The organism is Streptomyces sp. NPDC046862, from assembly GCF_040704615.1.
Lineage (GTDB): Bacteria > Actinomycetota > Actinomycetes > Streptomycetales > Streptomycetaceae > Streptomyces.
On sequence record NZ_JBEYXP010000014.1, the window covers coordinates 164558 to 211063 of the forward strand.

At 68.9% G+C, this 46506-nt stretch carries 45 protein-coding genes, 1 rRNA gene and 2 pseudogenes (1 of these 48 running past the window's edge); 26 read left to right on the forward strand and 22 right to left on the reverse strand.

From position 1 onward, the window contains the following. The 4 genes and pseudogenes from AB0959_RS18005 to AB0959_RS18020 form a co-directional block, all read left to right on the forward strand. Window positions 1-847, forward strand: the end of a protein-coding gene (locus AB0959_RS18005; RefSeq protein WP_366827381.1) for an RNA degradosome polyphosphate kinase. 1382 nt of this gene lie to the left of the window's left edge; only the last 847 of its 2229 coding nucleotides appear in the window; the start codon falls outside the window, past its left edge; the stop codon is at window positions 845-847. Next, window positions 828-1898, forward strand: coding sequence for a CHAD domain-containing protein (locus AB0959_RS18010; RefSeq protein WP_366827382.1), 1071 nt, complete (start codon window positions 828-830; stop codon window positions 1896-1898). Before AB0959_RS18005 ends, AB0959_RS18010 begins: the two co-directional genes overlap by 20 nt. Then, the gene (locus AB0959_RS18015) at window positions 1895-2350 is read left to right on the forward strand and encodes an NUDIX hydrolase (RefSeq protein WP_366827383.1); all 456 of its coding nucleotides are present in this window, start codon (window positions 1895-1897) and stop codon (window positions 2348-2350) included. Before AB0959_RS18010 ends, AB0959_RS18015 begins: the two co-directional genes overlap by 4 nt. 276 nt (window positions 2351-2626) lie before the next feature. Continuing rightward, window positions 2627-2814: pseudogene (locus AB0959_RS18020) on the forward strand (DUF664 domain-containing protein); the annotation flags it as partial. 32 nt (window positions 2815-2846) lie between these two features. On the opposite strand, the gene AB0959_RS18025 reads toward AB0959_RS18020, so the two are convergent. Together AB0959_RS18025 and AB0959_RS18030 are read right to left on the reverse strand one after the other, a co-directional pair. Further along, window positions 2847-3425 carry a GNAT family protein gene (locus tag AB0959_RS18025; RefSeq protein WP_366827384.1) on the reverse strand — a complete coding sequence of 193 codons (579 nt, stop codon included), beginning with the start codon at window positions 3423-3425 and terminating at the stop codon, window positions 2847-2849. 499 nt (window positions 3426-3924) lie between these two features. Further along, window positions 3925-5616 carry a recombinase family protein gene (locus AB0959_RS18030; RefSeq protein ID WP_366827385.1) on the reverse strand — a complete coding sequence of 564 codons (1692 nt, stop codon included), beginning with the start codon at window positions 5614-5616 and terminating at the stop codon, window positions 3925-3927. A 51-nt stretch (window positions 5617-5667) separates the two neighbouring features. On the opposite strand from AB0959_RS18030, the pseudogene AB0959_RS18035 reads away from it, so the two are divergent. Beyond that, a pseudogene (locus AB0959_RS18035) lies at window positions 5668-5967 on the forward strand (NUDIX domain-containing protein); the annotation flags it as partial. A 58-nt stretch (window positions 5968-6025) separates the two neighbouring features. On the opposite strand, the gene AB0959_RS18040 reads toward AB0959_RS18035, so the two are convergent. Continuing rightward, a complete protein-coding gene (locus AB0959_RS18040; RefSeq protein WP_366827386.1) occupies window positions 6026-7111 on the reverse strand; it encodes an IS630 family transposase in 1086 nt (361 codons plus the stop codon). Between the two features lie 389 nt (window positions 7112-7500). Between AB0959_RS18040 and AB0959_RS18045 the strand changes: the two genes are divergently transcribed. Both AB0959_RS18045 and AB0959_RS18050 read left to right on the forward strand, forming a co-directional pair. Next, entirely contained in the window at window positions 7501-8325 is an 825-nt protein-coding gene (locus AB0959_RS18045; RefSeq protein WP_366827387.1) for a hypothetical protein, read from the forward strand. Between the two features lie 202 nt (window positions 8326-8527). Next, window positions 8528-8707 carry a hypothetical protein gene (locus tag AB0959_RS18050; protein ID WP_366827388.1) on the forward strand — a complete coding sequence of 60 codons (180 nt, stop codon included), beginning with the start codon at window positions 8528-8530 and terminating at the stop codon, window positions 8705-8707. A gap of 58 nt (window positions 8708-8765) precedes the next feature. Here AB0959_RS18050 and AB0959_RS18055 read toward each other — a convergent pair whose 3' ends face one another. Next, entirely contained in the window at window positions 8766-9134 is a 369-nt protein-coding gene (locus AB0959_RS18055) for a metal-sensitive transcriptional regulator (protein WP_366827389.1), read from the reverse strand. Window positions 9135-9383: 249 nt separating this feature from the next. On the opposite strand from AB0959_RS18055, the gene AB0959_RS18060 reads away from it, so the two are divergent. Together AB0959_RS18060 and AB0959_RS18065 are read left to right on the forward strand one after the other, a co-directional pair. Next, entirely contained in the window at window positions 9384-10004 is a 621-nt protein-coding gene (locus AB0959_RS18060) for a DUF47 family protein (RefSeq protein ID WP_352246668.1), read from the forward strand. A gap of 7 nt (window positions 10005-10011) precedes the next feature. Beyond that, on the forward strand, window positions 10012-11010 hold the full coding sequence (locus AB0959_RS18065; protein WP_366827390.1) for an inorganic phosphate transporter: 999 nt from the start codon (window positions 10012-10014) through the stop codon (window positions 11008-11010). A 352-nt stretch (window positions 11011-11362) separates the two neighbouring features. On the opposite strand, the gene pstB (AB0959_RS18070) is transcribed toward AB0959_RS18065, so the two are convergent. From pstB (AB0959_RS18070) to AB0959_RS18105, 8 genes are all read right to left on the reverse strand, one after another. Beyond that, window positions 11363-12139 (reverse strand): phosphate ABC transporter ATP-binding protein PstB, encoded by a 777-nt coding sequence (gene pstB / locus AB0959_RS18070; protein WP_366827391.1) that lies wholly within the window; start codon window positions 12137-12139, stop codon window positions 11363-11365. A gap of 73 nt (window positions 12140-12212) precedes the next feature. Continuing rightward, window positions 12213-13271, reverse strand: a complete 1059-nt coding sequence (pstA, locus tag AB0959_RS18075) for a phosphate ABC transporter permease PstA (protein WP_366827392.1) — start codon at window positions 13269-13271, stop codon at window positions 12213-12215. Next, complete coding sequence (gene pstC / locus AB0959_RS18080; RefSeq protein WP_366827393.1) at window positions 13271-14272, reverse strand: phosphate ABC transporter permease subunit PstC; 1002 nt, start codon at window positions 14270-14272, stop codon at window positions 13271-13273. The genes pstA (AB0959_RS18075) and pstC (AB0959_RS18080) overlap by 1 nt, the downstream gene beginning before the upstream one ends. A 126-nt stretch (window positions 14273-14398) precedes the next feature. Beyond that, complete coding sequence (gene pstS, locus AB0959_RS18085; RefSeq protein WP_366827394.1) at window positions 14399-15526, reverse strand: phosphate ABC transporter substrate-binding protein PstS; 1128 nt, start codon at window positions 15524-15526, stop codon at window positions 14399-14401. Window positions 15527-15882: 356 nt separating this feature from the next. Next, complete coding sequence (gene pstB / locus AB0959_RS18090; RefSeq protein WP_366827427.1) at window positions 15883-16662, reverse strand: phosphate ABC transporter ATP-binding protein PstB; 780 nt, start codon at window positions 16660-16662, stop codon at window positions 15883-15885. A 220-nt stretch (window positions 16663-16882) separates the two neighbouring features. After that, window positions 16883-17794 (reverse strand): phosphate ABC transporter permease PstA, encoded by a 912-nt coding sequence (gene pstA, locus AB0959_RS18095; protein WP_366827395.1) that lies wholly within the window; start codon window positions 17792-17794, stop codon window positions 16883-16885. Further along, window positions 17794-18744 (reverse strand): phosphate ABC transporter permease subunit PstC, encoded by a 951-nt coding sequence (gene pstC / locus AB0959_RS18100; protein ID WP_366827396.1) that lies wholly within the window; start codon window positions 18742-18744, stop codon window positions 17794-17796. Before pstC (AB0959_RS18100) ends, pstA (AB0959_RS18095) begins: the two co-directional genes overlap by 1 nt. Further along, the gene (locus tag AB0959_RS18105) at window positions 18741-19733 is read right to left on the reverse strand and encodes a PstS family phosphate ABC transporter substrate-binding protein (protein WP_366827397.1); all 993 of its coding nucleotides are present in this window, start codon (window positions 19731-19733) and stop codon (window positions 18741-18743) included. Before AB0959_RS18105 ends, pstC (AB0959_RS18100) begins: the two co-directional genes overlap by 4 nt. A 487-nt stretch (window positions 19734-20220) precedes the next feature. Here AB0959_RS18105 and AB0959_RS18110 point away from each other — a divergent pair, with 487 nt between their 5' ends. Then, window positions 20221-21783 (forward strand): FAD-binding oxidoreductase, encoded by a 1563-nt coding sequence (locus AB0959_RS18110; protein WP_366827398.1) that lies wholly within the window; start codon window positions 20221-20223, stop codon window positions 21781-21783. Window positions 21784-21831: 48 nt separating this feature from the next. Here the strand turns inward: AB0959_RS18110 and AB0959_RS18115 are convergent, their stop codons facing one another. The 3 genes from AB0959_RS18115 to AB0959_RS18125 form a co-directional block, all read right to left on the reverse strand. Next, window positions 21832-22629 (reverse strand): phosphatase PAP2 family protein, encoded by a 798-nt coding sequence (locus tag AB0959_RS18115; protein WP_366827399.1) that lies wholly within the window; start codon window positions 22627-22629, stop codon window positions 21832-21834. A 233-nt stretch (window positions 22630-22862) separates the two neighbouring features. Then, window positions 22863-23870 (reverse strand): bifunctional lytic transglycosylase/C40 family peptidase, encoded by a 1008-nt coding sequence (locus tag AB0959_RS18120; protein ID WP_366827400.1) that lies wholly within the window; start codon window positions 23868-23870, stop codon window positions 22863-22865. Window positions 23871-23949: 79 nt separating this feature from the next. After that, on the reverse strand, window positions 23950-24714 hold the full coding sequence (locus AB0959_RS18125; RefSeq protein ID WP_366827401.1) for a serine protease: 765 nt from the start codon (window positions 24712-24714) through the stop codon (window positions 23950-23952). 123 nt (window positions 24715-24837) lie between these two features. Here AB0959_RS18125 and AB0959_RS18130 point away from each other — a divergent pair, with 123 nt between their 5' ends. Continuing rightward, a complete protein-coding gene (locus AB0959_RS18130; RefSeq protein WP_366827402.1) occupies window positions 24838-25716 on the forward strand; it encodes a DUF1963 domain-containing protein in 879 nt (292 codons plus the stop codon). 7 nt (window positions 25717-25723) lie between these two features. Here the strand turns inward: AB0959_RS18130 and AB0959_RS18135 are convergent, their stop codons facing one another. After that, entirely contained in the window at window positions 25724-26146 is a 423-nt protein-coding gene (locus tag AB0959_RS18135) for an ATP-binding protein (protein WP_366827403.1), read from the reverse strand. A gap of 142 nt (window positions 26147-26288) precedes the next feature. On the opposite strand from AB0959_RS18135, the gene AB0959_RS18140 reads away from it, so the two are divergent. The 4 genes from AB0959_RS18140 to AB0959_RS18155 are packed head-to-tail and all read left to right on the forward strand — an operon-like array spanning window position 26289 to window position 28052. Next, complete coding sequence (locus AB0959_RS18140; protein ID WP_366827404.1) at window positions 26289-27137, forward strand: helix-turn-helix transcriptional regulator; 849 nt, start codon at window positions 26289-26291, stop codon at window positions 27135-27137. Window positions 27138-27148: 11 nt separating this feature from the next. Beyond that, the gene (locus tag AB0959_RS18145; protein ID WP_366827405.1) at window positions 27149-27334 is read left to right on the forward strand and encodes a DUF397 domain-containing protein; all 186 of its coding nucleotides are present in this window, start codon (window positions 27149-27151) and stop codon (window positions 27332-27334) included. Then, entirely contained in the window at window positions 27327-27590 is a 264-nt protein-coding gene (locus AB0959_RS18150) for a DUF397 domain-containing protein (RefSeq protein WP_366827406.1), read from the forward strand. The genes AB0959_RS18145 and AB0959_RS18150 overlap by 8 nt, the downstream gene beginning before the upstream one ends. Before the next feature lie 57 nt (window positions 27591-27647). Then, entirely contained in the window at window positions 27648-28052 is a 405-nt protein-coding gene (locus AB0959_RS18155) for a Rid family hydrolase (protein WP_366827407.1), read from the forward strand. A 24-nt stretch (window positions 28053-28076) separates the two neighbouring features. Here the strand turns inward: AB0959_RS18155 and AB0959_RS18160 are convergent, their stop codons facing one another. Both AB0959_RS18160 and AB0959_RS18165 read right to left on the reverse strand, forming a co-directional pair. Continuing rightward, window positions 28077-30398, reverse strand: a complete 2322-nt coding sequence (locus AB0959_RS18160) for an FtsX-like permease family protein (RefSeq protein ID WP_366827408.1) — start codon at window positions 30396-30398, stop codon at window positions 28077-28079. Continuing rightward, a complete protein-coding gene (locus AB0959_RS18165) occupies window positions 30395-31132 on the reverse strand; it encodes an ABC transporter ATP-binding protein (protein WP_366827409.1) in 738 nt (245 codons plus the stop codon). Before AB0959_RS18165 ends, AB0959_RS18160 begins: the two co-directional genes overlap by 4 nt. 151 nt (window positions 31133-31283) lie before the next feature. Between AB0959_RS18165 and AB0959_RS18170 the strand changes: the two genes are divergently transcribed. Next, on the forward strand, window positions 31284-32207 hold the full coding sequence (locus AB0959_RS18170) for a histidine kinase (RefSeq protein ID WP_366827410.1): 924 nt from the start codon (window positions 31284-31286) through the stop codon (window positions 32205-32207). After that, window positions 32204-32923: a response regulator transcription factor gene (locus AB0959_RS18175; RefSeq protein WP_366827411.1), complete on the forward strand. Its 720-nt coding sequence runs from the start codon at window positions 32204-32206 to the stop codon at window positions 32921-32923. The genes AB0959_RS18170 and AB0959_RS18175 overlap by 4 nt, the downstream gene beginning before the upstream one ends. Window positions 32924-32946: 23 nt before the next feature. On the opposite strand, the gene AB0959_RS18180 is transcribed toward AB0959_RS18175, so the two are convergent. Next, window positions 32947-33588: an SRPBCC family protein gene (locus tag AB0959_RS18180; protein WP_366827412.1), complete on the reverse strand. Its 642-nt coding sequence runs from the start codon at window positions 33586-33588 to the stop codon at window positions 32947-32949. 18 nt (window positions 33589-33606) lie between these two features. Then, window positions 33607-33960 (reverse strand): metalloregulator ArsR/SmtB family transcription factor, encoded by a 354-nt coding sequence (locus tag AB0959_RS18185; protein ID WP_366827413.1) that lies wholly within the window; start codon window positions 33958-33960, stop codon window positions 33607-33609. 333 nt (window positions 33961-34293) lie between these two features. Between AB0959_RS18185 and AB0959_RS18190 the strand changes: the two genes are divergently transcribed. From AB0959_RS18190 to AB0959_RS18220, 7 genes are all read left to right on the forward strand, one after another. Continuing rightward, on the forward strand, window positions 34294-35652 hold the full coding sequence (locus AB0959_RS18190; RefSeq protein WP_366827414.1) for a S53 family peptidase: 1359 nt from the start codon (window positions 34294-34296) through the stop codon (window positions 35650-35652). 504 nt (window positions 35653-36156) lie between these two features. Beyond that, window positions 36157-36465, forward strand: a complete 309-nt coding sequence (locus AB0959_RS18195; protein ID WP_152778267.1) for a hypothetical protein — start codon at window positions 36157-36159, stop codon at window positions 36463-36465. 230 nt (window positions 36466-36695) lie between these two features. Further along, on the forward strand, window positions 36696-37550 hold the full coding sequence (locus AB0959_RS18200; RefSeq protein ID WP_366827415.1) for a hypothetical protein: 855 nt from the start codon (window positions 36696-36698) through the stop codon (window positions 37548-37550). Then, the gene (locus tag AB0959_RS18205; RefSeq protein WP_366827416.1) at window positions 37540-38868 is read left to right on the forward strand and encodes a hypothetical protein; all 1329 of its coding nucleotides are present in this window, start codon (window positions 37540-37542) and stop codon (window positions 38866-38868) included. The genes AB0959_RS18200 and AB0959_RS18205 overlap by 11 nt, the downstream gene beginning before the upstream one ends. Further along, window positions 38865-40424: an SCO6880 family protein gene (locus AB0959_RS18210; RefSeq protein ID WP_366827417.1), complete on the forward strand. Its 1560-nt coding sequence runs from the start codon at window positions 38865-38867 to the stop codon at window positions 40422-40424. Before AB0959_RS18205 ends, AB0959_RS18210 begins: the two co-directional genes overlap by 4 nt. A 59-nt stretch (window positions 40425-40483) precedes the next feature. Continuing rightward, window positions 40484-41911 carry an ATP-binding protein gene (locus tag AB0959_RS18215; RefSeq protein ID WP_366827418.1) on the forward strand — a complete coding sequence of 476 codons (1428 nt, stop codon included), beginning with the start codon at window positions 40484-40486 and terminating at the stop codon, window positions 41909-41911. Window positions 41912-42000: 89 nt separating this feature from the next. Continuing rightward, window positions 42001-43641 (forward strand): type IV secretory system conjugative DNA transfer family protein, encoded by a 1641-nt coding sequence (locus AB0959_RS18220; RefSeq protein ID WP_366827419.1) that lies wholly within the window; start codon window positions 42001-42003, stop codon window positions 43639-43641. Window positions 43642-43726: 85 nt separating this feature from the next. Here the strand turns inward: AB0959_RS18220 and AB0959_RS18225 are convergent, their stop codons facing one another. After that, entirely contained in the window at window positions 43727-44302 is a 576-nt protein-coding gene (locus tag AB0959_RS18225; RefSeq protein ID WP_366827420.1) for a GNAT family N-acetyltransferase, read from the reverse strand. A 147-nt stretch (window positions 44303-44449) separates the two neighbouring features. On the opposite strand from AB0959_RS18225, the gene AB0959_RS18230 reads away from it, so the two are divergent. Both AB0959_RS18230 and AB0959_RS18235 read left to right on the forward strand, forming a co-directional pair. Beyond that, window positions 44450-45670: a histidine kinase gene (locus AB0959_RS18230; protein WP_366827428.1), complete on the forward strand. Its 1221-nt coding sequence runs from the start codon at window positions 44450-44452 to the stop codon at window positions 45668-45670. Further along, window positions 45667-46344: a response regulator transcription factor gene (locus tag AB0959_RS18235; RefSeq protein ID WP_366827421.1), complete on the forward strand. Its 678-nt coding sequence runs from the start codon at window positions 45667-45669 to the stop codon at window positions 46342-46344. The genes AB0959_RS18230 and AB0959_RS18235 overlap by 4 nt, the downstream gene beginning before the upstream one ends. A gap of 57 nt (window positions 46345-46401) precedes the next feature. On the opposite strand, the gene rrf is transcribed toward AB0959_RS18235, so the two are convergent. After that, window positions 46402-46506, reverse strand: a 5S ribosomal RNA gene (rrf, locus tag AB0959_RS18240); the annotation flags it as partial.

Here is a 46506-nt window from a genome sequence, read left to right on the forward strand (position 1 = left end):
CATCAAGTGGGCCCGCAAGCTGGAGGAGTCCGGCTGCCACGTGGTCTACGGCCTCGTCGGCCTGAAGACCCACTGCAAGCTGTCCCTGGTGGTCCGCCAGGAGGGCGACACCCTCGTCCGCTACTCCCACGTCGGCACCGGCAACTACCACCCCAAGACGGCCCGCCTGTACGAGGACCTGGGTCTGCTGACGGCCGACCCGCAGGTCGGCGCGGACCTCTCGGACCTGTTCAACCGGCTGTCCGGCTACTCCCGCCGCGAGACCTACCGCCGTCTCCTGGTCGCTCCCAAGTCCCTGCGCGACGGCCTGGTCTCCCGGATCCACAAGGAGATCCAGCACCACCGCTCGGGCCGGCCGGCGTACGTCCGTATCAAGGTCAACTCGATGGTGGACGAGGCCCTCATCGACGCCCTGTACCGCGCCTCGCAGGAGGGCGTGCCGGTGGACGTGTGGGTGCGTGGGATCTGCGCCGTCCGGCCGGGCGTACCGGGGCTGTCCGAGAACATACGGGTACGGTCCGTGCTCGGCCGCTTCCTGGAGCACTCCCGGGTCTTCGCCTTCGGCAACGGCGGCGAGCCCGAGGTGTGGATCGGCAGCGCCGACATGATGCACCGCAACCTCGACCGCCGTATAGAGGCGCTGGTGCGCGTCAAGGACCCGGCCCACCGGGCGTCCCTCAATCGCTTCCTGGAGACCGGCATGTCCGATGCCACGTCCTCCTGGCACCTCGGTCCGGACGGCGAGTGGACCCGGCACGCGACGGACGGCGAGGGCCAGCCCCTGCGCAACGTCCAGGAGATGCTCATAGACGCCCGGAGGCGCCGGCGTGGCAACGCAACACCTTGACCCCACGGACCCCATGGCCGGGCCCGTCACGGCGGACGCCCTGGCGGCCTATCTGCGGGCCCAGGCCACGGAGTTCCTCCGTGCGCTGCGGGCCCAGCGGGACACCGGCGACGGAGGGCCCCCCGCCCGGGGGAAGTCACGGGTGGGGGAGAACGGTTCCGAGGAGTCCGCCGACGCGGCGCTCGCCCTGCGCCGCTCGGCCCGCCGCATCAGCGGCACGCTGCACACCTACCGCCCCCTGCTCGACACCGACTGGTCCGAGGGCATGCGCCCCGAACTGGCCTGGCTGTCCGGCACACTGGCCCGCGAGCACGCGTACGCGGCCCGTCTGGACCGCCTGGTGACGGCCCTGAACCGGCTGTCGGGCGCCTCCCCCTTCCCCGGGCGGTCACCGGGAGCCGCGGCCTCCGCGGGGGACGCCACGAAGGGCAACCTGACGGTCGGCGCGGCCAAGGCGGGCGCCCTGCTGGAGCGCCAGCTCACCCTGGCCCGGACCCGCGCCCACTCCGCCGCCCTCCAGGCCCTCGGCTCCTCCCGCTTCCACGCGGTCGCCGACAGCGTGGCCGTGCTCGCCAGCGAGGTGCCGCTGACCCCGGCGGCGGACAAGGCGGACCTGCGCCCGCTCGCGAGGGCCGCGTACGAGCGGCTGTGCGACGCCGTCTCCGGCCTGCCTCTGGTCGCCGCGGGCCACCCGTACAACGCCGAGGCCCTGATCCACGGCCTCTCCCCCGACCCCGCGCCCCACCCGCAGGACGCCCCCTGGCACCAGGTCCGCCTGCTGCTGCGCCTGCACCGCTACGCCCACGAGGTGCTGCTCGGCAAGGACGCCCCCGTCGACGTACGCCTCCTCGCGGCCGGGCAGGCCCTCAACCGGCACCGGGACGCGTCCGAGGCGGCCGCCGCGGCGGCGTCGGCGGCCCGCACCCCGCGCATCGCGCCCGCGACCGCGTACGCCCTCGGGGTCCTGCACGCCGACCAGCGGCACGAGGTGGAGGCGTCCCGGTTCGTGTTCCAGCAGTCCTGGCAGAAGGAAGCGGTGAGCACCCGTTGAGTGACGACACTGTTTACGCGGCCGGCTGTGTCCTGTGGCGCCGCTCCTCCTCAGGCAGCGTCGAAATGGCCTTGGTCTTCAGGCCCAGGTGGTCTGACTGGTCCTGGCCCAAAGGGAAGCTCAAGAAGCAGGAGGCGGCTCGCGCGGCCGCCGTGCGCGAGGTGCTGGAAGAGACCGGCCACACCAGCCGACTTGGATCGGCGCTGCCGCCTTCCCTCTACGTCGACCACACGGGCCGAAGGAAGGAAGTCAAGTACTGGGCCGCAGAGTCGACCGGTGGAGCCTTCACTCCCAACGACGAAGTGAGCGAGCTGGTCTGGCTACCCCCGGACGAGGCTCGCGAACGCCTGACCTATGAGCGGGACAGGGAGCTGATCCCTCCGGCACTCGCGGCCATCGGCTCTGACCAGCACAGGGGCCCTGCTCATACTGACGAGGGCGACGGAAGCTGAGCTTCGCGGACAAGCGGACCGGCCCTGAGCTGTGGGTGGTGAGTCTGGCCGACCGCAAGCCGAACATCGGGAGCGAGGAACCGGTGCTCTCAGCTGACGGCCCTTGTCAGGACGTACATGCCACCCTGCGAGTGCTGGTCACAAGTTGCCCTCCAGCGGCGCGTGACAGGCTCATGCCCTGTGATCGATGATTTCGCGAAGGAGTACCTGCACAGCGATCTGTGCAGGATGCGCGAGGCGCTACTCTGAAAACTCGACGGGCTCTGCGAGTACGACATCCGCCGGCCTCTGACCTTGACGGGTACAAACCTCCTCGGGCTGGTCAAGCACCTGGTGATTTGGGAGTCCAGGCACTTCGGCGAGGTCTTCGACCGCCCGTTTCCCGAACTTCTGCCCCGGTGGGACGACGCGGGGGGCGCGGCGCCGACATGTGGGCAACCGAAGACGAGACGCGCGAGGAGATCACCAACCGCTACCGTCACGTCTGGGACGGAACTTAGTGGGTGGGAACCGGCTCGGACGACGACTGCCACTCCCGCCTGAGCAGCCCGTAGACCCACGAGTCGGAGACGTCGCCGTTGACGACGCAGTCTTCCCGCAACCTCCCCTCACGCACGAAGCCGAGCTTCTCCAGCACGCGGGCAGAAGCCACATTGCGCGTATCGGCCTCGGCTTGGACGCGATTCAGGTCCAGCGTGTCGAACGCCCACCCCAGCAGAGCGCGCGCGGCCTCGGTCGCGTAGCCCTGGCCCCACGCTGCATCGTCGTAGCAGTAGCCGAGCGACGCGCTGCGGAAGTCCGGATTCCAACTGTTCAGGGTGCACCAGCCGATGAACGCGCCGTCGGAGACACGATCCACGGCCAACCGTGCCCCGGTGCCCTCCTGTGCCATCCGCCGGCAAGCCGTGATGAACTTCTCGGCGCGCGAGCGTTCGGTCCACGGTGACGAGTCCCAGTAACGCAGGATGTGGGCGTCGCTGTGCAGTGCGAAGAGGTCGTTCACATCCGCGTCTTCGAAGGCACGCAGTCGAAGACGCGCGGTGTGCAACGAGGGGGTGGGCAGCGACGCCCTCATGTTCCCTCCCTGGTCGGTGGCCGACCAATCAGACATCCGATGCGGGTCAGTCGCAACGGGTTTACTCGGCAGGCTGGCAGACGTGTCCGTTCATCGGCACGACCGAGCGCCCCCAGAGGGCGGCATCTGAGGTGATGCCCGGTTTGGCTTTCGGTTGGGCTGAGCAGCCTGGTTGCGGCCCGCCGGAGGGGCTGCGGCCGTGGCAGGGGTGAACAGCCCCTTCTCGGTCTCGGCCAGAGACCCTGCGACCGCAGCGCCTGCGGACGACCCTCGGACCAGGTCCGCCGTCACTGCTGCACCGACCGGACACTCACTTGTAAGTCCTTTGCGATCAACACGCTCTTATCACCGCGCTCGAACCGTTCAGCCGCCTGAAGCCGCACTGCTCGCGAGACTATTGCCGTTCGGCGGTCGGACCGCCGCCTTGCGGATACCGCACCCCGAGGTCATACAGCAGAGGACCAAGGACCTCAGCCCCTACGACATCGCGAGTTGAAGCTCAGTAACTGCTCTCCTTACGCCAATTGACCTTGAGTAGGTCGGGGTCGAACGGGGCCTTGTCGCTCACCCCCTCGGGCACCGGTAGGACAGTGACGGACACGAGCACCTGAGAGATGACCTCTTTCTTCTCTTCGAGGTTCATACCCTTCCACTTCTCCCCGCTCCAATCTCGAAGTAGGTTGCGCTTAACCTCCCTAACAAGGTGATCGCTCTCTTCTTCTTCAAGCGTCTCGATGCTCCTGTTGAGCCGCATCAGCAGATCGTAAACGTCTCCCCAGTCTCCCTTGCCTTCCGCTACAGAATCCTCGATCTTCATGCGCTGGTCTCGCAGCCTGGCTAGCTTCGCCGCTCCCCTGTATGGGGTTGTCTTGGGCTTGGTGCCCTTGAAGCGCTTGTCCAGATCAGCGAGAACAAGGCCTTCCAGATATGCGTCCACTGCTCCTACTCGACGACCGACGCCCTTACAGTTCGGATCGTTACACCGATAGTAATCGCCATACTTGGCGTTTTTTCCGGATGCAGCATTCCCTACCATCTTGGAATAGCACGGCTCGCCAGCCAAGTTCATGCGACCACAGCGGAGGGTTCCCGAGAATAGGTACTTCCCGACGCGGAAAACCTCCGCCGCTTCCGCTGCGACGGCGAGAGGCTTCTTCATGCCTCGATGAAGGGAGTGCGACTTCACCGCTGCCATGATCTGTTTCCAGGTCTCATAGCCAATGCCGTCACCGCCCTCTTCTTCAGGGCGAAGGTCCGCGTGTTCCCATGCACCGATCTTCGGCCTGCCCTCACTGTCCTTGACAAGTTCACCGTCAAGGACTCGGCCACCCCACCACGCCGGGTTAGTGATGATGGCCTTGACCGCCTGGTCGCTCCAGCGTCCTCCCCTGACAGACTTGATGGGCTTTCCCTCAAGGTCCTTCTGGCTGGCAACCCATCGTGTGATTGAGCCCCAAGAGCGACCCTCAGCTCGCATCTTGACCATAGTGATCACGCAGGGCCACTCAGCAGCGTTCTTCTTCTCGTTGTTGAGTCGGCCGGTTCGTTTGTCGCCTCCGAGCCAGCCGAATCGGCGCGGGCCACCAGGAACCCCGCCTTCCTCCGCGCGGTCCTTGGCGTTCCGTACCGCGCGCTTACAGATCTTCCGTACCTCTGCCTCACCAGTACCAGAGGTGACCAGGCCGGTGATGACCGTGTCGTCGTCAACAACGTTGATCTTCGTCGTACCTTCGACGAAAATGCCGGTGCCGTTCATAGCCAACGCATCTTGCAGGGCGACGAAGTCACGGGGCAGGCGGTACACGCGCTCTCGTTCGACGGCAATGCATCCCTTCAATGGAATGCCGGTCTCCTCTTCCTCACCATGCGTCAAGTCCCTCACCATCTGAAGGAACGCCGGCCGCACCACCTCACGCTTGGCAGCAGTGACGTTGTTGTCCTCGTAGCAGACGACGACGGCATAGCCGCACAGCTCCGCGTTGCGGGCGTTGTTCTTGTGCTGGCGGCCAACGCCGATGGCGTCACCGTTCAACCGGTCGGCTGAGATGCGGGCCATGGAGGCGATGGGCGTTCTCCCGCCCAGCCACTCCTCAACGGTGCCCCCCTTGTCGAGGTGGGCCTTCAGCTCAGGTGCGATGAAGGAGCGGGAGAACGTCTTGGACGGACGTGCCGGGTTCCTGGTGTCAATCATGTGACTCAGCGTATTGCACCGTATTTATCGATGTACTAAGTCTCGTTGTTCCCCAAGGGCAAGTTGAAGCAGGGCGAGGAGCCGCTGGCCGGGGCGCTGCGCGAGGTCGAGGAGGAGACCGGGTTCCGCTGCGAGCCGGGGGCGCGGTTGCCCACGGCCCACTATGTGGCGAACGGGCGGCCCAAGCAGGTGAGTTACTGGGCGGCCGAGTCGGGCGAGGGGCACTTCGTGCCGAACAACGAGGTGGACCGGGTGCGGTGGCTGTCGCCGGCCGCCGCTCGTGAGCGGTTGACCCAGTTGCGGGACCGGTACCTGGTGGACGAGTTGCTGGCGGTCCTGCGCCACGCGTAGGGACGTCGCACACGCGCAGGGACTTCGCGCGCGTCAAGGACTTCGCGCCGTACGCCGGCTAGTGAGCCGGTTCGGAGATGCGTGAGCAGTAGCGGCAGATCCGGTCAAGGATCTGGTCGGCGGTCTTGGTCCATTTGAACGGCCGGGCCTCGTTGTTCCAGATCTTGATCCAGTCTTCGAGTGCGGCCTTGAGGCTGTCCAGTGAACAGAACACTCCGCGCTCCAGGCAGCGCCGCTCCAACTCGGCGAACCACCGCTCGACCTGATTGATCCACGACGAGTACGTGGGGGTGAAATGCAGGCGGAAGCGGGGATGCGCAAGCAGCCACGTGTGCACCACCGGTGCCTTGTGGGCGGAGAGGTTGTCGCAGATCACGTGGACCGCCAGGCTGGGCTCGGTCTGGCGGTCGATCTCGTCGAGGAAATCCCGGAAGTCCACGGCCCGGTGCTGCGCGGACAGCTTCGTGATCACCTTGCCCGTCGCGGTGTTCAGGGCGGCGAACAGATCGACCGTGCCGTGCCGGACGTAGTCGAAGCTGCGCCGCTCGGGCACTCCGGGCAGCATCGGCAGCACCGGTGCGGTCCGTTCCAGAGCCTGGATCTGCGGCTTCTCGTCCACCGCGAACACCGCCGCGTTCGCCGGCGGGGCGAGGTAGAGGCCGACGACATCGCGGACCTTGTCGATCAGAAGCGGGTCCGGAGAGATCTTGAAGGTTTCGGCCCGCCATGGCTGCAGGCCGAAGGCGTGCCAGATCCGCAGCACGCTCGCTGGAGAGATGCCCACGACCCTGGCCAGCTCCCGCTTCGACCAGTGCGTCGCCCCCTGGGGGGTCTCCTCCAGCGTGCGCACCACCACCTCCTCCACCTGGGCGTCGGTGATGGTGCGCGGCACCCCCGGACGCGGCTCGTCGCTGAGCCCGTCCAGCCTGTTGTGCAGGAATCTCGCCCGCCACTTGGTCACCGTGCCCCGGTTGACGCCCATTCGCGCAGCCACCGCGGTGTTACTGCCGCCGTCCGCGCAGGCCAGCACGATCCGTGCCCGCAGGGCCAGGCCCTGCGCGGTCGTCCGGCGCCGGGCCCATCCCTGCAACGTCCGCCGCTCGGCATCGGATAACACCAGCGGCGCAAGTCTGCTGTCGCCCATCCCCACAGCAGACCGCAAACCACCAGCCCCGTCACCGCCCAAGCCGCAATGCGAAACGGAACACGACTCATGTGGCGATGACAGAACTCAAAACCGGCTCACTAGAGCGGCGCCGCCACGTGTCCCTCCGCGTCGGTCCTCGCCTGACTTCGTGCTCTGCGTGCCGGCCCGCGCCATCCGCAGGTGCACTTGGCCACACAGAAGCGGCCCTGGTCGACGGTGGTCGTGCGGTGTTCTGAGGACTGGGCGATCCCGTGCTGCTGCGCCACGATCGACAACGTTACCCAACGCAAGTGAACGAAAGGTAAGGCGCGTGACGGCAGCCGCCACCCGTCGTTAGCCCGAGGACAGAAGGGACCCGGGACGGACCGGCTGGGGGTTGGCGGGCGATGGTGGCGTGGCAGCACGGACGACGGGTCGCGACGGCTGTCGCGGCAGGGCTCATGATCTGCGGCAGTGGCTGCGCGGGCCACGGTCACTCCGAGGACGCGCGCGCGGCCGATCCCGTGGAGGAACTGCGCCGGGCCGTCGGCGCCCTGGTGAGCGCGGGCTCCTCCAAGGCGCTGACCTCGATGGAGATGGCGACGGGCGGCACCCGCGTCACGATCCGCGGGGAGGGTGTGTACGACTACGCAAGGCGGCTCGGCCGGCTTCAGGTGCGGTTGCCGCAGGACCCGGCCGGGACCAGCGAACACCGCCCGATCACCGAACTCCTCGCTCCGGGCGCCCTGTTCATGAAGAACCGCGGCGCGGGAGTGCCCGCCGACAAGTGGGTGCGCGTCGACACGGCCACGCTCTCCGACGGGAACCTGGTGACCGGCGGCGCGACCGATCCCTTCGCCGCTGCCGAGGTGCTGCGCGGGGCGCGTACGGCGACGTACGTCGGGGAGGCGACGGTGGCGGGCACCTCGGTGCGGCACTACCGGGGGACCGCCGACCTTGCGGTGGCCGCGCGGAGCGCCTCCGAGGGCAACCGGGCTCCGCTGCGCGCGGCGGCGAAAGGGTTCGCCACCGCCGAAGTCCCGTTCGACGCCTATGTCGACCACCAGGGCCGCATCCGGAAGATCCGCCACCGCTTCAGCTTCGTCAACGGGCAGCAGAAGGACACGGTCGCGGTCGCCTCGACGACCCTGCTGTACGGCTTCGGGGTGCCCGTGACCGTGACGCTGCCGGACTCGAAGGACATCTACGCGGGGAAACTCGCCGAGAACTGATGAGAACCCGCGAGAACCCGTGAGATCCCGTGAGAACTGAGCCGAAAACCGACTGGCGCGGCGGCGCGTCGGTACTCTCGACAACGGGACCCCGGGCCACACGGGCCGTACCGGGCGGGCGGCAGGAATAGCCCGTTGGTGCCATGCGCGGTGTGTAGGGCGCTCCCTACTCTAGGAAGTCGGTGACGGCAGAGAAGAGGTGATGCACGTGGCTCCGGCAGGCGGTACGACGGTTCAGGACCACGTGGCCCTCGCCGAGATCGAGCTGTGCGGCGAACTGATCATCGCGGCCTCGGCCGCCCGTGAGGAACGTCTCAGCCTGATGCGCATCGACGAGGTGCTGAAAGTGGCCGAGGAACGCGAGGAAGCCGCGGGCCGCTGAGCAACATCCCTGGTGTCCGTAGGCCCGGAACCCCTGGTGTCCGTAGGCCCGGAACCGGTCAGGTCCGCAGCAGGCGCCCGATGGCCTTCGTGGCCTCGTCGACCTTGGCGTCGATCTCGTCCCCGCCCTTGAGCGCGGCGTCCGCGACGCAGTGGCGCAGGTGCTCCTCCAGGAGCTGGAGCGCGAAGGACTGCAGGGCCTTGGTGGAGGCGGAGACCTGAGTGAGTATGTCGATGCAGTAGACGTCCTCGTCGACCATGCGCTGCAGGCCCCTGATCTGGCCCTCGATGCGGCGCAGACGCTTGAGGTGTTCATCCTTCTGCTTGTGGTACCCGTGCACGCCACGGTCGTGGTCCGTCACCACGGCGTCCGCCGTGTTCACGGTGTTCTCGGAGGGCGCCGTCGCGCCGGCCTCGGTGGTCGTCATCGCGTCCTCCCACAGACGTGTACCGGCATATACCCCAGGTAGGTATATGGTAACGAACTTTGCTGGGTAGGGGGTCCTTTGGCCACTGCCCTTTCGGCAGCCCTCACGGGCTGCTGTCCCGCCCCCGTGCTGAGCATTCTGACCGATGGGCGAGACTGGGGGACGGCCCGATAGCCGTGGCCGGATGTTGCACCTAGCATCAGCCTGACCATCAGCCCGACCGAAACCGAAGCACCCCAAGGACCCCACGTGCGCTTTCGTCTGACCCCCAGGGAGACGAGCTTCTATGACATGTTCGCCGCATCCGCGGACAACATCGTCACGGGCTCGAAACTCCTCATGGAACTGCTCGGGGCGGACACCGCCGGCCGGGCCGAGATCGCCGAGCGTATGCGGGCCGCGGAACACGCAGGTGACGACGCCACGCACGCGATCTTCCACCAGTTGAACTCCTCGTTCATCACGCCGTTCGACCGCGAGGACATCTACTCCCTCGCCTCGTCCCTCGACGACATCATGGACTTCATGGAAGAGGCCGTCGACCTGGTCGTCCTCTACAACGTCGAGGAACTGCCCAAGGGCGTCGAGCAGCAGATCGAGGTTCTGGCGCGGGCCGCGGAGCTGACGGCGGAGGCCATGCCGCACCTGCGCACGATGGAGAACCTCACCGAGTACTGGATCGAGGTGAACCGCCTGGAGAACCAGGCGGACCAGATCCACAGAAAGCTTCTTGCGCACCTCTTCAACGGCAAGTACGACGCCATCGAGGTCCTCAAGCTCAAGCAGATCGTGGATGTGCTGGAGGAAGCGGCGGACGCGTTCGAGCACGTGGCGAACACGGTGGAGACCATCGCCGTCAAGGAGTCCTGAGCCCTTAATGGACACCTTCGCACTGGTCGCGACCATCGGAGTCGCGCTTTTCTTCACGTACACGAACGGTTTTCACGACTCGGCGAACGCGATCGCGACGTCCGTGTCGACGCGGGCGCTGACGCCGAGGGCGGCGCTGGCGATGGCCGCGGTCATGAACCTGGCGGGCGCCTTCCTCGGCAGCGGGGTGGCGAAGACGGTCAGTGAGGGCCTGATCCAGACCCCCACGGGCTCGAAGGGAATGGGCATTCTCTTCGCGGCCCTGGTCGGCGCGATCACCTGGAACCTGGTCACGTGGTACTTCGGCCTGCCGTCCTCCTCGTCGCACGCGTTGTTCGGCGGCATGGTGGGCGCGGCGCTGGCGGGGGGTACGACGGTGTACTGGACCGGGGTCCTGGACAAGGTCGTCATCCCGATGTTCGTGTCGCCGGTGGTGGGCCTGCTGGTCGGCTACCTGGTCATGACGGCGATCATGTGGATATTCCGCCGGGCCAACCCGCACAAGGCCAAGCGGGGCTTTCGCATAGCCCAGACCGTCTCGGCGGCGGGCATGGCCCTCGGGCACGGTCTCCAGGACGCGCAGAAGACGATGGGCATCGTGGTGATGGCCCTCGTCATCGCGGACGTCGAGGACTACGGCGATCCGATCCCGGTGTGGGTGAAGGTCGTGTGCGCGGTCATGCTGTCGCTCGGGACGTACGCGGGTGGGTGGCGCATCATGCGCACGCTGGGCCGCAAGATCATCGAGCTTGACCCTCCGCAGGGGTTCGCGGCGGAGACCACGGGGGCGTCGATCATGTTCACCACGGCGTTCCTCTTCAAGGCGCCGATCTCCACGACGCATGTCATCACGTCGGCGATCATGGGTGTCGGGGCGACGAAACGTGTCAACGCGGTCCGCTGGGGCGTGGCCAAGAACATCATCCTCGGCTGGTTCATCACGATGCCGGCCGCCGCGGCGGTGGCCGCCGTCAGCTTCTGGATCGTGAACCTGGCGTTCCTGTAGGCCACCCCGCACGGGGCTCCGCCCCGGACCCCGCTCCTCAAACGCCGGAGAGGCTGAATTACGCGGGGAACTGCACGGCTTTCAGGGGCGCGGGGAACTGCGCGACCAGCCACACCCAACCCGCACCAAGCCGCCCACCCCAAGCACCCCTCACCTCGGGGGCACGGGGCGCAGCCCCCGAGGAGGGGACGGGTAAGGGCGGCGGGGGCGAGGAAAACGCGCCAACTCGCCACAGACGGCACTAAAACGGGCCCGCCCCCGGGAGCCAGGGGCGGGCCCTTGTTCCTCGCGGTGGCACCGCCATGCAGCACCGCGAGGGGTCCTCAAAACAAGGAAGCGACAGCAGCTCGGCTCAGCCGAAGCGACCCGAGATGTAGTCCTCCGTGGCCTGAACCGACGGGTTGGAGAAGATCCGCTCCGTGTCGTCGATCTCGATCAGCTTGCCGGGCTGACCGACGGCCGCCAGGTTGAAGAACGCCGTCCGGTCGGAAACCCGCGCCGCCTGCTGCATGTTGTGCGTCACGATGACGATCGTGAACCGCTCCTTCAGCTCACCGATCAGGTCCTCGATCGCGAGCGTCGAGATCGGGTCGAGCGCGGAGCACGGCTCGTCCATCAGCAGCACCTTCGGCTCCACCGCGATCGCACGCGCGATGCAGAGTCGCTGCTGCTGACCACCCGAGAGGCCCGAACCCGGCCGGTTCAGACGGTCCTTGACCTCGTCCCAGAGGTTCGCGCCCTTGAGCGACTTCTCGACGACGTCGCTCAGCTCGGACTTCTTGTACGAGCCGTTCAGCCGCAGTCCCGCCGCCACGTTGTCGAAGATCGACATGGTGGGGAAGGGGTTCGGCCGCTGGAAGACCATGCCGACCTCGCGCCGCACGGTCACCGGGTCGACCCCGGAGCCGTACAGGTTCTCGTCGTCGAGCATGACCTTGCCCTCGACCCGACCGCCGGGAGTGACCTCGTGCATGCGGTTGAGGGTGCGCAGGAAGGTGGACTTGCCGCAGCCGGACGGGCCGATGAAGGCCGTCACGGAACGGGGCTCCACGGTCATCGAGATGTCCTCGATGGCCTTGAAGGCGCTGTAGTACGCGGTGAGGCCGCTGATGTCGATTCGCTTGGCCATGTGAATCACTGCTTCTTTCAGTCGCTGACTTGGTTGCTGCCTGGCCCCACGCGGCGGAGCCGCAAATGGATGCCTAGCGACCGGTCTTCGGGGCCTTCCAGCGGGCGATACCGCGGGCCACCAGGTTGAGGATCATGACGAAGGCGATGAGGGTGAGTGCCGCACCCCACGCACGTTCGACGGACTGCGTGGTCCCGATCGCGTACTCCTGGTACACGTACAGCGGCAGCGACGACTGGGCGCCTTCGAACGGGTTGTTGTTGATGATCTTGGATCCGAACACCAGCAGCAGCACGGGCGCGGTCTCACCGGTGATACGGGCGATGGCCAGCATGACACCGGTGGTGATACCGCCGATAGCGGTGGGAATGACGATCTTCATGATCGTCTTCCACTTCGGCACGCCGAGTGCGAGGGAGGCCTCCCGCAGCTCGTTCGGGACGAGCTTGAGCATCTCCTCGGTGGAACGGACCACGACGGGCATCATCAGGATCGCGAGCGCCATCGATCCGGCGAAGCCGGAGAAGCTGAACTTGAGGATCAGAATCCAGAAGGACAGGACGAACAGACCGGCGACGATCGACGGGATGCCGGTCATGACGTCGACGAAGAAGGTGACGGCGCGGGCCAGCCTTCCCTTGCCGTACTCGACGAGGTAGACGGCGGTGAGCAGGCCGATCGGGGCGGCGATCACGGTCGCGATGAGCACCTGCTCGATGGTGCCGAGCAGCGCGTGGTAGACGCCGCCGCCGGGGTCGGTGTTGAGCACACCGTTCATCGAGTGGGTGAGGAAGTAGCCGTCGGTGATCTGCGCGCCGTTGCTGATCGTGGTCCAGGCCAGGGACAGCAGCGGCACGATCGCCAGGATGAAGCAGACCCAGACGAGGCTGGTGACGACCCGGTCCTTGGCCTGGCGCCTGCCCTCGATGCGCGCGGTGACGCCGTAGGAGCCGATGACGAAGAACAGCGCGGCGATGAGACCCCACTGGACCTTGCTGTCCCAGCCGGCGGCCAGGCTGAGGCCGATGGCCAGCGCGATGGAGACGACGGCGATCACGGCCGGCGCCCAGCGGGGCAGTCGGGCGGTGGAGAAGACCGGTGTCTTCGCGGGGGTGACGGTTGTCTGGGACATCAGGCGTTCGCCCCCGAGTACTCCTTGCGGCGGCCGATGATGTACCGGGCGGCGCCGTTGACCAGCAGGGTGATGACGAAGAGGACCAGACCGGAGGCGATCAGGGCGTCCTGGCCGAGCGTGTCGGCCTCCTTGAACTTGGACGCGATGTTCTGTGCGAACGTACCGCCGCCCGGGTCCAGCAGATGGCCGGAGATGATGAAGTTCGGGGAGAGCACGGTGGCGACGGCCATCGTCTCGCCGAGCGCGCGGCCGAGGCCCAGCATGGAGGCGCTGATGATGCCGGAGCGGGCGAAGGGCAGCACCGACATCCGGATGGTCTCCCACCGGGTGGCGCCGAGCGCCAGCGCGGCCTCCTCGTGCATCCGCGGCACCTGGAGGAAGACCTCACGGGTGACGTTGGTGATGATCGGCAGGATCATGATCGCCAGCAGGATGCCGACGGTGAACAGCGAACGGGCGGGTCCGGTGCCGGACTTCTCGAAGATGTACGTCCAGCCCAGGAACTCGTTGAGCCACTCGTTCAGGCCGCCGAGGTAGGGCACGAGGATGAGCGCACCCCAGAGGCCGTAGACGATCGACGGCACGGCGGCCAGCAGGTCGACGGTGTACGACAGCGGCGCGGCCAGCCTGCGCGGCGCGTAGTGCGAGATGAACAGCGCGATGCCGATGGCGACCGGCACGGCGAGCACCATGGCGATGACCGAGCTGACGATCGTGCCGTAGGCGAGCGTCGCGATGCCGAACATCGGCGGCGAGTTCTGCGGCAGCCAGTCCTGGAAGGTGAGGAAGTTCGCCTTGTTGTCGGACAGGGCGTTGATCGCGCGGTAGGTGAGGAAGACCGCGATGGCGGCCATGATCACCAGCAGCGTGATGCCCGAACCCTTGGCAAGCCCCGAGAAGACGCGGTCGCCGGGCCGGACGACGGCCTTCTGGGAGCTGGTGGGCTCTATTCGGTCCGTGGGAGGAGGGGGAGGAGACTGTGTTGTTGTCGTATCCATGACGTTCTCCGGTCTGCTGAGCCTGGTCCCGGCTCAGACAGGGAGCCGGGGCGGGCTCCCTTGGCGGCGGTGCACCGGACGAGACGGCCGGCCCGTGATGCTCGGTGGGCCGGCCGTCCAGTGGGGTCAGGCGATGGTCGGAACGATCTCGCGGACCTTGGCCGCGATCTCGTCCGGAAGCGGCGCGTAGCCCGCGTCGCTGAGGATCTTCTGACCGTCCTCGCTGGCCGTGTAGTTCAGGAACGCCTTGATGGCGGGCAGGGCGTCGGACTTGTTGCCCTTGTCGCAGACGATCTCGTACGTGACCAGGATGATCGGGTAGGCGCCGTCGGCCTTGGTCTTGTAGTCGAGCGACAGCGACAGGTCCTTGCCGGTGCCGACGACCTTCGCCGCGGCGATGCCGGCGGAGGCGGTCTCCGTGGTGGCCTCGACGGGCTGGGAGGCGCCGGTGTCCACCTTGGCAGTGGGGATGCTGTTGGACTTGGCGTAGGAGAGCTCGAAGTAGCCGATCGCGCCGGCGGTGCTCTTGACCTGGCTGGCGACACCGGAGGAGCCGGAGGCGGACTGGCCGCCCTTGGCCTTCCACGCCTTGTCGGGCTCGTACTTCCAGGACTTCGGGGCGGCGGCCTGCAGGTACTTGCCCAGGTTCTGGGTCGTACCGGACTCGTCGGAACGGTGGAAGGCCTGGATGTCGGTGGACGGCAGCTTCGCGTCCGGGTTGAGCTTGGCGATCGCCGGGTCGTTCCACTTCGTGATCTTGCTGTCGAAGATCTGGGCGATCGTGTCGGCGTTGAGGACCAGGTTGTCCACACCGGGGAGGTTGTAGCCGATGGCGATCGGGCCGCCGACCATGGGCAGGTTGATGCCCTGGCCGGTCTTGCAGACCTTCTTGGACTCCGTGGTCTCGTCCGGGGCGAGGGCGGAGTCCGAGCCGGCGAAGGCGGTGGTGCCCTGCAGCCACTTGGTGATACCGGCGCCGGAACCGTCGGGGCTGTAGTTGATCTCCACGCCGGAGCACGCCGTCTGGAAGGCCTTCACCCAGGCCTGCATGGCGTTGTCCTGGGCGGAGGAACCGGAGGCCAGCAGCTGACCCTTGGCGTCGTCACACTTGACGTTGCTCGGGGCCGCCGGCTTCCCGCTTGCGCTGTCTCCACCGGAGTTGTCGTCGGAGCCGCACGCCGTCAGGACCAGGGCGCCGGAAATCGCGACAGCACCGAGGGAAAGGGCGCGAAGCCGGTTGCGCTGAAGCTTCACTTTCAGGGATTCCTTCCAGAAGCCGCCGACCGAGGCGGCGTGCGATGTGGTGTCAGCCCGTCGAGACGGCGTCTCGCCGTGTCGTGGGATCCATCTCTCAGACTGCTTTGTCAGGCGCTGAGGGAGTGCCGTGGGGGGGCCGCACGTCGCACCCAGCAGGGCTGAAAGTAGGCAGATCAGGTGAAGCCGCCGATGGCCATAAATGAACGACGGGTGAACCCCTGTCGACAGTGCGGTTAGGTCACGGAACGCTTACGTCGAGGACACGCGAGGATTCCGACTCCGGAGACCCACCGGCGCGTCGAAACGGGCACCGCACGGGGCCTTGGCGGCCTCAGGGCCGGCACCGGGAGGATTCAGCCGAACCGGCCGGAGATGTAGTCCTCGGTGCGCTGGTCGGAGGGGGCCGAAAAGATCCGCTCGGTCTCGTCGTACTCGACGAGCCGGCCGTGACGTTCGCCGTTGTCGCCGACGTCCGCGGTGAAGAAGGCGGTGCGGTGCGAGACGCGTGCGGCCTGCTGCATGTTGTGGGTGACGACGACGATCGTGAACTCCTGGGCCAGATGCTCCATGAGGTCCTCGATCTTCGCGGTGGCGATCGGGTCGAGGGCCGAGCAGGGCTCGTCCATCAGGATCACCTCGGGCTCGACCGCGATGGTGCGGGCGATGCACAGCCGCTGCTGCTGGCCGCCGGACAGGGCGAGCGCCGAGGTCTTGAGCTTGTCCTTGACCTCGTCCCACAGCGCGGCATGGGTGAGCGTCTCCTCCACCAGGTCGTCGAGGCTTCCCTTGAAGCCGGCCACGCGCGGCCCGTACGCGATGTTGTCGTAGATCGACTTGGGGAAGGGGTTGGGCTTCTGGAAGACCATGCCGATACGGCGGCGCACCTCGATGGGGTCGACGTCCTTCCCGTACAGGTTCTCGTTGTGGTAGCGGATCTTCCCCGTGACGCGGGCGCTGGGGATGAGGTCGTTCATACGGTTGAAGCAGCGGATCATGGTGGACTTTCCGCAGCCGGAGGGGCCGATCATCGCGGTGATCTGGCGGTCGCCGATGGTCATGTTGACGTCGCGGAGCGCCTCGTGGTCGCCGTAGAACACCGACAGGCTGCCGACCTCGAAGACCGGGCTGGTCAAGGGTGGCGCGTCGCGGAAGGAGACCTGTGGGGCGGTCGTGCCGCTGATGGACGGGGAGGCTTCGGTGCCCCTGGGTGTCTTGATTGCCCCGGGTGTCTCGATGACCACGGGTGTCTCGGGGACCTCGGAGGGCGAGACCTCGGCGGCCGTTCGCGAGGACTGGAAGGCCCGTCGACGAAGGCGCTGGAGGCGTCGGGAGGATTGTCCGGTCATGGCGCGGTCACCAGCGGTGGGAGTAGTGGTTGCGGAGCCAGATGGCCAGGGAGTTCATGGCCAGCAGGATCACCATGAGGATCACGATCGCGGCGGCGGCGAGTGAGACGAACTCGGCGCGGGACTGGCTGATCCAGTTGAAGATCTGGATCGGCAGCACGGTGAAGGCACTGTCCGGGCCGGTCGGGTTGAAGGTGATGAAGGTCAGCCCGCCGAGCAGCAGCAGCGGGGCCGCCTCGCCGATGGCCCGGGACAGGGCGAGGATCGAGCCGGTGGCCATGCCGGGCACGGCCGCGGGCAGGACCTGGCGCCAGACGGTCTGCCACTGGGTGGCACCCAGCGCCAGGGACGCCTCCCGGATGGACGACGGTACGGCCCGGATCGCCTCCCGCGCGGCGATGATCACCGTGGGCAGCACCAGGAGCGACAGCGTGAGCGAGGCGGTGAGCACGGTCTGTCCGAAGCCGAGGCCGCGGGAGATGATGCCGAGCCCGAGGATGCCGTAGACGATCGACGGGACCGCCGCCAGGTTCTGGATGTTGATCTCGATCGCGCGGTTCCACCAGCGCCGCGGATCGGCGTACTCCTCCAGGTAGATGGCGGTGAGGATGCCGACGGGCAGGCAGTACAGCGCGGTGAAACCGATGACCCAGATGGTGCCCATGATCGCCGACTGCGCGCCGGCGTTGGACGGGTCGATGATGTCGGGGAAGTTGGTCAGGATCCGGGCATCCAGACGGGGCCACGCCTTCACCACGATGTACACGAGCAGACAGCCGAGGAAGATCACACCGACGGAGAGCGAGGCCCACAGGCCGAGCTGGAACAGCCGCTCCCGCCAGGGAGTGCCCTCGCCCCTGAGCCGCCGCCCCTCCGGGGCACCGGCCTGCGGTGCCTTGTCGACCACGGGGGCGCCCATCACTCGTACACCTGCCGGTACCTGCGGACCAGACGAATGCTGACCAGGTTCATCACCAGCGTCATGGCGAAGAGCAGCGCGCCCACGGCGAAGATCGTCTGGTAGCCGGTGGAACCGGTCGGCAGGTCACCGATGCCAGCCGCGGCGATGAACGCGGTCATCGTCTGCATGCCTTCGAGGGGGTTGAAGGACAGGTTGGGACGACCGCCGGCGGCGATCGCGACGATCAGCGTCTCGCCGATGGCGCGGGAGACCCCGAGCACGATGGCGGCGACGATGCCGGACAGCGCGGCCGGGAAGACCACCCGGGTGGAGACCTGCATACGGGACGATCCGAGAGCGTAGGCGCCGTCACGCAGGTCGTTCGGTACGGCGTTCATGGCGTCCTCGGAGAGCGAGGCGATCGTCGGGATGATCATGATGCCCATGACGAAGCCCGCCGAGAGCGCGTTGAACACCTCCGGTCCCTTGCCGCCGGGCCAGATGTCCTGCAGCAGGGGGGTGATGGCCTGCAGCGCGAAGAAGCCGTACACGACGGTGGGGACGCCGGCGAGCACCTCCAGGATCGGCTTGAAGAACGTACGGACCCCGGGCCTGGCGTACTCACTCAGGTACACCGCCGCGCCCAGCCCCAGCGGCACGGCGACCAGCAGCGCGATCAGGGTGACCATCAGTGTGCCGGTGACCAGGGGCAGGACACCGAAGTGCGGCGGCTTGAACAGCGGCGACCAGTCGGTGCCGGTGATGAAGTCGCTGAAGCTCACCTTGCCGAAGAACTCGGCGGCGGGCGGGATGAGCGCGATGACGATGCCGACGGTGGTCAGCACGGAGACCAGGGACGCGGCGACCAGCACCACCTTGACGGCCTTCTCCCCGTAGCGCGGCTGGGACCGCCCGAGGAAGCCGGGGCTTCCCGCGGCGGCCCTGTGCCCGCTACCGGTGGAGATCATGACTGGTGCTGCTCCTTCAGCTTGTTCCAGTCCTTGTTCAGCGTGCTCTCCTGCTGACTGTTCAGCGGCACGAACTGGGCCGCCTTGGCGATGTCGGCGTTGTTCTCGACGTAGAAGTCGACGAACCCCTCGACCTGCGCCTCGTCCAGTGAGGACCCCTTGGGGTAGATGAACAGCGGACGCGACAGCGGCTTGTAGGTGCCGTTCTGCACGGTCTTGGTGGTCGGCTCGACACAACCGTCCCCACCGTTGATCTTCAGAACCTTCAGCTTGTCCTTGTTCTCCTCGAAATAGGAGAGGCCGAAGTAGCCCATGCCGCCCTTGGAGCCGGACACGCCCTGCACGGTGACGTTGTCGTCCTCGCTCGGCGAGTAGTCCGTACGGGAGGCGCCCTCCTCACCGTTGATCTTCTCGGTGAAGTAGTCGAAGGTGCCCGAGTCGGTGCCCGGGCCGAACAGCTCCAGTTGCTGGTCCGGGAACGAGGAGTCGACCTGGTTCCAGTTGTCGACCTTGGAGCCGGGCTCCCAGATCTTCTTCAACTGTGCGACGGTCAGGCACTGCACCCAGTCGTTGTCCTTGTTGACCACGACCGACAGCCCGTCGTTGGCGATCTGGAGCTGCGCGTAGGTGATGTTGTTCTTCTGGCAGGCCGCCTTCTCGTCGCTCTCGATGGAACGCGAGGCATCGTTGATGTCGGTCTCGCCCGCACAGAACTTCTCGAACCCACCGCCCGTACCGGAGGTACCCACCGTCACCTTGACCTGGGGATTCTCCCCCTGGAACAGCTGCGCCGCCGCCGTGGTGAGCGGTGCCACCGTGCTGGAACCGTCCACCCGCACGGTGCCGGACAGAGCGCGCTTGACGTCCTCTCCGGCAGCGGAGGACCCGGTGGAACCGGTGGAACCACCACACGCACTCCCGGTCAGCAGCGCGACGGCGGTCAGCGCCACGGGGGCCACGGACCTGCGCAACGAAGTATGGATGCTCACGTGACTCCCCGTCCTGGCGTCGACGCCTCTCCGTCCAATATGAAATATCCGAGCAAAGTGCACTACTCGGGCAATCCGGAAGAGCGAGGTATGGGGACGGCAGGGGACTCTTCCAGGGGCGGCTCTTCCAGCCCGTCCGGCGCGGAACCAGGGGCGTAGGCCGCACCACCCAGGCCGTCAGCGTTCGTCGCGGGACCTGGGGGCACAGGCCGCACCACCCAGCCACCCAGCCCGTCCGGCGTTTGAGGACGAGGCCGTTCAGGCCGATCGCGGGGATCTGGGGGCGCAGCCCCCAGGGATGGGACGGGTAGGGGCGGCGGGGGCGAGACAACCTCTGGGACACCCGGCCAGGAGTAGCCCCCCACCCCACCCCCCTCCGGCGGAATGGCCAGAAGTCACCCCACAGCCACAGAAGACCGTTAAGACGCCGCTGGAACCCGTCGCCCGGTGAACCCGTCTCGTTCCACGAGAACCACCGGGAGGGCACATGGAACGGCGCATGTTCATCGGCGGCACGGCAGCCGCGCTGGCGACGGCGACGACGGCGGCAGCCACATCCGCCTGCACCACCACCAGCGGCGCAACCGAACGAACCACCGCCGAGAACACCTCACTCCGCTCGGCCACCACCAGCACCCGAGCCGCCGCCAACTGGACCGCCCTCGCCCGCGACCTAGACGGCCCCCTCATCCGCCCCGGCGACCGCGCCTGGCCAACGGCCCACCAGCTGTACAACACCCGCTTCGACTCCCTGAAGCCCGCGGCCGTCGCCTACGCGTCCCACACGGACGACATCCGCACCCTCCTCTCCTACGCAAAAGCCCACCGCACCCCCGTGTCGATACGCAACGGCGGCCACTCCTACGCGGGCTGGTCGTCCGGCAACGGCAACCTGATCATCGACGTCTCGAAGCTCAGCACCATCCGCGCCTCCGCGGGCCAGGCGGTCATCGGCGCCGGCGCCAAGCTGATCGACGTCTACCGCGCCCTCGCCGCGAGGGGCGTCACGATCCCCGCCGGCTCCTGCCCCACCGTCGGCGTCTCCGGCCTCACCCTGGGCGGCGGCCACGGCGTGGTCTCCCGCGCGTACGGCCTGACCTGCGACAGCCTCACCCAGGCCACGATCGTCACGGCCGACGGCAAGCAGCTCACCGCGAACGCCACCGACCACAAGGACCTCTTCTGGGCCCTGCGCGGCGCGGGCAACGGCAACTTCGGCGTGGTCACCGAACTCCGCTTCCGTACGCACCCCGCTCCCCAGGCCGTCTCCGCCTACATGACGTGGCCGTGGTCGAAGGCCGCCGCCGTGGTGAAGGCCTGGCAGGAGTGGGGCCCGGACCAGCCGGACGAGATCTGGTCGTCCTGCCACCTGGAGTGCGCGGCCGGCGGCACCCCGAGGGTCTCGATCGCGGCCTTCTCCCTGGGCACGTACGGCGAACTCCAGAACGCCGTCGACCGCCTGGCCGACCGCGTCGGCTCCCCGGCGGCCAGTGTGTCCCTGAAGCGCCGCTCGTACGAGGAGTCCATGGAGGTGTACGCGGGCTGCTCGTCCTTCTCGACGGACGCCAAGTGCCACCTCCCCGGCTCCACGCCCGGCCGCACGTCCACGGGCGCCCTGGGCCGCGAGACCTACGCGGCACGCTCGGACTTCTTCGACCGCTCGATATCGGCGGCGGGCATACAGACCCTGCTCACCCAGGTCTCAGGGGCCCGCGGTGGCGCGGGCAGCATCCAGCTCACGGCCCTCGGCGGCGCGATCAACCGCGTCTCCCCCACGGCGACGGCCTTCGTCCACCGCCGCTCAAGGATGCTGGCCCAGTACATCGCCTCCTGGAAGACGGGCACCTCCGGCACGACGGCCCAGTCCTGGCTGACCACGGCACACAACGCCATGTCCCGCCACGCCTCGGGCGCCGCGTACCAGAACTACACGGACCCGACCCTCACGAACTGGCGCAAGGCGTACTACGGCGACGCGGCCTCCCGCCTGACGACCGTGAAGAGGCAGTACGACCCGAACGGCTTCTTCAAGTTCCCGCAGTCGCTGTGAGGGGCGCGAACCCGCACACCCTCACACGCGAACCTCTACGCCGAACCGCTACGCCGCCAGGTCCCGCTCATCCTCATCCACCGAAGACTCCACCCGAGCCCCCGGAATCACGGCCCCACGACTTTCGGCCCCCCTGGCCGAGACCAGCCACCCCACCCGGGGCGACCGCTCGATCGCCTTCATCAGCGGAGTCAGCAGGGCCATCGCGACCGGCGACAGCAGCAGCGCCACAGCCGTACCCAGAGCGAAACCGCCGACCACGTCCGTCGGGTAGTGCACGCCCATGTACACCCGGCAGAAGCCCCCGAGCAGCCCCAGCACGATCCCCACCAGCCCGAACTTCCGGTTGGCGACGAACAGCGCGACCCCCATGGCCATGGTCAGCGTCGCGTGGTCGCTCACGAAGGAGTAGTCGGTCTTGCCGGAGACCAGCACCTCCAGCCCCTCATGGTCCACGAAGGGCCGCGGCCGCTCCACAAAGCCACGTATCGGCACGTTCACGAGCACCGCGACACCGGCGGCGAGCGGCGCCCAGACCAGCGCGGCCACGGACGACGCGGCATCCTCCCCGCCCCGCCGCCGCACACCCCACCAGCACCACAGGATCAGCAGCACCATGGCGAACAGCAGTCCGTACTCGCCCACGAACTCCATGACCCGGTCGAACCAGGTCGGCGCGTCCTTGGCCAGGCCATTGATGTCGTAGAGCAGACTGACGTCGGGGTTGGACCCGGACTCGGCGAGCGTGTCGGCCCCGGCGAGATGCGCCCCGTGACCGGAGAACCCTCCGGAGTACGCCCCGGAAAGGGTTCCGGAAAGCGTCCCGGACTCGGCGAATGCAGCCATCGTGCAGCGGCCCCTTCGTCGTCTGTTCCATCATCGGCGGCCGCACCCGTGCGTGCGCCGCCGCTGCCACCCCCGTGGTTGTAGGCGTCTTCACGCGTCGAAGCGCTACGAGACAAGGAACGCACAGTCCCCTTCTCCACGTTCCATACTCCACTGAATGATCACGCAGACGTTATCGAAGAGAGATACGTCTCCGCAGCTCAGGGCAGGGGTTCACAGAGAATTACGCGCCATCAGACATTCGTGGGCAACGCTTTCGCGCCATCTTCGGTGACCCGGGTTGCCCCGAAGTAGTCCGGTGTGTCGATGGGGTCGAAGCGGATCACGGCACCCGGCCTGGGCGCGTCGATCATGTACCCACCACCCACATAGATCCCCACGTGCCGGATGGCCCGGGAATTGGTGAGGTCGTCCGAGAAGAAGACCAGATCACCCGGAAGCAGCTCGTCCCGCTTCGGGTGCGGTCCCGCGTTGTACTGGTCGTTGGCGACCCGGGGCAGCGTGATCCCGACACTCTCGTAGGCGGCCTGGGTCAGGCCCGAGCAGTCGAAGCGGCCGCCCTGGCCGGCGGTGCCGGTCCCGCCCCACAGATACGGCGTGCCGAGCTTCTTCTGCGCGTACTCGATGGCGCCCGCGGCCTGCCGCGACGGATCGACCCTGGTGACGGGCGCGGCGAAGCTCTTCTCCAGATCCGTGATCGTCTTCACGTAGTTCTGGGTCTCCTTGTACGGCGGCACGCCCCCGTACTTGATCACCGCGTAGGCGCCCGCGTTGTACGCGGCGAGCATGTTGTGCGTCGGGTTCCCGGGCGCGTCCTTCACGTACTTGGCGAGGGAACAGTCGTACGACGCGGCCGACGGGATCGCGTCGTTCGGGTCCCACACGTCACGGTCCCCGTCCCCGTCGCCGTCGACGCCGTGGGTGGCCCACGTGCCGGGGATGAACTGCGCTATCCCCTGCGCCGCCGCCGGGCTCTGCGCCTTCGGGTTGAACCCGCTCTCCTGGTACAACTGCGCGGCCAGCAGCGCCGGGTTGATGGCGCTGCACAGGTTGCCCCACTTCTGCACGAGCGGGCTGTACGCGGCCGGGACGGCGCCCTTGGCGAGCGCCTTGGCGCCCTGACCGACCCCGTTCGCGAGGTTCCCGGCGGTCATGTAGACGCCGACGACGAGCAGCAGGACGAAGCTGAGGCCGGCGCCACCGAAGGCGATCCCCACGATCCATGCCTTACGCACCGTCAACCGCCCCTCACTGCCCGGCACTCCACCGACACGAAGTGTAGAGGCGACCGGCCGATCACGGAATGATCACTCGCGCCACTCACCCGCCTTCGGCGGCGCGATACAGACATGCCGCCTCGTCCCCGAAGACCACGCTGTACGACACGTCGTCCGTGGCCCCGCCCTCCTCGTGCCCACCGAGCACCCCGACGACCTGTCCGTTCCCGTTCACCCAGGGGCTCCCGCTGGTCCCGCTGGTGAGATCGGGGCATTCGATGCGCTGCTGCGTGGGATTGTGCGCCGTGGGCTTGTTGGTGCAGGCAACAGGGGCCTGGCCGGACTTGGGATATCCGGTGACGGTGACGGCGGTGGCCCCGGTGGCCCGGTGGGGCGCGAACACGTTCCCTCCGACGAGGTCCTGGATCCCGCGCCCGCCCTTGTGCTCCACGCGCGCGAAGGCGAGGTCACTGTCCTCGTCCCGGTCGCCGCCGTCCCACCCGCCCGGAACGTACGTCCTCCCGATCCGCCAGACGCCGTACGGCGCCTTCCCGTCCCGGAACCCGGGCACGAACACGAGATCCCCGCCCCCGTCGAGACAGTGCGCGGCGGTGAGGACGAGGTCGTGTCCCGCGCTCCGCACGACGGAGCCCGTGCAGAAGTGCCCGCCGCTCAGCCCGCCCCGGAAGATCGCCCCCACCCTCGCGGTGGCGGCACTCGCCGGCGCGGCGGCGGTCACCCCGAGGGGCCCGGGCCCGTCGTCGGCGACGGCGAGGGAGGCGGAGGTGACGGCGAGCAGCGCGACGACACCGAGCAGGGATACCCGGGTGCGAGTACGGGCGCGGACGCGCGGCTGGGTGCGGGACATCGCTCACAGGCTGCCCCGCGAGGGTGAGAACGCACCATGGGTGACTCTGAGAATTCCCCGTGAACCACACCGGTGACCGGAAGGGAAAGCCACGGTGTCGGACCCTCCCGCTACGGTTCCCGCATGAATCCTGAGCTGCGAGGCCGGTTAAGTCCCTTCCGTGACAAGGCGATTGCGGAAGGCATCCCCGCTGAGGACGTGGAGCGGTGGCTCGCCACGGCCCGCCCCTGCGCGACGCTGACGCAGGACGAGGGCGAGGACGGGGACGGGGACGGACCGGTCGTGGGCCGGTTCGGCGGCCCGCTCCTCCTTCCGGCCGACACCCCGGACCCCTTCCACCCCTTCGTCGCCTCCATCGACCTCGCGGCCCTGCCCGCCGACGCGACGGACCTCCCCCTGCCTCCCGACGGCCACCTGCTGCTGTTCGCCTTCGTCGAGGACGAGGGCGACTTCACCCCCACGGGCAGCGGCAGCGTGGTGTACGTCCCCGCCGGTACCGCCGTGGAGGAGCGGGACAGGCTTTCCTGGGCCTGGTCCGACGAGGACGAGTACCAGGAGACGGTCGAGAAGTTCCCTCAGGGCCCGCTACGGGCGACGGTCGATGTGTCACTGCCGTACCACTCCCTGGTCTCACTCTCCGAGAAGCCGTGGGTGGCGACACTCCCCGGCCATCCCCACTCCCAGGAACTGACCGACGTATGGGAGAGCACCCAGGACGACATCGCCACCTCGGGGCCGCTCCAGATCGGCGGATACGCCTCGCACGAGGCCGTCGACGTCGACCCGGTCGCGATCGCCGTGTCCGATGCCCTGGCGGCGGCGGAAGCGGGCCGACGGGACGGGGCGGTTTCGGGTGACGTCTCGGACTGGGTGCTCCTCGCCGACTGGCATGCCTGGGTCGAGGGCTGGGAGGGCGCCACCGTCCACTGGGTGATCCAGCGCGAGGACCTGGCCGCGCGGCGCTTCGACCGTGCGTTCACCAGCGTCTTCTGGAACCCCTGACCCGTCGCTACACCACGGCCCACAGCAGCTTCCCGCCTGTGGAGGCGCCCCGCTCCCGCAGCACGGACACCCCGAGCGAGTCCGCACACGCCCGCACGAGCTGCAGCCCGCGCCCGCGTTCGGCGTCTTGCTCGGGTACGGCGAGCGGGGCACCCTCCTTGAAGGCGTCCGGCACGGTCGGGTCGGCGTCCCACACGGCGACGACGAGCCGGTCGGGCTCGGTGGACTGGATCCGCAGGGCGTACGGCCCTCTCGTGTGCGCGTGCGCGTTGGTGAGCAACTCGGTGGCCAGTAGCTCGGCGGTGGGGGCGAGTCGGGTGAGGTCGTGGGCGGCGAGGGCGGTACGGAGGGTCGCGCGGGCGACGCCGGGGGCGCGGGGGTCTCGGGGGAGGTGGAGGGTGTAGTTCCAGGACGGGGATACGGTTGCCATGGAAGTCTCCGGTTACAGAGGGGAGTTGGACGGTCACTACGAAGGTACCGTCAAGTTGTAAGTTGTTAGACCGGGAGACGCGAAGTGCTTCAGCTTTCATGCGTGTGAGTGACGCAGCAGGTCGAAGGAGAACACGTTGGCCATGAGAGGCACCCCGACCGGGCGTCAACTCCGGCTGGGTACCGAACTCCGCAAGATGCGCGAGCGAGCGGGCCTGACCTCAACCCAGGCCGCGCAACTCCTCGGCATCAAGCAGAACCAGGTCAGCAACATCGAGGCCGGGCGCCACGGAGTGAGCGCCGAACGCCTGCGTACGATCGCCTGCCATTACGACTGCTCGGACAACGCGCTGGTCGAAGCTCTCACGACGATGCCCCCGGACCGTAAGCGGGGCTGGTGGGAGGAGTACCGCGACTTGCTGGCCGGTCCCCTCGTCGACCTGGCTGAACTGGAGCACCACGCCCAGTCGTTGCGCGACTCCACCACGGCCCGCATCCCCGGCCTGCTCCAGACACGCGAGTACGCCCTTGAGATCTTCCGCCAGGCGGTCATCGAACTCTCACCACCCGACATCGAGCACCGCCTCTCGTTCCGCATCAAGCGGCAGGCGATCCTCTACCGCGCGGACAACCCGACGCCGTACGAGGCGATCGTCCACGAGGCTGCCCTACGCATGAAGGTCGGCGGCTCCACGGCCGCCCGGCAGCAGTTGCAACACCTGCTCGACATGAGCGAGCGAGACCACATCACCCTGCGCGCCATCACGTTTGATGCCGGCGCCTACCCGGGTTCCGGGCAGTCGATCCATTACGCGCACGGCCCGGTGCCGCAGCTGGACACCGTCTACCTCGACCAGGCCCACGGCCTCGCGTTCCTCGACGCCGAGGCGCAGTTGCACAAGTACCGCACACTGTTCGACCGGATCGAGGCTGTCGCGCTCGCTCCCGAGAAGACCCGAGACCTCATTCACCACCTGCTGCGAGAACTGTGAAGGGAACGCCCGTGATCCTCCACTGGCAGAAGTCGTCGTACTGCTCCGAAGGCGCCTCCTGCGTCCACATCGCCACCACCACCAAAGCCATCCATCTCACCGAAAGCGGCGACCCCTCCACCGCGATACTCAAGGCCACCCCGGCCGCCTTCAACGCCCTCCTCACCACCCTCAAAGAGGAAGCCACCCGTGTCTGACATCCCCACCGACCTCGACTGGACCCGCGCCGCACCGCCGGAGGCAACCGGTCCGGGCCCCTGGATCGAGATCGCCTTCACCGAGGACGAGGACCCCGAGGCGCCGGTCTACATCAGGGAGACCAGCGACCCGGACAACGTCGTGACGACGAACCGCCGCAAGTGGGACGCCTTCGTACTCGGCGTGCAGGCGGGCGAGTTCGACCACTTCGTGGAGGGCGTCGAACTGGACCTCGACCCCGCACCGGAGAAATGACCTGATCCGATCCCTCCGGCGGGGATGGGCGGGGCCGCGCCGCATGTTCCGAGAGACATGACGACCGACCAGCGCACGATCACCAACCCGGCCGCCCTGCACGACCCGACCCCGTTCGGCTACAGCCACACCGTCTCGGCCCCCGGCGAGCTCGTCTTCGTCGGCGGCCAGTACGCCTCCGACCTCACCGGCGCCCCCGTACCCGGTGACTTCGCCGCCCAGGTGGACCTGGCCTTCGACCGGCTGCGGTCGGCGCTGGAGGGGGTCGGGCTCGGATACGAGCACGTGGTCCGTCTCGGCACCTTCATCGTCGACCACGACTCCGACAAGCTGGAGATCCTCGGCAAGGCGCTGCACGCCCGCTTCGGCGACCGGCTGCCGGCCCAGACGCTGAGCGGAGTCGCCTCCCTCGCGCTGCCGGGGATGCTGTTCGAGGTGGACGCGGTGGCGGTGCGGCCGTAGCCGATCACCGGCCACCGCGAGGCCTCACTCGTTGTGCAGGACCTCCGCGATCGTGAGCCGCGCGGCTCGCCGCGCCGGGACGAACGCGCCCAGCACCGCGATCACGAGGCCGGCCGAGGCCAAGCCGACCAGCGCCGGGGCCTGCCAGACGTCCGTCATGTACGCGGGCAGAGTGATGTCCACGGCGTCCACCATCCGCGGTATCACCAGCTCGTAGCCCGCCATGCCCAGCGGGACACCGAGCAGGGAGCCGAGCGCGCCGAGCACCGCCATCGACGTCACCGTCATCACCGTGACCTGGCGCGGGGTCATGCCGATGGACTTCAGCATGCCCAGGTCGCGGCGCCGGTCGTGAGTGTTGAGGACGACGGTGTTGAACACCCCGAGGGACGCGACCACGGAGAGCATCAGAGTGAGGATCGCCGCCGAGCCGATGATGGTGCCGGTGATGGAGTTCGAACCGGTCAACTGCGTGCTGATCCCCGCGTCGGCGGCCCTGGCCGCGCGCGCGTAGGCGGCCGGGTCAGCTCCGTCGCGAAGTCTGACGTGGTAGGCGATGGGCTGCTCCCTCGGCGACAGGGCCGTCACCGTGGACCAGTCGCCGACGACCAGCCGGGCGTCGTTCGCCATGAACTCCCCCACGACGACCACGTTCTCGCTCCGTTCGCCCTTCTCCAGCCGGAGACGGTCACCGACCCGCAGGCCGTTCTGGCGCAGGAAGGCCGATCCGCCCACGACCTCGCCGGTGCGGTGCATCCAGCGACCCTCGGTGAGCACGCTGTCCAGTTGGGGGCGGTCGCCCCGGCGCCCTTCGAGCATCACGTCCTGCGCGGAGCCCGCCATGTGTATGTCGTCGTCCGCCCTGGCGGTGACCTCCCGCGCCCCCGGCAACGAGCGCAGCAGGGCCTCGAGTTCGCGATCGCCGTGTTCCGGCTTGACCTCCTTGCCGTGCTGGAAGGCGCTGGCGTACACGGTCACCTGGAAGGCGTCACGGCCCGCGTTGCCGAACCTGGTCATCGTCGTGGCCAGACCGGTCGCGAACGTCACCGTGGTCACCCCCAGGACCACGGCGGCGAGCGTGAGGGCGCTGCGGCCCGGCCGGGCGAACGGCAGCCCCACGCCCAGACTCACCGAGCGCGGCAGCCCGCTGCCCGCCAGCCGGCGCTGGACGGCGAGGGCGCGCCCGGCGCGCGGGGCGCTCCCCGCGCTGATCGCTCGCGCCGCGGACAGCCGGTACGCGCGCGCCGCGGGAACGAGCGCCGCGAGGGCGCACACGGCGGGCATGCCGAGCAGCGTGACGGCGTTCACCCAGGCCGCCACGGAGACGCTGTCGTGGAACACCCCCGCCTCGGGCCCCGAGAACACGAACTGGAAGAAGGGACGCGCCAGCAGGTTGCCCACCGCGGTACCCAGCGCACAGCCGAGGACCGCGGGCACCGAGATCATCGTGAGATGCACGGCGACCACCTGCCCCGGCGTGAACCCCAGGGCCTTGAGCACGCCGATGTGCCGCAGGCCGGAGATCACGGCGCCGCTGACCACGTTGGCGATGATGAGCACCGCCACCGCGATCCCGAGGACGCCGAAGGCCATGAGGTAGGGGGTGAACGCCCGCGCCGAGCCGCTGATCTGCTGCTTGAGGGTGAGGTACGACCGGGAGGCGGTCAGCGCGCCCGTCGGCAGCCCTTCGGTCAGCGTGGCCAGTTCCGCGCGGATCCGGTCCTCCGAGGACGCGTCCGACGCCTTCGTGAAGCGCAGGAGCATCTGGGTGACCGTGGGGTGCAGGGCCGCCGTCTGCTCGGGAGCGACCCACGCGTCCGTGGTACGGCTCAGGTCGAAGGCGAACCCGACGATGGTGAGGTCCGGGCCCGAGGGCACCTTGAGCTTCTTGCCGAGGTCGTCCGCGGTCCAGTCGGACTGCCGGTTGAGGACGACCTCGCCGGGCCGGGTGGCCCAGCGTCCCGCCCACAGGTCGACCCGGTCCACCTGGCCTCCGGGGCCGGGGCGGCCCACGACCGTGATCTGGCTGCCGAGGCCGTAGTCCATGGCGTCGTCCGGCAGTTCGACCGTGGCCTGCGCGAAGGGCCCGGCTGCGGCCTCCACACCGGGCCGCCGGGCCGCCCGCTCCAACTGCGCGTCCGAGACCTTCGCCGGATCGAACGCGGCGACGACATGCGGACCGCGCTGCCGCGCGAAGGCCTTGTCGAACGGGGAGGAGGCGGCGTCGACGAGGCCGAGCGCGACCACCATCGCCGCCGTCGAGGTCAGCGTGACCAGCCCGATGACGAGCGTCTGGAGCCTGCGCCGCCGTACCGCCGCGCGCGCGGCCCGCCACACGGCCCTCACGCGGACGGCTCCAGGGTGTGCTCGCCGGTCACCCGGCCGTCGGCGATCTCGACCAGTCTGCTGGCGCAGCGCCGGGCGAGGTGCTCGTCATGGGTCACCAGGATCAGCGTCTGACCGATCTGGTTGAGGTCGAGCAGCAGGTCCATCACCTGCTCGCCGGAACGGCTGTCCAGGGCGCCGGTCGGCTCGTCGGCCAGCAGCAGGGCCGGGCGGTTCATCAACGCCCGGGCCACGGCGACCCGTTGCCGCTCGCCGCCGCTGAGCACCGCCGGGTAGGCGTTGCGCCGGTCGGCGATGCCGAGTTCCTCGAAGAGCTCCAGCGCCCGGCGGCGGGCCTGCCGGGCGGGGGTGCCGATCAGCTGCGCGGCCAGGGCGACGTTGTCGAGTGCCGACAGGTCGTCGATGAGGTTGAAGAACTGGAAGATCATGCCGATACGGCGCCGCCGGTACAGGGCGAGGCCCTTCTCGCTCAGCTCCCCCACGTTCTCGCCGTGCACGACGACCGAGCCGCCCGTCGGACGGTCCAGCCCGGCGATCATGTTGAGCAGGGTTGACTTGCCGCACCCCGAGGGCCCCATCACGGCGACCGCGTCCCCCGCCCGGATCTCCAGCGACACGCCGTCCAGCGCCGTCGTCTCGCCGTACTCCTTGCGTACACCGTCGAGCCGTACGACGAGCTCTCGCCTGCTGCCTTCAGTCCTACTGCCATCAGTCCTGCTGCCTTCACTGACCATGCACCGGACGCTAAGGGAGGAGCACGCGCTCAACATCCCTCCCGGGACGGCACCTTGGCCCGCAGTTCATTCCGCGCCTCATACCGGAGATGCAACGCCCTGGATCCACAGGCTGATGCGGTCCAGGCGGGCGTCTGCGAAGGTGAACCCCGTGAGGGAGGGGGACTGGAAGGGGGAGCCGGACGTGCTGACGGCGGCGCTGGGGGTGGCGTGCGGAGCCGCGCTGTGGCTGGCGGTGGCACTGGTGCGTACGCGACGCCGGTGGCAGGCGGCCGTCGGCGAGCGCGGCTGGCTGCTGGAGCGGGAGCGGGAGAGCGCCGCCCGTTCCGCGGTCACGGCCGAACGCGACCGTATCGCCCGCGAGTTGCACGACATCGTCAGCCACAACGTGAGCCTCATGGTGGTCCAGGCCGGCGCCGCCCGCGAGGTGCTGGGCACGATGCCGGACGAGGCCAGGGCCGCCCTGCGGGCCGTCGAGGACGCGGGACGCGGCGCGATGACCGACCTGAGGCACCTGCTGGGCCTGCTGGCCCCGCCACAGAACGGCGAGGACACGGACCAGGACACGGACCAGGGCGCGGACGAGGGCACGGGCCCGGACGGGAAAACGCACATGCTCAGGGACACGGGCGTGGCCGACCTGGCACCCCAGCCCGGCCTCGCCCGGCTGGGCCAACTCGTCGACCGGATCTCGTTCGCCGGCCTGCCCGTCGAGGTGCGGATCTCCGGCGAGCCGCGCCCCCTGCCCCAGGGCATCGACGTGACCGCGTACCGCATCGTCCAGGAGGCCCTCACCAACGCGCTCAAGCACGGCACCGGCGAAGGCGACGGCGGCAAGGCCGAGGTCACCGTGCGGTACGCGGACCACGCGCTGCGCGTGGAGGTGCTGAACACCGGCCCGAGCGTGCTGGCCGGCGACACCCCCGCCCCATCGAGGCGGCACCGGGAGGGCACGGGGCGCGGACTGCTCGGTCTGCGCGAACGCGTCGCGGTGTACGGAGGGGACCTGGACGCCCGGCGCCGTCTCGGCGGCGGCTACCGGGTCCGGGCCCGCATCCCCCTGGACCGGCCGTGACGGCGCCCGTGACGGCGGCTGCGGCCGAGCCGACGCCCCGCGTGCTCATCGCCGACGACCAGACCCTGATCCGTACCGGTTTCCGGCTGATCCTGACCGCCCGCGGCATCGAGGTGGTGGGCGAGGCGGCCGACGGCGCGGAGGCGGTGGCGGCGGCGCGCGAACTCCGGCCCGACGTCGTGCTGATGGACATCCGCATGCCGACCATGGACGGCCTGGAAGCCACCCGCCGCATCCTGGAACAGACCCCGGGCTGCCGCGTGCTCATCCTGACCACCTTCGACCTCGACCGCTACGTGTACACGGCCCTGTCGATCGGAGCCAGCGGCTTCCTGCTGAAGGACGTCACCCCGGAACACCTGGCGGCGGCCGTACGCCTGGTCGACACGGGAGACGCCCTGCTGTCCCCCTCCATCACCCGCCGCCTCGTGGAACGCTTCGCCTCGGACACGGCGACCCTCCCACCCGCCGTGCACGCCGACCTCGCCGCCCTGACGCCCCGGGAACGGGAGGTCCTGACCCTGCTGGCCCGCGGCCTGTCCAATGCGGAGCTGGCCACCGAACTGACCCTGAGCGAGGCCACCGTGAAGTCCCACGTGGCCCGGATCTTCGCCAAGCTCTCCCTGCGCGACCGCGCCCAGGCGGTGGTGCTCGCGTACGAGACGGGGCTCGTAAGACCGGGCCACTTCCGTGACGACAGGCCCTCGGACCGGTGACCCCGGCCTGATGTGCCGTTGGCTCAGCCGCCCTCCACACCCGTGTACGCCGCCGTCGTCCGGTCCGCCTTCGCCCGGGCCGCCGCCGGGTCCTCGCCGGCCGCCACGAACGCCTCGTACCACCCCTCGCTGCTCAGCTTCACGAAGCGGCGCCCCTCCTCGCTGCCCGCCCAGGCCATGCCCGCCTGCGGGTCCACGGCCGCCCCGGTCCGCAGGTGGAGCGTGAGCCCCACGAGCCCCATCTCCCAGCCGACGCCGACCGCGCCCGGCCCGAACTCCGCCCAGCGCGCGTCGTCCTCCACATGCATGAGGTGGTCGAGCTCGAAGCGGGTCCCGCCCTCGGGGACCTCCGTCAGCCGCAGCTCGATCCAGCTGACGTTCCCGTCGTACTCCCACGTCGCGCCGAAGCCCTTGGGCGGATCGCAGCGCTCGATGGTGCCGCCCGCCTGGCCCTGAAGCTGGTAGCGCCCGCCGAGGCGCAGCTCGCCGGAGACGGGCAGGAACCAGCGGGGGATGCGCTCGGGGTTGGTGCAGGCGTCCCAGACATCCTCGACCGTGGAGTCGTACGTCTGACTCACGGTCACCACACGTGCCTCGCCCGCCTTGAAGACACGGGAGCCGACCCGGCGCCGTACGGCGTTGATCTGGTGGGTCACGTCGATCATGGCTATCCCCTCAAAATGTTACGGTTCCTCGGAATCTGTCACATTCCGCCGGCGCTGCCGCTTGCCCCGTGCCAGCTCCGTCGCCAGGGCGTCCAGAGGCGGGGTCCAGAAGCGGCGGAAGCGGTCGAGCCAGGCGTCTATGTCGCGCAGCGGCTCCGAGTTCACGGCGTACAGGCGCCGCGCCCCCTCCGGGCGCACGGTCGCGAAGCCGTTCTCCCGCAGCACCTTCAGATGCTGCGAGACACCGGGCTGCGATATCCCGAACTCCACCCTGATGACCTCGGACACCGAGCCCGAGCTCTTCTCCCCCTCGGCCAGCAGCTCCAGGATCCGCCGCCGTACGGGGTCTCCGAGCACTTCGAACGCGTGCATGAAGCGAACGTATCACTAGTCACTTATATAAGCGAGTGATGATAGACCGCGCCGCACACGCCCCGCACGCCCCCGTGAGCCACCTGTGAGCCACCTGTGAGCCACCTGTGAGCCAGGTCAAGGCACAACCAGCCGCACTCCACCCCCCAGTCATCGGTCAGTAAGCCGTCAACGCGCTTCGGCAATGCGGTGGTCAGGATTCCGGAACCGGTCTTGTTGTCGCGTACTCGACAGGCGGATGGTCGTCCGCGGGCCGCCGCCCGCCGCCGGGGACTCCGCACCGGCGGCACCCACCCGCACTGCCCCTGTCACCCCTGCCCAGGAGGCTTTACGTTGCGTACCGCACCCCCCACCAGATCCAACGCCCCGGCAACCCGCCGCAGATGGCACCGCGTCAGCGGAGCCGCCGCCACCGTCGCGACCCTCGTCCTCGCCGGCCTCGGCGTCACGACCCAGGCGACGGCGGCGACGAACATCGCGACCACCCCGACGAAGACCACACAGACCACACAGACCACGAAACCCCACGTGACCTGGACCCGCTCCTGCGCCGCACCCTCGAAGAAGGGCGAGATGGCCTGCCAGGCACTCCGCGTCACCGGCGGAACCACCGCCTTCCAACTGGAGAAGGCCGCCAGAAAGGGCGTCACCCCCAAGGCGGCCGACGCCTCCTCCCCCTCCGGCTACGGTCCCAGTGACCTCCAGGACGCCTACGGCCTGACCGACGCCGCCGCGTCGGGCGGCTCCGGCGAGACCATCGCCATCGTCGACGCCTACGACGACCCGAACGCCGAGTCGGACCTGGCCGCATACCGCTCGCAGTACGACCTGCCGTCCTGCACCACCTCCAACGGCTGCTTCAAGAAGGTCAGCCAGACCGGCTCGACCACCTCGCTCCCCTCCGCCGACAGCGGCTGGGCCGGCGAGATCTCCCTCGACCTGGACATGGCCAGCGCGATCTGCCCGAACTGCGACATCCTCCTGGTCGAGGCCAAGTCCGCCTCCATGGCCAACCTCGGCACGGCCGTGAACAAGGCGGTGTCGCTGGGCGCGAAGTTCGTCTCCAACAGCTACGGCGGCTCCGAGTCCTCCTCCGACTCGACCTACGACTCCTCCTACTTCAACCACCCGGGCGTCGCCATCACGGTCAGCGCGGGCGACAGCGGCTACGGCGCGGAGTACCCGGCGGCCTCGAAGTACGTGACAGCGGTGGGCGGTACGGCCCTGTCCACGTCGTCCTCCTCCCGCGGCTGGACCGAGAAGGTCTGGTCGACGAGCAGCAGCGAGGGCACCGGCTCCGGCTGCTCCTCGTACGACGCGAAGCCGAGCTGGCAGACCGACACGGGCTGCTCGAAGCGCACGATCGCCGACGTCTCCGCGGTCGCCGACCCGGCCACCGGCGTCTCGGTCTACGACACCTACGGCTCCGACGGCCAGGGCTGGGCGACTTACGGCGGCACCAGCGCCTCGGCCCCCATCATCGCCTCGGTCTACGCCCTCGCGGGCACCCCGTCCTCCGGCTCGTACCCGGCGCGGTTCCCCTACGGGTCGGCCGGCACCTCCGCCCTCAACGACGTGACCTCAGGCAGCAACGGCAGCTGCTCCACCGCCTACTTCTGCACCGCCCGCTCCGGCTACGACGGCCCGACCGGCTGGGGTACGCCCGAGGGGGTGGACGCCTTCACCGGCTGACACAGGACCCGACGCACGAACTGACGTACGGGGCCGCACGAGAACACATTGAGCGGGCCGCAGCCGGCACACGGCTGCGGCCCGTTCCGTGCTTTCCGCGCCCACGACAGCGTCCAGTTCTGGCCAAAGCCAACAGCTTCCCGCCACCCCGCACGCACGCCCCGCATCCTCATCCGGCACACTCGAAGCCCCGTCAGAACCCGTCAGAAGCGGGGCGGAGCAGGCTTTGCGCACGCACCGGACGCGACCGCCACCGTGCACATCAGCACGAAGGGTGGTTAACGACGGAACCACACCACAGGTTCCTGTTCCACCTCGTTGCTCGATGTAACCTACCGTGATACACAGAGTGACGTTGCGACCCCTCGCAAGCGATCCGTACGAAACCCGCCAACCAATGACGCCAAGTCGACATACGACGGTGGAATTGTCGGCGACAATGGGCCCGACCTCTGCGCACCCGTGTAGAGGGTGCAGAACTACCCACTAGGGGCGGTGACTTACATGTTCGTTGCGGCCGAAAAGGGCGACATCACCACCATCATCGGCGGAATTGCCCCCGACTGGGGCCCCTTCGGCAGCCTGGGCAACGAGGCGCGGGTAATGATCGAGGTCGTGATGGCGGTCGCCATCCTCCTCTGCCTCGGCATCGCGATCTGGGGCGCGGCGAAGCAACGCATCGGCGCGACGGCCCTCCGCGACACCTTCAGCGCCGAACAGGGCAAGGGCCTCATCGTCGCGGGCCTCACCGGTGTCTTCATCATCGGTTCACTGGGCACGCTCTTCACCATCGTGTACGGAATGGCCGTGTAGTGCAGTCCAGGTAGTCCAGTCCAACAGACCGTCAGTTCCGGCCGGGCCCGCCCGGTGCCCCACTATCCCCACCCGTCCGTCGCGCCCACCGGCTGAGGTTGCGTTCCCCTGATGTCCCTGATGTCGAGTCTCCACACCGCGCCCGCGCGGGAACCAGCACGGCTACCGTCGTACTGCTATGCGTTTCGGTACGAGGTCCTTCCGTACGAGGTCGAGGGGGCGTCCGCGGCATGAGTCTCGGTGACGACGGGTACGGCGACGCCGGCTCACGGGGCGACGACGGCACGTACGGCGGTACGGGCCAGACCCGCACCCGGCTGCCCGAACAACAGGGCGGCGGCGTGTACGGAGGCGCCCGACGCGGCCGCCAGTCGTCCTCCCGCAGCCTCGTGACCGTGGTCGGCGTGGTGGTCCTGCTCATCGCCGCCATCGCTTTCGCCAACCGCGGCGGGGACGACTCCGAGAACGGGGACTCGGGCAAGGACAGAGTGGAGAGCGCGGCGACGGCTCCCTCCGGGCAGCAGCCGGTGGGGTCCAAGACGGGAGGCATTCCGTCCGGGTTCCCGCACAGCGAGCAGGGCGTCGAATCGGCGGCCGCGAACTACGCGGTGGTCCTCGTCTCGGCCGACATCCTCAAGCCCGCCCGACGTCCCGAGATCGTCCGTCAGGTGTTCGACGCCGACAAGGCCTCCGAGCTCGAGAGAAGTCTCGACCAGGTCTACGACAAGGCGTTCCTGGACAAGGTCGGCCTGGACGAGAACGGCGACGCACCCAAGGGCGACACGTACGTCTCACGCACGATGCCCGTCGGCACCAAGGCCACCGACTACGCGGACAGCACCGCCACCGTCGAGGTCTGGTGCACGGGCGTGTACGGGATGACGGGCGAGAGCTCGGACAATCCGGTCACCAGCGACTGGTTCACCATGACCCTCCAGTTGCGCTGGACCGACGGCGACTGGAAGGTCGACAGCTTCTCCCAGAAGGAAGGCCCCGCGCCGGTCAACGGTGACAACAAGGTCTCGACGTCGGACGAGATCTCCAAGGCAGTCGAGGAGTACGGAGGGTTCACGTATGCCCGGTAGCCCACGCCGCGTACTCAAGGTCGCCGCAGCCCTCACAGCCGTACAGACCGCCGCGGTCCTGTTCGCCACACGGGCGTTCGCGGCACCCACCCCGTCCCCCTCACCCAGCGGCGACGACAACTGCGGACTCCTCTCCGGCCAGGCCAGGGAAGTCTGCGAAGGCGACACCGGCCGAGAAGCACGACGAGGCGTCACCCCCGACGTCACCAACCCCCTCGACCCCCTCTCCTCCCTCGCCAAGGGCTGCGCCGACGCCGCCTCCTGGACCATCGACAAGCTCTCCGACGCCGTCCAGCAGACCGCGAACGTCGACTTCACGAACAAGACGTTCCTCCAGCAGTACGCCGTGGTCTTCGCGGCCTCGACGATCCTCACCCTCCTGCTCTGGCTGCTCGCGGTGGCCAAGCGGGCGGTACGCGGGGTCCCCCTCACCACGGCCCTCTCGGAAGCGATCGGCTTCCTCTGGCTCACCGTCCTCGCCTCGGCCTTCACCCCGCTGATCCTCTACACCGTCGTCTCGGCGACCGACAGCGTCACCGAAGTCCTGGCCAACGCCACCGGCGACCAGACCGACACCTTCTTCGGCAACTTCTCCGGCGCACTGAACAAGGGCGACGACATCGGCGGCGGGCCCATCATGCTCATCGTCGTGTCACTGGTCTCGATCCTCGCCGCCGGCGTCCTGTGGCTGGAGCTGGTGATAAGGGCCGCGCTGCTGTACGTCGGCGCACTCCTCGGCACCGTCGTCTACGCCGGACTCGTCGACAAGAACCTGTGGGGCCACGTCCGCCGCTGGGCGGGCATCATGATCGCGGTCATCCTGGTCAAACCAGTGATCGTCATCGTGCTCGGTCTCGCCGGCGCGCTCGCCGGCGAGGACGGGCCCGACGCGTTCTCCGCGGTCGTCTCCGGCCTCGCCATCATCCTGCTGGCCATCTTCGCGTCCGCGATGATCTACCGCTTCGTCCCCGGCTTCGGTGACGAGATCGCGAGCGGCCGCAACAACCGCATCATGCAGGGCGCCGAAGGCAAGGCCGCGGCCGTCATCAGCTCCCCCGCCACCCTCGTGGCCCAGGGCATCAAGACCCACAGCACCCGGGCGGACAACAACAGCGGCGGCGGAGGCCAGTCGTCCGCCCCCCGCCCCTCCAACCCCGCCTCCGGAGGCGTGGCCGCGCACAGCTCGCGGACGTCGGGCGGTGGCGGCGGATCTGTCCCCTCCGCCGCACCCCCGCCGCGTTCCAGCCCGGCCAACACCCCGCACGCCAGCAACACCCGCAACAGCAGCAACAACCGCTCGGGAGGTGAAGGGCGTTGACAACCCAGTCCCACGTGTCCCATCCGGTCACGCCCCGCCGTACGTATCTGATCGGCCGCGCCCGGCCGAACGCCGTGATCGGCCGGAACCGCGAGTCCGGCGAGATCGTACTGATCATCGCGGGCGCGTTCCTCGGCATGATGTGCGGACTCCTCGTCCCGGTCCTGTCCCTGCGGATCGTGCTGCTGACGGGCTTCCCGATGCTGGCCCTCGCGGCGGTGTACGTGCCGTACAAGCGACGCACGTTCTACAAGTGGTACGAGATCAACCGCAGCTACAAGCGCACCCTGAAGCAGGGCACGACGTACCGTTCCGCCGTCGTCGAGGCCGGCACCGGGCTCGACGGGCGTGAGGTCGAGGTCGGTCCGCCGCCCGGCATCGGACGCATCAGCTGGCTGGCCGCGCCGTTCGGGCCGGACGAGATCGCCGTGCTCCTCCACGCGGACCGCAGGACCGTCACTGCCGCCATCGAGATCGAGGGCCCCGGCGTGGGCCTGCGCGACTCCGAGGACCAGGAGGCGCTCGTCGACCGCTTCGGCACCCTGCTGAAGCACGTGGCGAACGGCGACGGCTTCGTCACCCGCATCCAGATGCTCGCCCGCACCCTCCCGGCGGACCCCGACGCCCACGCCAAGGACGTCACCGCACGCGGGGACGACAAGGCCCTGCCGTGGCTCCAGCAGTCCTACGACCAGTTGCAGTCCATGGTGTCCACCAGCAGCGAGCAGCACCGCGCGTACCTCGTCGCCTGCATGCACTACACGCGCGAACTGGCCGCCGAGGCCCACGCCATGGCCCGCGCCGCCCGACCGCAGGGCGGCAAGAAGCTCGACAAGGACGCCGGTCTCGCCGTCGTCATGGCCCGCGAGCTCACCGACATCTGCTCGCGCCTCCAGGAGGCCGACATCCGCGTACGGCAGCCGCTCGGCCAGGGCCGCCTCTCCTCCCTCGTGCACTCCATGTACGACCCGGACCACCCCATCGACCACATCCAGGCCATGACCAAGCGCAACGCCTGGCCGGCCGAACTGGACGCGATGGAGCCGACGTACCTCCAGGCCAAGACGCGCGAGTCGTCCACCCGCGCCCCCTGGTGCCACGCCACCGCCTGGGTCAAGGAGTGGCCGATGACCCCCGTCGGCGTGAACTTCCTCGCGCCCCTCCTCGTCCACACCCCGGACGTCATCCGCACGGTCGCCGTGACGATGGACCTCGAACCCACCGAGGTCGCCATCGAACGCATGCTGACCGAGAAGACCAACGACGAGGCGGAGGCCAGCCGCGCCGCCAAGATGAACCGGACCGTCGACCCGCGGGACGTGGCCTCCCACACCCGCCTCGACCAGCGCGGCGAGGACCTCGCGAGCGGCGCCGCCGGCGTCAACCTGGTCGGCTACATCACCGTCTCCTCCCGCTCACCCGAGGCACTGGCCCGCGACAAGCGGACCATCAGGGCCTCGGCGGGAAAGTCGTACCTCAAGCTCGAGTGGTGCGACCGCGAGCACCACCGCGCGTTCGTCAACACCCTTCCGTTCGCCACCGGAATCCGAAGGTAGGGCTGCTGGATGCGGGATCATACGGATCATGCGGGGGTACGTCAGGAGGTACCGGTCTGATGCGGGATCCGCTGTCCGCCCTCACGGACGCCTTCACGTCCTTCCTCTTCGGCAAGGTCGAGACGACCCGGCTGCCGGTGCGCACGTCGACGGGCCAGGCCCAGGCGGTCTACCTGCCGACGGCCGCCCCCGGCCTCGGCGACTCGGGCGTGATCATCGGCCGTGAGGTGTACTCCGGAAAGGGCTACATCTACGACCCGTTCCAGCTGTACGGGCAGCAGCTCCCCGCCCCGCACTGGCTGGTCCTCGGCGAGTCCGGCAACGGAAAGTCGGCGCTGGAGAAGACCTACGTGCTCCGCCAGCTCCGCTTCCGCGACCGCCAGGTCGTCGTCCTCGACGCCCAGGGCGAGGACGGCGTCGGCGAATGGAACCTCATCGCGCAGGAGCTGGGGATAACTCCCATCCGGCTCGACCCGACGGCGGCCCTCAACCACGGCATCCGCCTCAACCCCCTGGACCCCTCGATCACGACCACGGGCCAGCTCGCGCTGCTCCGCACCATCATCGAGGTCGCGATGGGCCACGGCCTGGACGAGCGCTCCGGCTTCGCCCTGAAGGTCGCCCACGCCTACGTCAACGAGACGATCGTCGACCGCCAGCCGGTACTCACCGACATCGTCGAACAACTGCGCCACCCCGAACCGGAGTCGGCGGAGGCGATGAACGTCGCCATAGACGACGTACGCGCCTGGGGCCTGGACGTGGCGCTGGTCCTGGACCGCCTGGTCGACGGTGACCTCAGGGGCATGTTCGACGGCCCCACGACGGTCGGCATCGACCTCGACGCCCCCCTCATCGTCTTCGACCTCTCCCACATCGACCGCAACTCGATCGCCATGCCCATCCTCATGGCGATCGTGGGCGTGTGGCTGGAGCACACCTGGATCCGCCCCGACCGGAAGAAGCGCATCTTCCTGGTCGAGGAGGCCTGGCACATCATCAACAGCCCGTTCGTGGCCCAGCTCTTCCAGCGCCTGCTGAAGTTCGGCCGTCGCCTCGGCCTGTCCTTCGTGGCGGTGGTCCACCACCTGTCCGACGTGGTGGACGGCGCGGCGGCGAAGGAGGCCGCCGCGATCCTGAAGATGGCGTCGACCCGCACGATCTACGCCCAGAAAGCCGACGAGGCGAGGGCCACCGGCCGGGTACTCGGCCTGCCCAGGTGGGCGGTGGAGATCATCCCGACCCTGACGCCGGGCATCGCGGTCTGGGACGTCAACGGCAACGTACAGGTGGTCAAACACCTGGTCACCGAGACCGAACGCCCCATCGTCTTCACCGACCGCGCCATGACCGAGTCGTCCAGCGACCTCGCCGACGACGCCCTGCACGCGGCGGAGCTGGAGGCGGAGGAACGGGCGGCGTCCTTCGTGGAGCAGCATCTGAGCGAGGTGGACGGATACGGATCGTCCGAGTCGACGGTGGCGTGAGAGCAGTGCATGAGAGCAGTGCATGAGAACAGCGCGTGAAAACGGTGGCATGGGTGTGGCACGAACGCGGGCGTGGACGGTGACCTGGGATGAGACCGGACGAGCGTGACCGGCACCGTGAGGGTGAAGGCGGCATCCCCGACGGATTGTTGGTCGGAGTCCTCGCCTTCCTCCTCGGCATGACCCTCATGGTGTGGGCGGCCACGGGCCTCGCCGCCTGGTTCACCCGGGACGCGTGGCCGGACGGCGTCACCTTCGCCCATACGCCGATGGCGATGCGCCACCTCATCGCCCGACCGCACGACATCGCGGGCGCCTGGCCGGACACCCCCGCCGGTCAGCTCTCCGGCTACGGGCTCTTCTGGGGCCTGTTCATCGGCCAGTTGATGGTGCTGCTGGTACTGACCGTGTTCGTGCTGGGCACCGTGGCCCGGTGGCGCGCGGTACGGGCACGCCGGAAGGCCGGGGAGATCCCGGGAGCCGGGGAGATGCCGCGAGCCAGGGAAAGGTCAGGACGCGCGGCGAGGCGAACGGCAGGGCGTGCGAAGGGCTCTGTGGAGCCGACGGAGCCCTGGGAGCCCGTACGTCCGGCCGAGCCACGGGACGACATCGGCATCGACCACGTCGACGTACGCCTCACCAAGCCCCCACACCCGGCTCCGCCCTCCCACCCCGTCCCGGAACACGAACCCGAGCCGACGCCACCTCTCCCGACGGCGGCACTCCCCACAGCCCCGGCCCCGGCCCCTGCCACGGCCTCGGCGGAGACAGCCCTCCTCAAGCCCCCGGTCAGCCTGCCCGGCCCCCGCGGCCCGGTGATCCTGGGCCCGGCCGAGACCCGCCACCCGCTCGCCGCCCAGGCGGTACGTGAAGCCGAGGGCCCCGCACTCGTCATCACCTCGAACCCCACGCTCTGGGCGGAGACCAAGGACGCGCGCGCCAAACTCGGCCCGGTCCACCTCTACGACCCCTCACACCTCTGCGACACCCCGGCCCGCCTCCACTGGTCACCCTCAAGAGGCTGCGAGGACAAGGCGGTCGCCGCGGCCCGGGCAGCGGCACTCCTCGCTCCCGTCCGCCCCACGGCCAAGATCGACCAGGCACTCGCCGACGTCGCTGAAACGCTCCTGCGCAGCTATCTGCACGCCGCCGCGGTGGACGGCCGCACCATCCGCCACGTCCACCGCTGGGCACAGGGCACTCAGGTACAGGACGCCGTACGGGTCCTGCGGACGAACCCGAAGGCGACGGCGGGCACGGCGGGCGAACTGGAGTCCGCGCTCACCTCGCACCCTGAACGCCGCGACATGGCCCAGGAACTGACAGCCCGTGCCCTGTCCGCCCTCTCCACCATCAACGTCCGGGAATCCTGCACTCCCAACCGAACTGACTCCCTGGCCTTGGATTCCTTTGTCCACGAAGGGGGCACACTTTATGTGGTCGGTGAACCCATCGAGGACCCCAGGGCGACCCCAGGGGCCATGCCTCTGCTCACCGCCCTGACCGCAAGCGTGGTCGAGCGCGGCCGTCGCATGGCCGAACGGTCATCCTCCGGCCGCCTCGACCCACCACTCACCCTGGTCCTGGACGACGTGGCGGCGGTGGCACCCCTCCCCCAGCTCCCCGACCTCCTGACCACCGGAGCGGACCGCGGCATGCCGACGCTGGCACTGATGCGGTCACGGGAACAGGGCCGCTCACGGTGGCCCCAGTACGAGCTGCCGGTATAACCGGGAGAGGCGGTACAGCCGGGAGAGGCGGTACAGCCGGGAAAGGCGGCACAAAGGCACCCGCTGACCGCGGGCCCGCCCCCGCCTACGCCCGGCGTTCCACCACGTACTCCAGGTCCCGGCCCCCGACCGCGGCGGGCCCCGGCACGGTCACCCCACTCGCCACGAACCCGGCCTTGCGGTAGAACGCCTCGGCGCGCGGGTTCCGCTCGTGCACGAACAGCCGCGCCCGCTCGGCGCCTGTCCCCCAGGCCCACTCCAGCGCAGCGTCGAACAGCGCCCCGGTCACCCCGGCCTTGTCGCCCCGGTACTCGGGCCGCACGAACACGCCCACCACATGGGCCTGCCCACGCTCGACGACAGCCCCGTAGAAGTCCAGTGACCCGGCCTCCTCGACGAGCACCGCCACGGTCCCGACCCACTCCCCGCCGTCCGTCTCGGCGATGAACTGCTGCCGCTCCCGCGTCCCCTCCGCCGCCCCGGCCGCCCGCTCCTGCCAGAAGCTGTCAGGCCTCGCCGCGGCCGCCTCGTAACTTTCCAGGAACGCCATGTCCGCCACCGGATCCCTAAGCGACTCCAGCCGCAACTTCTTCACCCGCGGCCACTCATCGGCCCGGATCGCCCGTACGACGACGCTCTCCCGCAGATCCCCACGCTCCATACGGGCCACCGTAGTACCGCGGTACTACGCCCCTCACCTGAAATAACGCCGCCGTCCGATACCCCTCCCGTACTCCCGTACGAGGATGGCCCTGTGACACGCGACCAGGCCCGGCAGCAGGGCACCGACCGGCGGCCGAACGGTTCCCTGACACCCCAGCCACTCACCCGGCATTTCCGGACCGTCACCCAACGGGCCCGCGCCCTCGACCGTGACCGCCCACTGCTGTGGAACCTGCTCGTCACCGGCTTCTTCGTGACCGCCGCCCTCATCGACTACACGAGCGGCGGATGGAAGAACATCACCGAGAACCCCACCCTGCCCGGCGGCCTGGTCCTCGTCCTCTCCCTGGGCTTCTCCGTCCCCCTGCTGTGGCGCCGGACCCACCCCTTCATGGTCCTGCTGACCATGGTGCCGTTCGCCTTCGTCAACGCCTGGACCGGCGCCCTCCTCCAGGCCTCCCTCATCCAGCTCGTCGTCCTCTTCAACGTCGCCCTGCGCTGCCGCCTGCGCACCCTGATCTGGTCATACGCCCTGACGCTGGCACCGTTCGTGGTCACCGCCCTCCGCTACCCCGCGGCACAAGGCGCCGACCAGAACGTCTTCCCCGCCGCGACGAGCCTCGCCCTCACGGCGGTCATCGGCATCGCCGTCCGCACCCGCCAGGAGTACCTGGCCTCCCTCGTCGAACGCGCCCGTCGGCTCGAAGTCGAACGCGACCAGCAACTCCAGCTCGCCGCCGCCTCCGAACGCGCCCGTATCGCCCGCGAGATGCACGACATCATCGGCCACAACCTCTCGGTCATCACGGGCCTCGCGGACGGTGGCCGCTACGCGGCGACGAAGAACCCCGACCGCGCCTCCCAGGCCCTGGACGCCATCGCCACCACAAGCCGCCAGGCCCTGGCCGAGTTACGCCGGCTCCTCGACGTCCTGCGCGAGGAACCCGAACCCGCGGCCGATCTCGCCCCCCAGCCCTCCCTCACCGACATCGACCATCTCATCGCCGGCGTACGCGCCGCGGGCCTCCCGGTCCACACCACGATCCACGGCACCGCAGCCCTGCCCCCCGGCCGCCAGCTCACCGTCTACCGCGTCATCCAGGAAGCCCTCACCAACACCCTCAAACACGGCGGCCCCCAAGCGACCTCCCAGGTCGTGATGTCGTTCGAGAACTCGGGCGCCGTCACGGTCACGGTCACCGACACCGGCCTCGGAGGCACCGCCCCGGTCAACGACGGCCGCGGCCTCCCGGGCATGCGCGAACGAACCGCCCTCTACGGCGGCACACTCGGAGCCGGCCCCCTCCCTGACCCGGACCGGGGCTGGCGAGTCCACCTTCACCTACCGGAGGAAACCCCGCAGTGACCACCGTCCTCATCGCCGACGACCAGCCCCTCCAGCGCTTCGGCTTCCGCATGCTCCTGGAGAGCCAGGACGACATGACGGTCCTGGGCGAGGCGACGGGCGGCAGCGACGCGGTCCGCATGACGGCCGAACTCCACCCCGACGTCGTCCTCATGGACATCCGCATGCCGGGCCTGGACGGTATCGAGGCGACCAGACGGATCGTGGCCGAGGGCGACCGCACCCGCGTCCTCATCCTCACCACGTTCGACCTCGACGAGTACGCCTACGCCGGCCTCCGCGCCGGTGCCTCCGGCTTCCTCGTCAAGGACGCGCTACCGGAGGAACTCCTCTCCGGCATACGCTCCGTCGCCTCCGGAGACGCGGTCGTGGCCCCCGGTCTCACACGCCGACTCCTCGACGCATACGCCCAGTTCCTGCCCTCGGAGACATCCCACGGAACACCCACACCCCCCGAGCGGGACCACCGCCTTGCCGCCCTCACCGAACGCGAGCTGGAAATCCTGACGGTCATAGGCCGGGGCTGGACCAACGCCGAGATCTCCGCCCGCTTACATGTCTCCGAGTCGACGGTGAAGACCCACGTGAGCCGCATCCTCGCGAAAACCGGTTCCCGGGACCGCATCCAGGCGGTGATTCTGGCGTACGACACGAAACTCGTACGCCCGGAGTAAGAGTCCTAAACGCAGAAAACCCCCGCACCGTGAGGTGCGGGGGTTTTCCCAATAATCGTTCGGCGGCGTCCTACTCTCCCACAGGGTCCCCCCTGCAGTACCATCGGCGCTGTAAGGCTTAGCTTCCGGGTTCGGAATGTAACCGGGCGTTTCCCTCACGCT

What these genes read in the sequence shown, in the direction of transcription:
- AB0959_RS18025 (WP_366827384.1), bottom strand. Translation starts at nt 3,425, where the DNA reads ATGAGGGCGTCGCTGCCCACCCCCTCGTTGCACACCGCGCGTCTTCGA.
- AB0959_RS18225 (WP_366827420.1), bottom strand. Translation starts at nt 44,302, where the DNA reads ATGGAGCGTGGGGATCTGCGGGAGAGCGTCGTCGTACGGGCGATCCGG.
- AB0959_RS18065 (WP_366827390.1), top strand. Translation starts at nt 10,012, where the DNA reads ATGGACACCTTCGCACTGGTCGCGACCATCGGAGTCGCGCTTTTCTTC.
- AB0959_RS18220 (WP_366827419.1), top strand. Translation starts at nt 42,001, where the DNA reads ATGAGACCGGACGAGCGTGACCGGCACCGTGAGGGTGAAGGCGGCATC.
- AB0959_RS18205 (WP_366827416.1), top strand. Translation starts at nt 37,540, where the DNA reads ATGCCCGGTAGCCCACGCCGCGTACTCAAGGTCGCCGCAGCCCTCACA.
- AB0959_RS18140 (WP_366827404.1), top strand. Translation starts at nt 26,289, where the DNA reads ATGAGAGGCACCCCGACCGGGCGTCAACTCCGGCTGGGTACCGAACTC.
- AB0959_RS18135 (WP_366827403.1), bottom strand. Translation starts at nt 26,146, where the DNA reads ATGGCAACCGTATCCCCGTCCTGGAACTACACCCTCCACCTCCCCCGA.
- AB0959_RS18030 (WP_366827385.1), bottom strand. Translation starts at nt 5,616, where the DNA reads ATGATTGACACCAGGAACCCGGCACGTCCGTCCAAGACGTTCTCCCGC.
- pstA (WP_366827395.1), bottom strand. Translation starts at nt 17,794, where the DNA reads ATGGGCGCCCCCGTGGTCGACAAGGCACCGCAGGCCGGTGCCCCGGAG.
- AB0959_RS18185 (WP_366827413.1), bottom strand. Translation starts at nt 33,960, where the DNA reads ATGCACGCGTTCGAAGTGCTCGGAGACCCCGTACGGCGGCGGATCCTG.
- pstC (WP_366827396.1), bottom strand. Translation starts at nt 18,744, where the DNA reads ATGATCTCCACCGGTAGCGGGCACAGGGCCGCCGCGGGAAGCCCCGGC.
- AB0959_RS18045 (WP_366827387.1), top strand. Translation starts at nt 7,501, where the DNA reads ATGGTGGCGTGGCAGCACGGACGACGGGTCGCGACGGCTGTCGCGGCA.
- AB0959_RS18040 (WP_366827386.1), bottom strand. Translation starts at nt 7,111, where the DNA reads ATGGGCGACAGCAGACTTGCGCCGCTGGTGTTATCCGATGCCGAGCGG.
- AB0959_RS18110 (WP_366827398.1), top strand. Translation starts at nt 20,221, where the DNA reads ATGGAACGGCGCATGTTCATCGGCGGCACGGCAGCCGCGCTGGCGACG.
- pstA (WP_366827392.1), bottom strand. Translation starts at nt 13,271, where the DNA reads ATGTCCCAGACAACCGTCACCCCCGCGAAGACACCGGTCTTCTCCACC.
- AB0959_RS18115 (WP_366827399.1), bottom strand. Translation starts at nt 22,629, where the DNA reads ATGGCTGCATTCGCCGAGTCCGGGACGCTTTCCGGAACCCTTTCCGGG.
- AB0959_RS18130 (WP_366827402.1), top strand. Translation starts at nt 24,838, where the DNA reads ATGAATCCTGAGCTGCGAGGCCGGTTAAGTCCCTTCCGTGACAAGGCG.
- AB0959_RS18200 (WP_366827415.1), top strand. Translation starts at nt 36,696, where the DNA reads ATGAGTCTCGGTGACGACGGGTACGGCGACGCCGGCTCACGGGGCGAC.
- AB0959_RS18165 (WP_366827409.1), bottom strand. Translation starts at nt 31,132, where the DNA reads ATGGTCAGTGAAGGCAGCAGGACTGATGGCAGTAGGACTGAAGGCAGC.
- AB0959_RS18125 (WP_366827401.1), bottom strand. Translation starts at nt 24,714, where the DNA reads ATGTCCCGCACCCAGCCGCGCGTCCGCGCCCGTACTCGCACCCGGGTA.
- AB0959_RS18215 (WP_366827418.1), top strand. Translation starts at nt 40,484, where the DNA reads ATGCGGGATCCGCTGTCCGCCCTCACGGACGCCTTCACGTCCTTCCTC.
- AB0959_RS18050 (WP_366827388.1), top strand. Translation starts at nt 8,528, where the DNA reads ATGCACGTGGCTCCGGCAGGCGGTACGACGGTTCAGGACCACGTGGCC.
- AB0959_RS18180 (WP_366827412.1), bottom strand. Translation starts at nt 33,588, where the DNA reads ATGATCGACGTGACCCACCAGATCAACGCCGTACGGCGCCGGGTCGGC.
- AB0959_RS18055 (WP_366827389.1), bottom strand. Translation starts at nt 9,134, where the DNA reads ATGACGACCACCGAGGCCGGCGCGACGGCGCCCTCCGAGAACACCGTG.
- pstB (WP_366827391.1), bottom strand. Translation starts at nt 12,139, where the DNA reads ATGGCCAAGCGAATCGACATCAGCGGCCTCACCGCGTACTACAGCGCC.
- AB0959_RS18195 (WP_152778267.1), top strand. Translation starts at nt 36,157, where the DNA reads ATGTTCGTTGCGGCCGAAAAGGGCGACATCACCACCATCATCGGCGGA.
- AB0959_RS18155 (WP_366827407.1), top strand. Translation starts at nt 27,648, where the DNA reads ATGACGACCGACCAGCGCACGATCACCAACCCGGCCGCCCTGCACGAC.
- pstC (WP_366827393.1), bottom strand. Translation starts at nt 14,272, where the DNA reads ATGGATACGACAACAACACAGTCTCCTCCCCCTCCTCCCACGGACCGA.